The following is a 57,671-nucleotide window of genomic DNA, read 5'->3' as shown; positions in this document are numbered from 1 at the left end:
CGATACAAAACGGTGGAGATATGGCTCTCGATGCTGATGATTCTCGCATTTATTTCAAAGTGAACAAAGAAGCAGCTGCAAATCACCTTCCGAAAGACGCAACTGTAGCACCTAGTTTTGGCCCAAGAGGGATGGGGGCAGGTCCAAGTGGTATAGCCAGTTTGGATTTGAAGTCTGGGGAGGTCAGCCATGTGATTTCTGTACCATTTCAAGTTGGTCATGTACAAGTCAATCCTTGGGTTCCAGGAGAGTTGGTTTTTTGTTGGGAGACAGGAGGCAAAGCACCTCAAAGGACATGGACAGTGATGGCTGATGGTACTGGATTGAGGCCTTTGTATCCAGAGTCTGAGTATGAATGGGTGACACACGAAGCAGTCATCAGCCAAGATGAGGTTGCCATGGCAATCATGGGGCATAGGGATGTAGAAATGGATGTAGAAGTGAAAAATGTATCAAGTTCTTCATCAACCAATCCTGGTCAAGAAGCATCTTGGGGCAAATCTGGGATAAGAGAAAAGCCGACTGGTCTGGCTATAGTTAACTTACGAACACGTGAGATGAGGATAGAAGGACAAACTGAAAGTGGAAGTGGCTTATGGCATGTTCACGGATCCCCAGATGGTAAGTGGGCTGTAGGGGATGATTTTTCAAGAACAATTTACCTCATCGATAGGCACACCAAAGAGATGAAAATTTTATCAACTGGACATAAAGTCACAGCGGCTGATCATCCTCATCCTACTTTCAATCCACAAGGAACCAAAATCCAAATCCAATCGGCTATGCTTTCAGAAGATGATCGGACAATGAACATCTGTGTGATACCTATTCCAAAGAATAATTGATAAATCAAATAACCATGTTTCTATTAAAGCAAAGCAAGCCCATTTTATTTCTGCTGATCTTAGTTTCCTTTTCATTGACAGCGTATCCTCGGGACCGACAAATGGAATATCTAGACAGAGGCTTAGTAGCCATACAATCAAAAGATGGAATCTTTGTCAGTTGGAGACAACTAGGAACAGAGCCTGATGATATTGGATTCAATCTCTACAGGATCGAAAAGGATAAGCAGCCTGTCAGAATCAATAGCAGGCCTATAAAAGATAGTAACAACTACCTCGATACTTCAGCTGATCTCCTTCTACAAAACAGTTACTATGTCACCGCTATCATCGATGGGCAAGAAGTGAAACAAGGAAAGGCGTATCGAGCTTGGGATAAGCCTTACCTTTCCATTCCTTTGAGAACTCCTGAAGGGTACCATGCCAATGATGCATCTGTAGGGGATCTGACAGGAGACGGGAGATATGAGATAGTTGTTCATATGTTAGGCAATGGAAAAGATAACTCACAAAAAGGTATAACTACTGACCCAATCTTACAGGCATACACATTGGATGGAGAATTTTTATGGGAAATAAACTTAGGAAAAAATATCAGAGAAGGAGCACACTACACCCAGTTTATGGTCTATGACTTAGATGGCGATGGTAGAGCTGAGATAGCCTGTAAGACAGCTGATGGAACTGTAGACGGTATAGGTGAAATCATCGGTGATGCAGATGCTGACCATAGAAACTCCGATGGATATATTTTGAAGGGCCCCGAGTTTTTTACCATTTTTGATGGGCTTTCAGGAGCTGCACTAGCTACTACAGATTATGTGCCTGCTAGGCATCCTGATATCCAAGATCCAAGTCCCGATGAGATGAAGGAGATTTGGGGAGACGGTTACGGAAATAGAATTGATAGATTTCTTGCAGGAATAGCCTACTTAGATGGTGAGAAACCTAGCTTGATACTGAGTAGAGGGTACTATACACGTACAGTTATCTCCGCATGGAACTGGAGGGATGGTGAGCTTTCTCAAGTTTGGACTTTTGATAGTCATGGAGGTGATGAAGAGAATAAGAAGTACGCAGGTCAAGGATATCATAGTCTCACCATCGCTGATGTGGATAATGATGGAAAAGATGAAGTTGTGTTTGGTTCTATGGTAATCAATCATGACGGCAAAGGCCTATATTCTTCAGGCTTAGGTCATGGTGATGCGATGCATGTGAGCAATATGAATCCTAATAGAAAAGGGATGGAGATCTTTGGCATTCATGAAAATGCTCGACATCCTCATGGAGCGAACTTGAGAGATGCCATGACAGGCGAGATTTTATGGTCATTCCCTTCCAAAGATGTAGTTAGAGGTTTGGCCATAGATATTGATCCTAGGTATGAAGGTTTTGAAAGCTGGGCCTCAGGAGATGGATTAGAAGGCTTGTGGAATATTAACGGTGAAATGATATCTGAAGTCAAGCCAACATCTTGCAACATGGCCATATGGTGGGATGGGGATTTGCTCAGAGAGATACTTGATGGTGTTAATATTGACAAATGGGACTACGAGAATAGCAATATGGTAAGAATCCTATCCGGAGCAGACTTTGAAGTCGTGAAAAATAACGGGACTAAATCTAATCCAAACTTGTCAGCTGATATCTTTGGAGACTGGAGGGAAGAGTTGATCACTCGCACAGAAGATGGTAAAGAGCTTAGAATTTTTTCAACAACAATACCAACTAAACACAAGGTTTATACGCTGATGCATAATCCTCAATATCGCTTAAGTATCGCATGGCAAAATGTAGCTTATAATCAACCACCTCATACAGATTACTTTTTTGGGCATGGAATGGAAAAGCCAAAACTACCAGCAATAAAGACGATCAAGTATCAGGACAGATGAGTAGCAAGAATAGACGTGAGAGGTTAGATAAGATTTGAGATAATAAAGGACAAAAAATAATTATACATGTTCTTATGTAACTTTTGTTAAATTAAAGTTGCTTGAATTGTAGATTCTCTACATGATACTACAGGAGACTCCCCGAGAAAATTTGGGCTAAATTGATCCTATAAACCCTAAAAAGAAAATGGATGTAATGCTGAAATCATTAAAGGTGAAGGATGTAATCTTCGTATTTGTCATCAAGTCTTTGTTACTGCTATCTTGTAACCAGAGCTCGTCAGATGGGATACTTATTGATCAAATAGAAATCGAAGCACCTTTTGAAATGCCTAGTTTGGAGTTTCCAAAATTCGAAAATGTAGAAACTAAGTTGATCACTGAATTTGGGGGAGAGCCTGCTGATAAATTAAAGAATATTAAAGCTATAGCTGAGGCAATGGATTGGGCTCATCAAAATCAAGGTGGGAGGATTGTTATACCAAAAGGAGAATGGCATACAGGTAAAATACATTTCAAAAGTTTTGTCAACCTGCACCTAGAGGAAGATGCAGTTTTGGTGTTTTCTGATGATCCAGAGGATTACCTTCCAGCTGTGCAAACTTCTTGGGAAGGAATGGAGTGTTATAATTATTCCCCATTGATTTATGCCTTTGAATGCGAACAAATAGCTATTACAGGTCAAGGTGAGCTGCGTGCCAAAATGGATCATTGGGAGCAATGGTTTGGGAGACCTTCGGGACATATGGAAAATCTCAAAAGACTATATCATCTTGCTGCCCAAAATATACCTGTAGATCAGCGTCATATGGTAAATGATTCAGCAAATTTACGCCCTCATTTTATTCAATTCAACAGGAGTAAACATATTAAATTGGAGGGTGTCACAATCACTAATAGTCCATTTTGGGTGATTCACCCATATTTATCAACACATGTACTCATAAGAGATGTCAAAGTAAATGCTCACGGTCACAATAATGATGGTGTAGATCCCGAAATGAGCCAAGTCATGCTAATAGAGGATTGTGTATTTGATCAAGGTGACGATGCCATTGCCATCAAATCAGGGAGAAATCAGGACGCATGGAGACTCAATACACCTACCAAAAACCTTGTTATCAGAAATAATTTTGTAAAAAATGGACATCAGTTGATAGCAGTGGGTAGTGAGCTTTCGGGGGGTGTAGAAAATGTCTACGTGCATGATTGTGAAGTAGAAGAAGGAGCTAAGTTAGGACATTTATTGTTTATCAAAACCAATGAGAGAAGAGGTGGTTTGGTCAAAAACATTTTCATGAAAAATATCAAGGCTGGAAGGATTGATTTGGGAGTACTAGGCATAGAGACGGATGTGCTTTATCAATGGCGTGATATTGTTCCAACTTATGAGAGGAGGCTTACGGAAATTCAAAATGTGTTTTTAGAAAATATAGAAGCAGGTGATGTACGCTTTGTCTCTAGGATATTAGGAGATCAGGAAATGCCCATTGAAAATATTCATTTGACACGAGTCAATACTAAAAACATAAGAGAAGAAAAACATATTCATGAACACGTCAAAGGGTTTGAGGAAAAGAAAAGATAGAGAAATGATAAAGGGTTTGACTTGGTTACCTATAATGATATTTTTGATTTCATGTTTCTCCTGTAAGCACAGAGACAAAGGTGATATTGATTCCCAATTACAAGAATCAATAAAAATGGAATTAATCTTTGAAAGTGATTTTTCAAAAAAGTTGGATCCAGGTCTATGGAAGGTAGAAATGGACTCAACACCAAATTCTCAAGTTTATACCAATGCAGGTAAGCTGATAATGGATACCGAAGGAGGAGTTACCGTGTGGTTGGACAAAAAGCTAGAAGGGGATTATGAGATCACTTATAACAGAAGGGTAGTATTAGACTCAGGAAGAAACGATAGGTTGTCAGACCTCAATCAATTTTGGGCTGCCAGTGATCCTACCGATATCGGTATGTTTCATCGTTCTGGAAAATTTGAATCTTATGACAACATGCATTTATATTATGTAGGTTTTGGGGGGAATTATAACGAGACCACAAGATTCAGAAAATATTATCAGGGAGAGAAGCCAGTCTTGGGGGAATATATTACTGAGCCATACTTGCTCAAAGCCAATCATGACTATCAAATCAAAACAATCGTGAGAGCTGGAGAGGTGAGCTTTTGGGTTGATGATAAGTTGTTTTTCGAGTATGATGACCCATCACCCTTACAAGCTGGTTACTTTGGCTTTCGATCAACATGGTCAAGGCATCAGATTTCAAACTTAAAAATCAGAAAATTAATCGATTAGAAATTCCACATCGGATCAGTGAAATTGTCTTAAACAAATGAAAAAGCAAACCAAGATTTCGCGACGTACTTTTGTCAAAACGTCCTCAGCAGCAGCTGGAGGTGCCTATTTGCTATCGTCTTTGTCAACTCAAGCAGATTTTATTAAAGCAAAAGGTGGAGAAGTTCAACTTAATTGGTTAGGGGATGCAAAACCTATACATAACCAAGGTTTGACATGGGGGGTGAGTTGGCCAAAAGGGAAAATTAAGAGAAATTCTGGTTTCGAGTTGATAGCGGATGATAATCAAGAGGTTCCAATACAAAGCTGGCCTTTGGCCTTTTGGCCTGATGGAACTTTGAAATGGACAGGTCATGCTGTGCCCGCTATCCCGCTTCTAGCAGACAATTTCACACTAAAGCCCACAACTAGAGTAAAAAAACTAGAAGGAATCAAAATCGAGGATTCAGAGAGTCTTATTACAATTGACACAGGAGGAGTTATTTATAAACTACCTAAAAGTGGAAATCAAATAATTTCCTCGATTCTGAAGGCTGGAAAAACAATGGCTTCTAATGGCAGGCTAATTCTTTTGCATCAAGACGCCGCTGACGAAGATTCGGCATCAGCTATCCAAAGATCAATTTTTCAAGGTGAAATATCCAAAGTCACATTAGAACAAAATGCTGCTTTGAGATCCGTAGTGAAAATCGAGGGATCACATCAGTCAGAAGCTGGACGAGCTATCGTCAACTTTGTGGTAAGGCTTTATTTTTATCATAAGGCTGATGCTTTTAAAATGATTCATACTATCGTATTTGAAGGGGATGAAAAGCAAGATTTCATCAAAGGGCTCGGTGTGAGGTTTGATCTTCCAATGCATGATGAGCTACATGACAGGCATGTTAGGTTTGCTGGAGAAGAGGAAGGGATATTTGCTGAAGCGGTTAGGGGGTTGACAGGGCTGAGGAGAGATCCCGGTAGGGCAGTGATCGAAGCGCAATTGGCAGGGAGGAAGACACCACCGATCGAGATGTTTCCTGAAAATGTTTCTAGAAACATCCATTACATTCCAGCATTTGGTGACTACACTTTGTTTCAAGGAGATTCAGATTCTTTTTCTATCAGAAAAAGAACGGCAGAAGGACACTCATGGCTCAATGCGGGAAAAGGTAAAAGAGCAAGAGGCTTGGCTTTGGCAGGTGGTCCAAGTGGGAGCTTTGGGTTTGGGATTAGAAATTTTTGGCAGAGCTATCCTGGTCAGCTAGATATTAAAAATGCACATTTGGATCAATCAGAAGTGACGGCGTGGCTATGGGCACCAAATTCTCCCACAATGGACTTGAGGTTCTATCATGATGGTATGGGGCAAGATACCTATCCTAAGCAGTTGGATGCTTTAGACATTACCTATGAAGATTATGAGCCTGGTTTTGGTACTGCCAAAGGTGTTGGTCGAACATCGGAGTTGAACTTTTGGGTACTAGATGCTACCCCAAGCCATGAAGAATTGAATGAAATGATGCAGTACCTGACAGAGCCACCGCTACTTACAGCATCTCCTGATTACATGCTTCAAGTAGGTGTATTTGGTGGACTGTGGTACACTGATCGACTACAATCAGACCGAGCAGAAGCTTTTGATAAGCAGTTATTATGGTACTTTGAGTTCTATCAAAAACAAGTTGAAGAGCATAGGTGGTTTGGTTTTTGGGATTTTGGAGACTTTATGCATACTTATGACAGGGATAGACATGTGTGGAGGTATGATGTAGGAGGATTTGCATGGGATAATTCGGAGTTATCTACTGATCTATGGCTTTGGTATTATTATTTAAGGACCGGACAGAAGGAGGTGTTTAGACTTGCTGAAGCCATGACAAGACATACAGGAGAGGTTGATGTGCATCATTCAGGGCCTTTTGCTCCTTTGGGAAGTAGGCACAATGTGATGCACTGGGGCTGTAGTGCCAAGCAACTCCGCATCAGCACTGCTGCCAACAGGAGATTTTATTATTATCTCACAGCTGATGAGCGGACAGGGGATTTGATGAGAGAGCAAGTCAATGCAGCCGAGTCTCTACTGAAAGTGGTGCCAATTCGAAAAGTAGCTCCAAAGGATACTTGGGGCACAGATGATCCAAATCAGGTATATTTGGGTTTCGGTACTGACTGGGGAGCTATTGCTGCAGCTTGGCTTACAGAATGGGAGCGAACTGAGGATAAGTCCATTCGCGATAAACTTCTGGCTAGCATGAGATCAATCGGAAATCAGCCAAAAGGTTTCTTTTCAATGGGTAGTAGGATGAACTTGAAGACTGGTGAATTTGAGATTTCAAAAAGCCAAAAAGCTTCTGCCTCACACCTCTCAGCTGTGTTTGGACTCACTGAGATAGCAATTGAATTGTATGAGCTCCTTGGAATGGAGACTTTCAATAAGGCTTGGCTACAGTATTGCCAATACTACAATGCAAGTCCCGAAGAGCAAGAGAAGGTACTAGGGAACAGTTTGGGAAAACTTAACCTTGCTCAGGGACACGCAAGGCTTACGGCTTTTGCAGCTAGAGAAAAGGCTGATACCCGACTTGCCAAGCGTGCCTGGGAAGAGTTTTATGAAGGTAGTGGTGGAATTAAAAGTCATGGACAGGCTAAATTCATCAGTGGTAATAAAGTGCTCACGCCTCGAACAGAGGCCGAAGGAGTTTCTACAAATGCCACTGCGCAATGGGGCTTAGCTGCAATGCACTGCTTAGCACTATTGGAAAGAAAGTGAGAAATGAAAGATTAGAAGCAAGAAACAAGAGATAAGAAACAAAAGAAAGAGTGTCATAGGAACGAACGTCATTCTAGCCTTGGGTTTCAACCCAAGGAAAAATTATAGAGACAGGTCAAAGTGCCATTGGTATGACCGACAAAACTGGATGCATGAATCTAAACTGGGATGAATAGGGAGGAGGAAATGGTGAGTTAGCGTAATGATGAACGGATGAGGTGAGAGAGAAACAAGAGAAAAGAGTCGAAAAAATGACAATAGCGCCATAAACGAGTGATTTAAAGCCCGCTAAAAAACCAGTCATTAGTTAGGCAGGGTAAATTAACATTTGCCTTGAGTTTGACTCTTGAAGTTCTGAATTTTTATTATTTTAACTCTATACTAGAAATAAATCCTACCGAAATGGCTGAGTTAAAGACAAAAGAAAATGATGCGAATGTTCACGATTTTATCAATTCATTTGCAGACACTGAGCAGAAGAGAAAGGACAGTTTTGAAATCTTACAGCTCATGAAGGATTTCACTGGCTTTGAGCCAAAAATGTGGGGTGGTTCAATCATAGGGTTTGGGCAATATCATTACAAGTCAGAAAGAAGCAGCCAAGAAGGTGATTGGCCGCTGGTAGGTTTTTCCCCAAGAAAAGCAGCAATCTCCCTTTATGTTTATTCGGGCTGTTCGGGTCAGGAAGAACTGCTCCAAGACTTGGGAAAGTTCAAAATGGGAAAGTCTTGTATTTACATTAAGAAACTATCAGACATCAATCAAGAAACCCTTAAGAAATTGATGAAATCTACGATTGAATATCTAAAATCAAAACATGGCAAGCCTAAGAACTAAATGCGATTAAGCAAATGGATCTTATAGAACATTATGATAAACTATACCAAGATCTTGTACGCAAAATACATTCTGATACTTATCAGATAGCTGAGTTGATTGGTTGAGTTGACTACAACAGGTTTTGGATAGCCCTTTTATTGTGCTTGAGTAAAATGGTTCTTTAGAATATTGCGCAAATTTGAGCTGCAAGAAAAAACCTATAGGATAATAAATAGACTTGAGTCATAGATGTTTAAATTTTGTGAAGGATTTTACAAATGAAAAAAGCAGAACAAGCAATTGTCGTCGAGCAAATTTTTGATGTTTCCATACTGGAGCTTTGGAAAGCGATTACGGAACTGGATCAGATGAAAAAGTGGTTCTTTGTGAATATAGAAACCTTTGTGGCAGAGTTGGATTATGAGACGAGATTCGTCGTAGAAAACGAAGGCAGGATATTTCCACACTTATGGAAAATCACCGAAGTGGACCCATTCAAAAGAATAACCTATAATTGGAAGTATGAAGGGTACGAAGGTGATTCTGATGTGATTTTTGAATTGTTTGGATCAGCTAAGCAATCAAAACTGACATTAACCCACACAGTTTTAGAGGATTTTTCTGATGAGATTACCGAATTTTCGCGTGAAAGCTGCGAATCGGGATGGATCTATTTTATCAAGCAAAGCTTAAAGGAATATTTACAGTCAAAGTAGAAAATAACCACTTTATTTTGTATCGAAGTGCTTTATTTCTTTTTTCTCAAGAAAGTGAAGTTAGAAAATTAATTTAAAAATAGATTGTATACAATTTAATTTTACACTATTTTTGTAGCGCAGTTAAGCATGTTTTTGAGTAGTTGGGTTGTCTTCACCAAGCTGACGATTTGATCTCTAAAAGCCAAATCCAAATCTTGATCTTCATGTCAATAGTAGGTATATTGAATGGCTTTCAATATTTTAAACAACATTTGAAGACAGCACCATGAACATTATAGCTATCATTTTGACCGTATTGGTCGTCATCGAACATCTTTACATAGTTTGGATGGAGATGTTTGCCTGGGAAACAACTGGAAAAAAAATCTTTGTGGGTTCTATGCCCCATGATTTATTCAAGCCCACCAAGTCTATGGCCGCAAACCAAGGTTTGTACAATGGTTTTTTGGTTGCTGGATTGGTTTGGTCATTTTTGATCAGTGATCCCGAATGGGCTGTGAATTTGCGCTTGTTCTTCTTGGGCTGTGTAGCTGTTGCAGGTATATTTGGGGCTTTGACAGCTAGCAAAAAAATATTCATTATACAGGCAGTTCCGGCTTTGTTAGCCATGCTATTTGTCATCATTTCAAAATAAACAAAATGTCACTTATTGAAGATTTAAATTGGAGACACGCTGTGAAAGCGTATGACCCTACCAAAAAAGTAAGTAAAAAAAATATTGATAAAATTGTAGAAGCAGCCCGTCTGGCCCCAACCTCCTCTGGATTGCAGCCATTCAGGTTGATCGTGGTAGAAGATCAGCAAACAAAAGAAAAACTCGTCAAGGGAGCTTTGAATCCAGATTGCATGAGAGATTGTTCACATGTAATTGTGTTTGCAGCTTGGGATAGGTATACTGCTGAGAGGATTGATAAAGTCTATGATTTCACCACTGAGGAGAGAGGATTGCCTCGTGGAAGATTCAGTGCTTACACAGACATGTTAAAATCCATCTATCTCAAAGAATCAGCCGAAGAGAACTTTGTTCATATTTCCCGACAAGCATATATTAGTTTAGGCTTGGCTTTGGCACAAGCAGCAGAGCTGAGGGTAGATTCTACACCTGCCGAGGGATTTGATACCCATGTTGTAGATGAAGTTTTAGAGCTGGAGAAGCATGGCTTAAAAAGTGTTTCCTTGATGTATGTTGGCTATGCCAACCCTGAAGAGGACTGGATTGCCTCAATGAAAAAAGTCCGAATTCCAACAGAAGAGTTTGTAATCGATAAATAAAATCAGCCACAGACGAACAATTCGCACTATTTCTCTTTACTTTATTCAAATATGCGCCCATTGGGTGAGGTGATTTATTTAAGTTAGAAAATGACCGTGTTTCCAGTGTTCATCTGTGGTTTTTTATTTTACTTCAAAAATGAATGCAAAGTGCTGTTTTCTAGATCTTTGATGCCTTTTACAAGGGCTTCAGCATTGAACTTAGCACCTTCCAGTATGGTGTGTGTGTGGTCTTGATCATTGAAATAATGACTGCTAACATATTCAAAACCAAGGGAATCGTAGCCATTTGAAATGATGTCGTTAAGGTCAATAAATATAGCATTTGTACCTGTAGCTGCTTCATTGGCCCATTTGCCATAGCTTTCATTGGATCTATTTACTTTTTCTTCATTCCAGCTGTTGCGTGGAATGGGGGAGCATATAATCGGAGTGGCGCCTTTTGCTTGAATATCCGAAATCATATTTCGTAAGTATTGACCGTAAGAGTAAACTGTCTCATGTCTTTTGGTGATAGGGTTGAAGATGAATTCTGCTTTTAACCCTGAACCTTTGATTGTTCCTCTGGCTCTGGCTTCATCGTCTAGTGGACCACTGTCGTTGTGTCCAAACTGTATGATCACAAAATCTCCAGGGGCTATTCTTTCTATGACTTTCTGCCAGTTTCCATAGGATTGGAATGTTCTAGAGCTAGTTCCCCCTAGTGCGTGATTTTCTACGCTAATTTTCTCTCTGTCAAAAAATGGAGCTATAAAATCACCCCATCCCCAAAGACCGCCTGCTCCATCACCTTGACCGTTTTTGACAGTGGAATCACCAACTAGGAGAAGTCGAGGTTTTCTCTTAGGAAGTAATGCTTGGAGTTTTTTATTTTCAATCGTTTGGAGTCCTTTGATTACTGACCAGGCATTGATCCTCGCACCAGCATCATTGGTGTGGGTATGGTCCTTTTCAAATAGTCCTTGAACCACCTTCGGCCCCCAAGTGTCATATTGATCTGCTACAATATTGTTTAAGTCTATAAATAAAGCACCGCCTTTTCTTGCAGCCTCCTTTGCCCACAACCCAAAATCTTGATTAGCCCTTTCTACATTATCATCGTTGAATTTGTTTCTTGGGATCATAGATGCGACAATTGGGTACGCACCTTTTGCTTTAGTATCTTCTATAAATTTCATCAGATACCAACCAAATGTATGTACAGTCTCCTGTTTCCCATCAGGCCAAGTTAAAGATTTGGTTTCATTCCCGATGCCTGGTAGTACACCTCTATATCCTGATCTTGTAGTATCAGGATCGCTGCCTTCATTATGTCCAAATTGCATAATGACAAAATCACCAGGTTTAATAGATTCTAGTACACTATCCCAACGACCTTCTTTGATAAATGTTCGTGTGCTCCTTCCTGCCATAGCGTGATTGTGTACTATTACTTTTGTGCTATCAAAAAACTCTTGCAGAAAAGTGCCCCATCCCCATTGCCCAGTTCCACCAGTGCCACTTTGATTGCGCACTGTAGAGTCTCCAATGAGGAATATATTGGTTTGAGTAGGTTGAATTAAAGCTATCCTCATTGAGCTGAAAAGGATGGTGATTACTACAAGACTAATGAAGTATGTCGTAGTATTAATTTTTACCATTGATTTTTGATTTATTGTATTCTAAACGCTTAAGCTACAGTCGTTTCATGGGTGGTGAATGACGGCTTTGTTTTGATAAGATTTGTCAATTTTTTGACAGATAAATTCAGGTTGAAAAATATGTTAAAGTTGAATTTATTGTATCCTGCTGTATCCTGATCTTTTGAGGTGAAGTAGGTTTAAAATCCAACCAGGCATGACAGAACAGGATTGATTTAGGTATTCGTTCATTTAAATTTAAAAATCTTAAAAATGCCTTGACTTCCAATTAATAGTTGGATCAAAGTATCTCTAAGAGTTTCCTTAACAATATACCTAAAATAAAACCAAATCTTATGAAACAAATTTTATTCCTGCAGTTTTATTACAGGATTCGAATGGTACTTATCATGGTCTTTTTAGTACCATTGATAGCATTTGAGTCATATGCAACTCCAGATAATCTGGAAAGGGACATTACAATTTCTGGCACCGTAACTGATAAGGATGATAATTCCACACTTCCAGGAGTAAATGTAGTGATCAAGGGTACTAACAATGGGACAGTTACAGATATTGATGGTGCATATACCATTTCAGTACCAGACAATGATGCTGTATTGGTTTTCTCTTCAATTGGATATGTTACTCAAGAGTTTAGAGTAGGTACTTCAAGCACAATAAATATCTCGCTGTCAGCAGATTTACAACAGCTTGGAGAAGTAGTGGTAGTAGGGTATGGCACTCAAAAGAAAAGTGATTTGACAGGAGCTATCACCAGTGTAAGTTCAAAAACGTTAGAAGAGCGACCAATCACCAATATTGCTCAAGCTTTACAAGGAAATGCTGCAGGATTGAATGTTTCTACAAATAACAGACCTGGAGAGTTGCCAACGGTAAGAATAAGAGGTAACAGGTCTATCAATGCGTCAAACGACCCATTATACGTCATAGATGGTATACCAGTAGTTTCTCAATTAGGTGTGAGTTCATTTTCACTTAATGATATCAATCCTAATGATATAGAATCTATAGAGATATTAAAGGATGCTTCGGCAACAGCAATTTATGGCTCTAGGGGTGCAAATGGAGTAATTCTAGTCACGACAAAAAAAGGTAAAAAAGGGCAGTTAAAAGTGAATTATACTGCCACCGTTTCGCTAGACTCTTTCAGGGATTTGACAGATTGGATGTCTGGTGGAGAGTATGTTGATATTTGGAGAAGATCTTTGATTAACGGCCGGCTTTATGGTGATGCTAGCAACCAAGATCTGAATACTCCTGCACAGCCATGGTTTCCAGATCCATTTTTAGATCAACAAGTAATGGGCTTGGGACAGGATCCTATTGCTAGAGACATGGTATGGCAAGGTTATGAATGGGAAGAATTTGGTGTTACTCCAAGAACAAGACCTACTACAGCAGAGGAAAGGGCCTTGGGTTGGCCAGATCAAATCCCAATTTATAATTCAGCAAATGTAGGTAATCACAACTGGAGAGATGATGTGACCAGGCAGGGAATAACAAATGTTCATCAAGTATCATTGTCAGCAGGAACAGAAAGTTCTAGACTTTATTTGTCCTTAGGGTATTTTAATCAAACCGGTGTTCAACAGGATCAGGATTTTGAAAGATTTACACTAAACTTAAATGGTGATGTTACACCAAACAAATGGTTGACATTGGGTTCTTCAGTGCTTGGTTCTTTTTCTACTCAGAACTTTGGGTTTATGGGGCCCAACACAAGCAATACTGGGTCTAAAGATTTGTATTCTAGAGCTTCTGAACAATTTCCGTTTGCATTACCAAGAAATAATTCAGGAGAGTTGATTCCAAACCCAGGGGGGAATCTAAATTTATGGAATCCTTTGATGGACATAGATCAAGCACTCAATGAAAGAAGAACAGCTTCAATTATGGCAAATATCTTCTCAGAAATCACTTTCACACCTTGGTTGAAGTATAGGTTGAATTTTGGTGGTCAAGTGAGAAATTTCAGAAATGGGAGCTGGACTGGTCCAAACGCTTCCAATCACTTGACATTGAGGAGAAATACGGCAGGAATGTCTAGAGATGAAAACTTTTCATGGGTTGCTGAAAACCTCTTATTCATTGATAAAACATTTAATGATATTCACACTTTAGGAGTGACCCTGTTACAATCTTCACAATACTCAAGAAGAGAAGGTATGGGTATGAATGTTTCTAATACTGTAATTCCAGCAAGTTTATGGTATAGCTTAGGATCAAACACCAACGGAAGGCCGGATGGATACAACACTAGTTTCACAGAAAATACCATTCAGTCATGGATGATAAGAGTGAACTATTCCTTGAAAGATAAGTATTTGCTCACTGCATCAGGGAGGTATGATGGTGCTTCAGTGCTGGCTCCCGGAAACAAATGGGACTTTTTTCCTTCGTTCTCGGCAGCATGGAAGATGCAAGAAGAAGGATTCTTAAGAGACGTTAGTTGGATTTATGAATTGAAGCCTCGGTTTGGATTTGGTGTTACAGGAAACTCTTCAGTCAGCCCCTATACCACTACAGGACCTCTAAGTCAAAATCCATATATTTTCGGTGCAGATCCTGCAATTGGATTTCTTCCTCAACTGGTTCAAAATCCAGGATTAGGATGGGAAAAGACAGCACAATGGAATGCTGGTTTAGACTTTGGCTTTTTTGATGGTAGGCTCAAAGGTGCATTGGAAGTATATGATATGACTACTACAGGCTTGATTTTTGGAAGATCTTTACCAGCAGTTACTGGTTATGTCCAAAAGTTCGAAAATATTGGTAGTACTAGAAATAGAGGTATTGAATTGACACTGTCTACTGTCAATGTGGAGAGAAATGGATGGACTTGGCAGACAGATTTTAACTTTGGAGCAAATAGAGAGCAAATCCTTGAGCTTGTAAATGGTGCAGAGGATATGATTGCCAACAATTTGTTTATCGGACACCCAATTCATTCATTTTTTGATTTTCAGCATTTGGGGATTTGGCAAAACACACCTGAAGATTTAGAAGAAATGGCAAGGTTCAATGAGAATGGTCACCGCTTTTATCCTGGTACTGTAAGAGTAGTAGATCAAAATGGAGATTACAGAATCAATAGTGATGATAGGGTAGTGGTAGGTTCTAGGCAGCCACGATGGACTGGAGGAATTACCAATACAGTAGGTTACAAAAATTGGACATTGAGTATGATGGCTTTTGGTAGGTTTGGACAAACTTACTTTGGTGGTATTCCAAACATTGGTGGTCCATGGCCAAATGGTCGAGTTGAGACAGACTTTTGGGATTGGGATAACCCGAATGGAAGGTGGCCGCTGCCTGTGATTGGTGCGAATGTGGAAAATATTGTCAACCCATTGCAATTCAATACAGCTTCCTTTGTGACTATCAGACACATCTCTTTGGGGTATGATGTGCCAGTGACAGCAGCTCAAAGATTCGGAATGAGTAATTTGAACATTAATGTACAAGTGGTTAACCCATTCATCTTTGGAGGTGACCTTGTCAGATGGGGGATCAATCCAGATGATGATACTTCGTGGGAATTGAGAAATGGCCAGGGTGATCCACTTGGTGGATTAAACAACAACAGGGTATTGCCTCAAAGTTTTGTTTTTACATTGAGAGCTGGTTTTTAATCGTTTAAAAGAGAATTGAAATGAAAAAATATATAAAATTAATTACTCTGACAGCGATGACATTGTTCTATTCCTGTCAAGATTTCTTGGATGAAAGACAAGTTTCAAACTTGACCCAAGATTATTTCAATGATGAAAATGGTCTTGAATCCCTTATTAATGGACTTTATGTTTACGCAAGGGTAAAACACGAGTGGGAGGCTAACGGTGCGCGACTTACACTTGCAGAGACTGACGCTTACATGACTTCTGCTCCTGCTTGGGCTAGAATGGAAGTAGGTGTCTATGGTAATGACCTGAGCAATATTGCTAATAATATGTTCAATTATCTTGGAAATGCCAATGCCTCTTATGCTCCAATGGGTGCATATCCTCATATCAATAACTGCAATATTGCTTTAGATGTAATAGAAAATATTGCTCCAGGAGTATTTGGAACCAATCAGTCTTTTGCTAATCAAAGAAAAGCTGAAATATTGTTTTTGAGATCTTGGGCATTTTATTTGGTTTCGAATCAACTTGGAGATATTCCATTGCTTTTGACTCCTAGGAGACAAGATGATGGGATTTATTACTACCCAAAGTCATCTATGGAAGATGTCTATAACCAAATGATTACTGATTTGACATTTGCTTATGATAACCTTCCAACTTCCACTGACCGTGGTAGAGTCAATAAGTGGGCTGCAGGACATTTTTTAGCAAAACTTTATCTTAATCGAGCTCAAGGGGCTGAATTTCAAAATAGTTCTGAAGAGTCTTTGAGAATGTTGTACAAGGGTACTAATGCGAATGATTTGGATAATGCAATAGCCATATCCACTGAAGTAATCAATGGAGTAGGAGGGTTAGCTCCAGATTATTGGACGCTTTTTGATCCGGCAGTGTCTGAGTCAAACCCACACCCGGAAGTGTTGTGGGCTGCACAATTTGATACTAACATTGGTTTGAATGGAAGATTTGGGGGTAATAGGTCTGTAAATTACCACATAGGAAACTATACAGAGCAATCTGGTGTGAATAGATCGATGATTTATGGAAGACCTTTTGGTACTTTCAAGCCAACAGATTATGGATATGATAATTTTAAAGATAAAATGCATGACTCAAGGTATGCCAAAACTTTCCAACATGAATACATTGGGAATATGGGGTCAAACACCACCTCATTTAGATGGACAGATGCTACTGCAGCATGGTGGAATGCCAATAAACCAGCAGACCAACCTGAGGTAAGATCAGGAGATATTAGAATTCAGAACGGTAGAAGAGCGATAATTTATCTTGAAAACGATAGAGAAAATGCTCTAGATTCGATGGAAGTGATGAGCCAACCATTTCAGTTTATGGTTAGGTGGGTGAGATCTGCTGCTACTGGAAATTATTACTATAGGTTATTCATTAATGGTGCTAATTTAGGTTTGGCTACTCAGACTGCGCCTTATCTTTCAGTCAAGAAATTTACTGATCCAACTAGAGGAGGTTCTACTGATGAAAGTAATTTTAACTCAGAAAATGGGACAAGAGATGCTATTCTAATGAGATTAGCAGAAACTTACTTGATTCGAGCAGAGGCGTATGGTAGACGAGGTGATTATGCCTCCGCAGTGGCCGATATCAATGTCTTAAGACAAAGGGCGGCATTCAAAGGTGGGGAAAACAGACCTTCTTCTATTGTTCAATGGTATCCTGAGGCTAATGATTTGGATAACGCTGAGCTTGAAGCTCCTTATGCTGCGCTTGGTGATTCATATGATCAAATTATGGTTACTGAAAACCACTTTACCCCAGGTACTATAGAAGCAAATAGAGAAGGGTATATACCTACTGTAAGTACTAAAAGAGATATGTTTATACATTTTATCTATAATGAAAAAAATAGAGAGTTTCTAGGAGAAGGAATCATGTGGGAAGACCTACATAACGCTGGCATCCTATATGACAGGGTTATGCATTTTAATCAAATGGCTTCCAATAGGACGGGGCTGTGGCCCGTAGCAGCTAATACAGCAGGAGGAAATGGTCAAAATGGTAATGGAAAGGGTCAAATGCAAAGGTTTCATACTTTCAGACCTTGGCCTTTCAATTATCTCATTCAATTGACCGATCAAAACGGTCAGCCCCTTGATCAAACTGCAAGAAATGAATATCAAAATCCTGGTTATTAACCTTAATAATTGAGTTAACTAGAATTAAATAAAAAGCGGCAGAAATCTAGGTTTTTGCCGCTTTTTATTTAATTATTTGCGCAATTAAATAGTTGCGTATATATTTGCAATTAAATAGTAGCAAATAGAAGTATGAAGATTAGAAGAGATGTTTTTCAGGCAATTGCAGACCCCACAAGAAGGGCAATTATCATGCTTTTGACAGCAGGAGCTTTGACTCCCAATGGGATTGCAGAACATTTTGAGTCTAGCAGACAGGCAGTTTCCAAGCATCTTCAGATATTGTCTGAGTGTGAAATCGTACAGCAAGACCAACAAGGGAGAGAGATTTTTTATCATTTGAATGCAGAAAAGGTGAAGGAAGTAGAAAAATGGCTTGAGCAATTTAAGCAGCTATTAGCAAAGAGATTTGATCAATTAGACCAAGTATTAGAACAACTTAAATCCAATAACAAATGAAAAAAGCTATTTTATTTAACTTTGATGTTGATAAAGCCAATAATCAAATCAAAGTTCAGCGTTCTTTTAATGCTCCTCGTGACCTTGTATGGATAGCATGGACCGAAGCTGAGATTTTGGACCAGTGGTGGGCGCCTAAACCATGGAATGCTAAGACCAAAACCATGGATTTTAGAGAGGGTGGGCATTGGCTTTATGCTATGGTAAGCCCCGAGGGTGAGAAGCATTGGAGCAGAGTAGATTATATCAAAATCATACCAAAGGAACACTTTACAGCTATTGATGGATTTTGTGATGAGGCTGGGGACTTTAATGCTTCATTGCCCCGGAACAAGTGGGAAAATGACTTTCAAGATCGTGGTGATGAAACTATGGTCGATATGCTTCTGAGTTTTGACTCTTTAGAAGACTTAGAGAAAATCATAGAGATGGGTTTCAAAGAAGGATTCGCTGCAGGACTCGAAAATCTAGATCAATTTATCGAATCTCAATTCAAGTTGAGACACCAAAACAAGACTAGCAATAAAGCTAGGGTTTCAAGTTATTTGAACTTTGGGGGAAATACGGAAGAGGCTTTTACTTTTTATAGGAATGTGTTCCAATCTGAATTTATCAATGGCATTCAACGGTTTGGTGAGATTCCAGAAGATCCCAATCAACCACCCATGGCTGAGTCGGTTAAGAAAATGGTTTTGCATATAGAGCTACCTATTCTCGGAGGTCACATACTCATGGGAACTGATGCACCAGAGGAATTCGGGATGAAGGTTATCAAAGGGAACAATATGCATATCAATTTAGAACCTGAATCTAGGGAAGAAGCTAAGCGAATCTTTGATGAACTTTCGGAAGGAGGAGTCGTGGAAATGCCCATTCAAGACATGTTTTGGGGTGCCTATTATGGTAGCTGTCAGGATAAATATGGAATCAATTGGATGGTCAATTATCAAGAAGGAAGGTCTTAATTTAAAAAAAAACATTGATCATGTCATTTCAAGCATATATAGATAATATTCAGAAAAAAACAGGCAAAACGCCTGAGGATTTTAAAAAACTGGCAGAGGAAAAGGGATTTGTTTCTAGTGGTCAGGTTGTAGTAAAAGCCACTCAGATCACCGATTGGTTGAAAAAAGAGTTTGAGCTTGGCCATGGTCATGCAATGGCTATTTATGCTTCACTTAAAGGTAAAACCTCGTAAAATTTTAAGGAAACAGGCTGCCTCAAATCTAATCAATGGAAAAAACCTGATTATAGGTAGACCAATTGTTAAACGTAGAAGCGGAGACAGCCTGTTTAAATTACTCGATTTTTATACTAGTCCTCAAGTTGTCTGTAGCAGAAGAGTTTCCTATTGAAATTTCGAATTCTCCAGGTAGGTTGACATAATTGAAGTTTTCATCGAATGTTTGAAATGCACTTTTATCTATTTTAAGCTTTACAGTTTTTTTATCTTCGGATTTCAATGAGACTTTCCGATAAGCCACCAAGTTCTTGATTGGGTCGTCTGATTTTCTATTTAGGTTACTTACATAAACTTGAACCACTTCTTCACCATCTTTCTCACCAGTATTGTGAAGAGTAACTTCCAAGTCTAGGGATTGGCCAACTTTGACTTTAGCGTTGGTTTTCAAATCTACAAAATCAAAACTTGTATAACTTAATCCATGCCCAAAAGGATACAGTGCTTCGCCTTTGAAGAACCTGTATGTTTGGTTACTCATGGTATAGTCAGTAAAGTCAGGAAGGTCTTTTTCTGACTTGTAAAATGTAATCGGCAGCTTCCCAGAAGGGTTATAATCACCAAAAAGGATGTCGGCTATAGCGGCACCTCCTGCTTGTCCTGGATACCAAGCTTCTAAAATGGCAGGAATGTGTTCGTTTTCCCAGTTTACGGCCAGAGCAGAGCCATTCAGCAAGACCAATACAACAGGTTTACCCAATGCATGCATAGATTTGATCAGGCACAGTTGAGCGACAGGCAATCCAAGTTTCGTTCTGTCACCACCTCGGAAGCCGTCGACTTGAATGTCCATTTCTTCACCTTCCATACGAGGTGTCAAGCCCATAAACATGACTACTACATCAGCGTCTTTGGCTACTTCAATGGCTTCCTTTTCTAAATCAGGTTTTGGTTCTGCCCATACCAACTGAACCATAGCGTCTGCATAAGTTTCTCCAGCATCAATTTGGAAACCATAAGTCTGTCCTTTTTCAAGCCAGATCGATTCTCCATGGACTAACCTTGGGTCTCCATACTCATCTCTAAAATGATATTCGGTTTTGGCTGCCAATTCATCTTCAAAATAAAGTTGTGTATTGCAAGTGGTGATAACACCTATTTGATGGTAACCCGTTTTATTGGCTATCAATTCACCTTTCCACCTTACACCGAAATCATCATCGTCCATATCTTCCCTTGGAGCACGGTCATTCCAGTTGATGTCAATGTTTTCAAATTCATCTCTGTAAAGTGGATTGCCTTCTAGCTTGCTATTGTCGAAGAATTCTGCTTGAATCTTTCCTTTAATGGCTGACTTCTCCACGGTATAGAACATCGGTAAACCATCTGCATATTCTGAACCTTGGGCAAATTCAACTTTTGTACCATGCCCGACCTTATCTTTGATCCCCTGAAGTGGCGTGATTGCTTCTGAAGGAACGCCATTGTAGTTGCCTAAAAGCATTAGCCATTGATCTGAATTGGGCCCAATGACAGCAATTTTATTGAGGTCTTTGGATAGAGGCAATGTTTGATTATCATTTTTTAAGAGTACCATTGATTCTCTTGCTGTTTGTAATGCCAATTTTTGATGAGAATCTTGATCGACTACTTCATATGGAATTTGAGCATATTTCACTTTTTCTATAGGATCAAACATGCCGAGCCTGAACCTGGCTGTTAGTAATCTCTTAACAGAAATATCTATTTCCGCTTCTGTAATGTAGCCTTTTGCTACAGCTTCTACAAGTGACAGGTATTCGTTTCCACAGCTCAAGTCAGTTCCAGATTTGACTGCAAGTGCGGAAGCCTCAGCTTCTGAGTCAGTTATTTTGTGAAATTCCCAAATATCTGTGATCGCAAAGCAGTCAGAAACAATAAACCCTTCAAATCCCAACTCATCTTTCAACGTAGTTTGTAATAACCATTCACTTCCACAGCATGCTTCTCCATTGAGCCTATTGTAAGCACACATGGCAGAATAGGGGTGGGCTTGCTCAATGGCCATTTTAAATTGTGGTAAATATGTCTCCCTAATATCTTTCAAGCTCACCTTGGCATCAAATTCATGTCTCTCTGGCTCTGGGCCACTATGAACTGCAAAATGCTTGATAGTTGCAATAGTTTTGAAATATTCAGGGTCATCACCTTGCAGTCCTTTGATAAATGGTACTGCAAGTGAACCACTCAAATAGGGATCTTCTCCATAGGTCTCTTGACCTCTTCCCCAGCGTGGATCTCTGAAAATATTGATGTTTGGAGACCAAAGTGTGAGTCCTTGATAGAGATATCGCTTGTCTTTTCTTACAAAATCATGGTGTTTTGCCCTCGTTTCATCTGAAATTGCTGTAGCCACATCAAAAATTAAATCTGTGTTCCATGATGCTGCCATTCCGATGGCTTGTGGAAACACTGTGGCAATACCAGCTCGAGCCATCCCATGAAGTCCTTCGTTCCACCAGTTATAAGCTGGAATTCCAAACTCATCTATAGCGACAGATTCGTTTACCATCTGACTCACTTTTTGCTCCAACGTCATCCTGGAGACTAGGTCGTCTACTCGTTCAGTGACAGGGAGGTCAGGGTTTTGGTAAGGAAATTCATATTGGACTTCTTGAGAGCAGGCACAACAAAAGTAGATTATGCCAAAAACGTAAATTAATGGATTTTTGTAGGTCATTAGATAGGCTTTATAGATAGGTTTGTGATCTACTACCAAGCAAATAGGGACCTTTTGAAACTCAAAATCTGCTCAAGAATAGCATAAATTTTAAGATAAACCAGTAGTTATTGACTTAGTAGTTGATCAAAAGTACTAAATATCTAACGAAATGCTTAACTTTTATAGCTCGAAGGCAATTCACCAAATTGTTCTTTAAAGACCTTTCTAAAGTATTTGATATCATTGAATCCTGATTCATAAGCAGCTTGAGAGACAGGCATTTTGTGTTCTGAAATCAAATGAGCCGCTCTTTTTACCTTAATCATTCTTACGTAAGCATTAATATTGTATCCTGTGATGGCTTTTATTTTTCTGAAAAGAGAAGTTCTGCTCATGCCCATTTCGGATACAATGTTATCGACTTGGGCCTCTTCTTTACCGATTTGTTCTAGGATGATTTGATCTAGTTTATGTAGGAATTTTTTCTCTACATAGAGTAGATCATGATCCTTAGCATTTAGTGTTGAAGCATCTGATTCTTGCTCTTGAACAGCAAAATGCTTTCTTAACTTTTTTCTGCTTTCGATCAAATTCTGAACCCTTGTTAGCAGTAGCATGCTATTGAATGGCTTGGTGATATAATCATCAGCACCTTCTTTGTAACCTGTCTGCATACTTTCAATATTGCCTTTGGCTGATAGTAAAATGATGGGGATATGTGATGTGACATCATTTTGCTTTAGGGTAAAACAAAGGTCAAGACCATCTTTGAGGGGCATCATGATGTCTGAAATGATCAAATCAGGGACGTATTTGAGAGCTTTCTCAACACCTTCTTCTCCATTCTGAGCATGTATGAGATCATATTTCTTTTTCAGAAAACTGTCTAAGTAGGACAATATGTCCGTGTTATCATCAATAAGTAATACTATAGATCTTTCCTCTTCAGCATTTACTATAACCTCTTGATAAGGTTCATCCTCTAGGAGTAAAAAATCATTTATGTTATTGGTTGTTATACTGTTTTGATTGGAAGGCCAAAGTTCTGAAGCTGAAATCTCTAGCATTTTGGGAATACTGATTGTGAATACAGTCCCTTTTTTAGGTTCACTGTCCACTTGAACAGTTCCATGATGCAGTTCTGTAAGGCTTTTGACTAAGGCAAGTCCGATTCCTGTACCGCTTTTTTTGTTTTTATTTCCTGATTGGTAAAACCACTCAAATATTCGCTTGCGCTCTTCTGGGGCAATGCCTGGGCCAGAGTCTGCTACAGAAAGGTGAAAATAATCCTTGTCAGCGTTCAGACCAATCAAAACTTTATCATCTTTCTGAGCATATTTTAGCGCATTGGATACCAGGTTATTGAATATGATTTGTAGTTTTTCAAAATCAAATTTCACCATCATGTTTCTTTCTGAAAGTACACATGATAATTCAATATGCTGTTTTTTGGCAAGTGGTTTATAGTTTTGAACCCATTGCTCCAAATACATCGAAAGATTATATTCTCCGACATTTAGCTGGCTAAGGCCTGTTTCAGCTTTTCGAAACTCTAACAGATTGCCGATCAGTTGGTGGAGGTACGCTGCATTTTTTTGGACTATATATAGTTTTGATAACTGACCTTTTGATTTTACTTGATCGATCAAGTCTTCTATCGGCGCCAATATCAGTGTGAGAGGTGTTTTGAGTTCATGTGAAAAGCTTGTAAAGAACCTTATTCTTTCTTCATTCACATCATGCTCCAATATACGCTGCTGTCTCTCTAGCTCGAGAGAGTTTTTTAGTTTTAGTCTATCGTTATAGTACCTAAGGCTTAAGATGATCACTATCAATATCAATACAAAGTATAAAAAGTACGCAGGTGGCGTTTTCCAAAATGGTGGGGTAATGGTCAAATGCAGTTGACGTTCCACTTCTTGATCGTTTCCAATCCTTGCTTTTACCTTCAAGGTGTAATTCCCAGGTGGGATATTACTCAGGTTTGCTGAGCCATTACCTTGCATTTGCACCCAATGATCATGGTATTTTTCAAGCTTGTATGCGTAATTGACTTGCTGCGCAAAGGGAAATTTCAAAAGAGAAAAGTCTATGGAAATGAGTGTTTGAAGGTAGTCAAATTTAAGTTTTTGCTTGTATGAAATTGCAGAATCTAGAAATGTATCTCCCGCATAAATTTTATTATTGAAGAGTTTAAGGTTCTCAAAAATCAATCGCTCATTAAATTCCTGAGTGATTTTTTGCGGATGGATGATGTTCACTCCTTTGTTTCCTCCAAACAGTAAATTCCCATCTCTACTCAGTGCAACAGCCCCAATGTTGAACTCACTTTTTTGGATATTGTCAAAAGCGTTCAAATGCCCAATTTGATTTGTAGTTGGATTGTAATAGCTGATACCATTATTTGTTCCAAGCCAAACAAGACCTTGATCATCAGTCTGCATGCTGACGATGGTATTGTTGCTTAATCCATCAGCTTCAGTAAATGCTTTGAAAGTTTCATTTTTAGGATCTAGCCTGATCAATCCACCATACCGACTTCCTATGAGCACATCTTGATCGGGAAGAATTGTTATTCCAAAGTATACATTGATCGCTGCCAGCTCTTTGGTCAGATAAGATTTAGATGATCCACTATTTGGGTCGTAGCGTATGATTCCTGAACCAAAGGTTGCTAGCCATAGATCTCCCTTTTCATCGAATGCTATTCCTCTTATGTCTAGTTTGCCAAGTTCTTTAACATATTCAAATACATCATCCTGTTCATCATATTTGTATAGGCCTCCTTGGTTGGTTCCTACCCATATATTGCTTAATACATCTTCAGCAATCACCCTAACATCTGCACCATCTCGAACATGGCCTTGAAGGTACCGTTTAATTTTACCAGTTTTGACATCCAGCTTGTTCAAGCCTCCTTGGTAAGTGCCTATCCACAGCCTTTCTTTGGAGTCTTCTTTTAGCGCAATGATATAGTCACTTGTCAGACTATTTGTGTTAGAAGGATTGCTCTGAAAGTTAATGATACTTCTGTCCTCTGGGTTGTATTTGTCTAGTCCACCTCCATCCGTACCAATCCAAATTCTATTGGAAAACATACTCGTGGCAATAGAACCTATCCTATCATGAGAAATAGAGTGGTGAGCGATAGGGTTTTTTTGCATCAAAGTAATTGCTTCCCCTTTAGGATTGACAAAGTTAAGCCCAGTACTTGTACCTATCCATATGTTTCCGTCATGATCTCTTTTCAAGGCAGATACAGTTCGGTTATATACACTAGCTCCGTCTGATTTGGGAAGATACCAAGTTAAATTCGGTGTGCTTTTTCTAAGAAAACTTGCTTTTTCTAAAATATTTAACCCCCCATTTCTAGTGCCTATCCAAATATTACCTTCACCGTCTTCTTCAAAACACAAAACATCTGTATCTGAAAGTCCTTCCCTTTGGTTCTTACCTGCCTTCAATGCTAAAGTGTCACCTTTGAGCGTGATTACCCTAAGGCCTTCATTGGTTCCAATCCATATATTTCCTTCAGTATCTGAATAAAGGGAATTTATTTGAGAAACTCTTTTACCTAAAATACCTAGGTTGATCCTATGATTCGCTTTGTTAATAAGGTTCAGTTTGTTGAGCCCTTGATCATAAGTGCCAATCCATGCGATGGAATCTCCCTGAAGGGCTACAGACGAGATTTGATTGGATGATAGCCCCGATTTACTATTGGGATTGTGGATAATAGTATGCTCTATTTTTCCATTTTTATTAATCACTTGTACCCCATACCTGTATCCACCCAAGACAAGCTTGCCTTCAGGCGTATGTTGAAATGCACTGATGCTATTGCTTATAAGTCCATCTTTTTGTTGTAAAACATCAAATTTTTCTTTTAGAATATCATAGGTGATAAGTCCACCATCAGTAGCCATCATAAGTTTGTTGTTTCCGATAGCTTTAATTTGTTGGACAAAATTATTGGCAAGAGAAGATTCAGGATTATCTAGGTTCTGTTTGAAATTCTGGAATTTGCTTCCATTGTATCTGCTCATACCTTCATTGGTACCTATCCAAATATAGCCCAATTCATCTTGTGTGATACTGTTGATGACATTATGAGCAAGCCCAAGCTCCATATCTAAAAGATAGAAGTTTAGGGGGTTTTGAGGTTTGGATCTTGTAGTGCTTTCATCCTGTGCAAAGGCCATGTGTACACTGCCTATTAGCGATATAAAGAAAAAGATGAAAGGCTTATACATCATGATATTTTATTAAGATTCCTCTTTAATGTGGGATTTTGATAGTTTTGAAAGGTTTTGGACGATTTATACCCCTTTTTTTGTCGGTTTATCACCCCACTTACAAATGTACAATGAGGAATATTGTAATCAATCTCAGGGAGAAATTTCTGTGTTCGTTCTTACAATTCAAATTTATCTTATTAACAATTTAACCCAAAAGAAAGATGAAAAAAGCTTATACTAGCTGGGTATCATTTATGGCATTGATACTAACTTTCACTTTTCACCAAATGGCTACTGCACAGCAGACGACCATAAGAGGAAAAGTATTTGATGAAACTGGTGAATCGCTACCAGGGGCATCTGTAATTATCAAAGGCACCACCTCTGGTGCAGTGACGGACATTGATGGCAACTTTACGATCAATGCCAGTGTCACCCCCCAATCTGTTTTAAGGATTTCCTTTATAGGATACAAGACTCAAGAAGTTTCTGTTGGTTCTCAAACCCAATTTACAATAAACATGGAGTCCGATATGGATGACCTAAGTGAAGTTGTAGTAGTAGGTTATGGTGAGCAAAAGAAAGTGACCCTAACCGGATCTGTCTCTCAGATAGATGGTCAGGAACTTACAAGAAGCCCTCAGCCCAATGTTTCCAATTCACTTGCAGGTAGGTTCTCTGGACTTATTGCTAGCAACAGAAGTGGTGAGCCTGGTTATGATGGTTCTAGCATCTCTATCAGGGGTCTTGCTACTACAGGCAATAATGATGTCCTTGTGGTAATCGATGGTGTACCTGGTCAGATAGGTGGATTGGAAAGGTTGAACCCTGATGATATTGAGAGTGTCTCTGTGCTTAAGGATGCTTCTGCAGCCGTATATGGTAGCCGAGCGGCAAATGGTGTGATTCTCATCACTACCAAAAGAGGTAAATCAGGTAAGCCTGTGATCTCTTACAGCTACAATCAAGGTTTCTCTTCTCCAACTAGATTACCAAGATTGGCTGATGCAGCTACTTATGCTACTATCAGAAATGAGATTGCATATTACAACAACAATCAGAATGGAATGAATCAAGTCTACAGCCAAGAAGAAATCGAGCGCTTTAGAGATGGTTCTGATCCCCTTAACTACCCGAACACAAATTGGCAACGAGAGACTTTGCAGGATTTTGCTTTGCAAAACCAGCATAACTTGAGCATTAGGGGAGGAAGTGACAATGTGAACTACTTCGTTTCTTTAGGTAAGTTGTCCCAAGATGGTCTCTATAGAAATGGCGCTGCAAAATTTGACCAATATAGTTTCAGGTCAAACATTGATGCAACAGTGAATGAGCGATTGACAGTTGGATTAGGCTTGGCAGGTAGAAAGGAAAATAGAATGTTCCCAACAGAAGGAGCAGGACATATTTTTAGGTCCATTTATCGTGCATACCCTACTGTAAACGCTTTTTATCCAAATGGACTTCCTTCATCTGGAATCGAAAATGCTAACCCAGCCATTCTAGCTACGGATATGGGAGGCACCAATGATAACCCAAGATATGTATTCAATGGGATTTTGAGAGCAAAATATGAGCTTCCTGTGCTAGAAGGGCTTTCCGTAGATGGTTTTTATTCAGTGGATGAAAGCTCAAATAGGTATAGAACTTTCAGAGTTCCTTATACTTTGTACAACTACAATAGGACAGCGGATACTTTTGATCCTATTGTAATTGGCGGTGGGCCAAACCAAAGGCCTTCTTTGGATCAGGGACATACCAATACTTCTATGATTGTAAGTCACATCAAATTGAATTTCAATAGGCAGTTTGGTAATCACTTCGTAGACGCTTTTGTAGGTTATGAGCAAAGTGAAAATAGAGAGCAGGATTTTGGTGCAGCAAGGATCAATTTTCCTACTGCAGAGACCCCAGAGCTTTCTCAAGGCGGTTCTGCAGCGACAGATTTCAACAACTGGGGAGGAAGCTATAATTTTACCAGAAGGTCTTTTATCAGTAAGTTTAACTACAACTACAACGAAAAATATCTTTTGGAATTCCAAGCTAGGGTAGATGGATCTTCGATTTTCCCGAGAGGTAATCGTTATGGATTTTTCCCAGCTGTATCAGCTGGTTATAGAATATCAGAAGAAGACTGGTTTAGAGATAGCTTTGGCTTCATGGATGATTTGAAGATCAGGGTTTCTCATGGCCAGTTAGGTAATGACAATGTGGGGCAATTCCAGTTTTTTGACAATTATGCCTTCAATAACCGCTATGTACTTGGTGATGTTGTAAGACCGGGGATCGATTTGGTAAGACTTGGGAACCCAAACATAACTTGGGAAACTGCTAATAAAACAGATATTGGGTTGAATGCAGTCATCGCAAGAAAATTCAATTTTGAAGCGATCTATTTCTATGAGGACAGAACAAATATCTTAACGACTAGAAATGCTTCTATACCATGGTCTTCAGGTATCGTAAATCCATTTGGGGGTGAGTCTTTGGTTCCTTCAGAGAATATTGGAAGGGTTAAAAGCCGCGGTATTGAAACCACTTTAGGATATGCGCACAGAGGCAAAGATTTTACTTTTGGTGCATCAGGTAACTTTACATTTGCTAAAAATGAGATTATTTTCATGGATGAAGCTGCAGGGGTACTAGACTATCAGAGGCTGACAGGTAGGCCAATGAATACTTACTTGTTGTATAGAGCTATTGGGATTTTCACTTCTGAAGATCAGTTTGATCAATTTCCTCATGTGCCAGGAGCACAGCTAGGTGATTTGATCTATGAAGATATCAATGGAGATGGTGAAATCACAGCTGATGACATGTACAGGACCAACTTAGGTAATATTCCACAAATTACATTTGGTTTGAACCTTAATGCGACTTACAAGAATTTTGACTTTGCGATGCTATTCTCTGGTCAAGGGCGCGCAAGACAATATGTGCTTCCTGAGTCTGGAACTGTAGGTAACTACTACAGCTCATGGTCAGACAACAGATGGAGTCCAACTAACCCAGATGGAACATTCCCAAGAGTTAGTGAAAGAGCTTCTTCAGCTGTAAGTGGTGGACTTTTTCCTTCTGATTTTTGGCTTCAAGATGTTTCATTCTTGAGATTGAAAAACTTGGAAGTAGGATACAATATTCCTAAGCACTTATTGGAAAGATATAAAGTAGGAAATCTAAGAGTGTATGCTAATGGATTCAACTTATTGACATTAACCAAGGTGAAGGACTTTGACCCAGAAGGTTCAAGCAATAGCGGTCAATTCTACCCTCAGCAGAGGATTCTAAATTTAGGTGTCAATATTCAGTTTTAAACCCGAAAAGCCATTTACAAAATGAAAAATTTAAAATACTATATCATCCTTGTTATCGGTATCGCTTTAGCTGGATGTAATGAAGATTTTCTCGATATCGTACCACCAGATAGGGTGTCGGATGCCTCTATTCTTTCGGATACGACATTGTTTGAAGCCTATGTGATCAATAGATATTTAGGCGTTAGGTTAGGAGACAAAGAAGGAGATGGTTCTGTGCCTGGTTTTGGTAGAGGATTTGAATATGCTCTTTGGTCTTCTCTTACAGATGAGTCAGTTTACAATAATGATGACAATACTTGGGTAGTGCAGCAAGGATTACTTTCTCCAGAAAATACGGGTATAGCAGGTACTTTGTGGGGTAGAAGCTATAGAAGTATCAGAGAGTGTAACTATGCGCTAGTGAATCTCCCTAACATAACCATGTCAGAATCAGGAAAAGCACGCCTTAGAGCAGAACTAAAGTTTATTAGGGCATACAGATACCATGATTTGATCAGAAACTATGGACGTGTAGTTTTGAGAGGGGATGAAGTGTCTATGCTTGGGGATGATTTTAGCAATCCAGCTTTGTTTACAAGAGCAAGTTTAGAAGAAGGCTTAGATTATGTAATTGCTGAGTTGGATGAGGCTATCGCTGGTCTTCCGTTGCAAAATAGTGGATCATGGCTAGAAGGTAGAGCGACAAGAGGTGCAGCAATGGCTTTGAAGTCAAGATTACTCCTTTACGCTGCAAGTCCATTATACAATGGGGGTACTACTGGCTCAGCTGAACAATGGCAAAGAGCAGCACAAGCTGCACAAGATGTGATGAATCTAGGTCAATATTCTTTGTATCAGGAAGGATATGGTGAAATGTTTACTGCATCAGGAAGCCATCAAGAAGTGATTTTTGCAAGATTTTATAACTTGAACCAGAGACATACTGCACTTGAAATAGCAAATGGCCCTAATGGTTATGATGCTTGGGGTGGCAATGCTCCTCTTCAAAACCTTATAGACGATTATGAAATGATGGATGGTTCTTCATTTGATTGGGATAACCCAACTCATGCAGCTAATCCATACGCAAACCGTGACCCTAGATTCTATGAGACCATTTTACATAATGGAGCTCCCTATCGAGGAAGGAATGTAGAAACATTCCTTCCCGGTGGAAGGGATAGTCAAGATGGTCCTTCCAACTGGAATACTAGCAGAACGGGATATTACATGAGAAAATTCATCGATGAATCTCTTCCTATCCAGAATCCATGGCAAGTTGCGGGTACTCAAAATTGGCTTTACTTCAGGTATGCAGAGATTCTACTCAACTATGCTGAAGCCAGAAACGAAGCCAATGGTCCAGATGCATCTGTCTATGATGCAATCAATAGCATCAGGTCTAGAAATGGTGTAGAAATGCCACCTTTACCTTCAGGACTTTCCAAAGATCAAATGAGGGAAAGAATTCAGCATGAGAGAAGAATTGAGCTGGCTTTTGAAGAGCACAGGTTCTATGATGTCAGAAGATGGATGATTGCAGAAGATACCGAAAACGAACCTGCATATGGGATTGATATCAGAAGGGCATCAGATGGTACTTTCACTTATCAAAGAAAAATTGCTTTACAAGGTAGAAGGTTCTTGCCAAGGCATTATTGGTTACCAATACCAAGACAGGAGATCTTAGCTTCAAACAATGCATTGGAGCAAAATCCAGGATATAATTAAATTGGCTTCAGCAACCAACGGGAGGGGGATTTTCCCCCTTTCTTTTTTTAATCCAACGATCATGAAAAATATACTAAATAGAAAAATTAGCACTAAGGTACTTCTTGCTACTTCATGGATGATGCTTTCTTTCAGTTCATGTAATGACAATAGTCCTCAAGGTGAAGATAAGAATAGCCAGGTTGATGTGGTGAAGATTGCGCTAGATCCTAATGAAACCTTCCAGCAAATTGATCACTTCGGAGCTTCTGACGCTTGGTCAGGTCAATTTGTAGGAGATTGGCCTGATGCTAAGAGAAATGCCATTGCGGACCTGTTGTTTAGCCAAGAGCTTGACACTCAGGGAAACCCAAAAGGTATTGGACTTTCGCTTTGGAGGTTCAACCTTGGAGCTGGAAGTGCAGCGCAAGGATCTGAAAGTGGCATAGGGGATGAGTGGAGAAGGGCTTCTTCAGTTTTGGATGCTCAAGGGCAATTCAGTCCCGAACCTCAAGCGGCTCAGTTATGGCTTGCTCAAGCGGCCAAAGAAAGGTCGGTAGATCACTTGCTAGTTTTTCTCAATAGCCCACCAGTATGGCTAACAAGAAATGGAAAGGCCTATGCCTCCAATGCCAATGAGTCTAATCTTTCAGAAGAGCAATATGATGCGTTTGGTGAGTATATGGCTAAGGCAATTCAGGGCATTGAGCAAGAGGGTCTGAAAGTGGATTACATCTCTCCAATCAACGAACCTCAGTGGGATTGGATAGATGGGGGGCAAGAAGGCACGCCTTTTTGGAATCATGAAATTGCAGGAATTGTGAGGGCTTTAGACGAGAAATTAGAAGAATATGATCTTTCTACTAAAATAGATATTGCTGAATCTGGTCAAATTGAATACCTGTATGAAGTTCATAATAGACCAGGAAGATCCAATCAAATAGCTGATTTTTTTACACCAGGATCTGATAATTATATTGCTGACCTCAAGCACTTGAGTAATAATATTTCTGGGCATAGCTACTTTACTACTTCACCTTTTCAGATGGCTGTAAGTAAAAGGAATCAGCTAGCTCAGGCTGTGTCAAGTGTTCCAGGTTTGAAATACTGGATGTCAGAATACTGTATCTTGGGTGATAATGATGGCGAAATTCAAGGGAACGGAAAAGATTTAGGAATAACTCCAGCCTTGTACATGGCAAGGGTGATTCATAATGATCTTACGATTGCTCAAGCTTCTGCGTGGCATTGGTGGATTGGGATTTCTCCATATGATTATAAAGATGGCTTGGTTTACATCTCTAAGTCAAAGACTGATGGAACCTATGAAACAAGCAAAATGCTTTGGGCTTTGGGAAATTATAGCAAGTTTATCAGACCAGGTTTTGTCCGTGTGGGATTGACTATAGAGCAGCAGCAAGCACAAGATCAGAACTTACTTTGTTCAGCTTATAAAAACCCGCAAACAGGCGAACTAGTGATCGTAGCTATCAATTCTTCCACAAATGAAGTGAATGTGGATATTGCTTTATCTGGCGATTATTCAAATAGTGAATTGAAAGGATACTTGACAGACCATGACAATGATTTGGCACCTTATAGTATAGTAGGAGGAGAAGCAATCAAACTCCCAGCCAGATCAATACTTACCTTGACCACCCAAAACTAAATACCACATGACTGGAATAATAAAGAAAAGTGCTTTTCTAATCATTAACCTTCTTTTTAGCATTACTTCCTTGTATGCTCAACAATCGGGTAAAGAGCTGTTCAATGATCAATGGCAGTTCCAACTCAATGATGCAAGTTGGAATCAAATTCAAAAAGTAGATGCAGGCTGGAAAACTTTAGACTTGCCACATGATTGGAGTATTGAAGGGTCGTTTAGCTCGGAGTGGGCAAGTGGAACAGGGTATTTACCTGGAGGTATTGGTTGGTACAAGAAGGAATTTAGTTTAGATGATTTCGATCCAGATCAAGTTTATGCTATCTACTTTGATGGTGTTTACAAAAACAGTGAAGTATGGCTCAATGGTCAGCATTTAGGAAAAAGACCTTTTGGCTTTATTCCATTCCAATATGAACTTACAAGCCATTTGAAAAATGGAAAAAACACGCTTTATGTCAAAGTAGATCATAGTGAATTTGCAGATGCTAGGTATTATACTGGTTCTGGAATCTACCGCAACGTATATTTGATCAAATCTTCTCCAATTCATTTTACTCAGTGGGGTGTTTATTTTCATACACCAGAAGTTGGGAATAAGTCGGCTAAGGCCTTACTTGAAGTTTCAATTTATCATCAAAAACATGCTGACTTTCCGGTTCAATTAAAGGTTTCTTTACGTGACCCTTCTGGAATTGAGGTTGTCAGTGAGCATCATGAGTTTGATTTGACTTCAAATTCCAATAGTATAGAGGAATTGTCTTTCGATATTCCTACGCCAAAACTTTGGTCTCCAGATGATCCGAATCTTTATGCTTTGCAAGTTTCTATTTGGGATGGATCCAAGAAGCTAGATGAGTGGAATGAAAACGTAGGTGTTCGGAGTTTTAATTTTGATGCAGAAAAAGGTTTTTCACTCAATGGAGAAACCATGCTACTCAAGGGAGTCTGCATACACCATGATGCAGGTGGACTCGGAGCGGCAGTACCCAAAGAAGTATGGAGAAATAGGTTGGAAACATTAAAAGCTTTGGGAAGCAATGCCATACGAATGAGCCACTATCCGCACCAGGATTATATCTATGAGCTTTGTGACGAAATGGGTTTTTTGGTTCAAGATGAAGCTTTTGATGAATGGGAGCTAGGGAAAAATAAATGGATAGAAGGATGGAATGCTGGAACTCCAGGGAATGACCGGCACCATGATGCTTTTGAAGAATGGGCTGAAAGAGATGTGGAAGATATGGTAAGAAGAAATAGAAATAGACCATCTATCATCATGTGGAGTATAGGAAATGAAATCGATTACCCTAATGATCCATATAGCCATTCAGTCCTAGATGAAGGAAGGAATCCACAGATATATGGCAAAGGTTATCAACCCAACAACCCTCCAGCTTCTGAACTGGGAAGGATATCAGCTATTCTCGCCAAAGCGGTAAAAAAATGGGATACCACAAGACCAGTAACTGCGGCTCTTGCTGGCGTAGCCATGTCCAATTATACTGATTATCCAGACAATTTGGATATTGTAGGGTACAATTATCAAGAGTATAGGTATAAAGAAGATCATGAAAAATATCCTGATCGGGTGATTTATGGAAGCGAAAATGGAGATGGCTTGGATGCTTGGTTTGCAGTGACAGAGAATGAGTTTATCTCTTCCCAATTTTTGTGGACAGCATTTGATTTCATTGGTGAGGCTAGACCATGGCCCTCTAGAAGTAGTGGTGCTGGAATTATAGATTTGGCGGGGAATCCTAAGCCTGATTTTTATTTTAGACAGAGTCTTTGGTCAGACGAACCTATGGTTTATATCGGAATAGCTCAAAATGAAAGGCAAGTTACTCGTAGAGTGGGGATTTCAAACACATGGAGTGGGGAAGAAGGTGAGTCAAAATGGGTGGTAGTATATTCCAATGCAGATGAAGTTGAGCTTTTTCTCAACGATCAATCACTTGGCAAGCAAAAAATGATCTATAAAGTAGATCAAATGCCAAACTGGGAAGTAGCTTTTCAAAATGGAGCATTAAGAGCTATAGCTTATAAAGATGATCAAGAAGTAGCCTCCTACAGCCTGAATACTCCAGGTGAACCAGCAAAAATAGCTGGTCAACTTTCGAGTTTTTCATATGCTCATGCTGGTGAAATGATAGAGCTGAACTTGCAAATTGTAGATCATGATGGCAACTTGGTAGAAGACAAATCTCTTCCAGTTTCAATACAGATAGATGGAGGAGCAGAAGTAGTAGTAATGGAAAGTGGAGATCTGAGTAGTCACGAAAAATACCAGTCATCAAGCAGGAATACATATCTAGGAAAGGTAAAAGCATATATCAAGACTTTAACTGCAAGTGAAGATTTGAAAGTCACTGTGCAAGTTGAAGGTCTGCCAGATCAAGTGTTTGAAGTAGTACGTGAAATTAAATAAGTTGTAGCGTTAGAATTTTATCATAGTTTAGGAGTGAAAATGATGCTAATATTCTGGTAATTGCTTTTCCACCCAATGTAGTGAGGTCAGAATTATTATAGGCATAACGTACTTCAAATAACTAAGCATTTATACAGTGCAAAAATGGCCAAAGTTTAACTTTGGCTTTTTTTGTACTCTAAAGCTAAATTGACCACGTGAATGATTTTGAATATTCAAAACTGAATCATACAATACTCACTATAGGGTGTCAAAACAATGAAAGGTAATCATTGTTTTATTACACATTCGAACTTCCAAAAATGGATAAAAAGGGAAAAATTCTATAGGCTTCTTTAGAGCTAATAGTCGAACAAGGGCTTCACGCGGTTACTTTTGCTATGATAGGAAAAAGAGCAAATGTTGGTATTGGGACCATTTATAAGAATTTTGAAAGCAAAGATCAAATCGTACATCAAATCTGGATAGCTTAGAAAAATGCAGAGTCTTCAGCTATTATATCAGGTTACAAGCCAGTAGGAACTATTCAAGAAAGGTTTTTTTTTATGGAAGAATGTGATTTTGTATTTTAGAGATAATCCTTTGGAGTTTTTTTTCTTGCCATTTTGCAGCTTCTCCCATCATTACTAAAGAAGTTCATGAAGTAGCAATGAGAAATTTTTCAGTATTTGATGAGTTGTATCAAGAAGGTTTAAATGAAAGCCTGTTCAAAGACCTAGCCCCTAGACATCTTTTTTTTACTTTTAGTACTGTCAACGGATGGATGCTATGGGCAAGAGATGAGAACATTCAAGTAGATGAACCAAAGATCGAACTTCTTTTAACCATGCTTTGGGACGCAGTAAAGCCTTGATCTAAAAAACCTAATATCTCCACCATGCTAGAATCTGAATTTCACTCATCAGGAAATGACATTATCCTCTAAAATCTAAAATCTAAAATCCCCCAATACAGCTTTGTTTTCGTCATCTTTCTCCATGGAAGTCGTCAATCCGCAAGCTGCGGGAATTATCTCCTAGTGATATTTTTAATTGGTGTCGATGAATGCTTTGCATGTGACGTCGGCAGTCGCTCCCACTGGGTAGCAGTAGGTCAAACCGAGCATGATGTTCGGAAATTTGGGGTATTCAATCAGGATTTGTTTGCTATGGCAGATTGGTTGAAGGAAAGGAATGTGAGGACTATAGCAATGGAAAGTACTGGTACCTATTGGAAAAATCTCTATGCCGTATTACTTTCACGGGGATTCCATCTGATACTCTGTAATGGTAAGTTCACCAAGAATATCAAAGGAAAAAAGAGTGATGTCATGGACTGTCAGTGGATCCAAAAACTACATACATTGGGGTTACTAACTGGAATTTTTTTGCCTGATGGACAGACAGAGGAGTTAAGGACTTACTGCAGACACAGATCAAATTTACTTCATTCAGTTGCTGCAGCATCAAAGAAAATGCAGAAATATCTAAGGCTATTAAACTTCCGATTGGATGTGGTTGTAAATAACATTTGTGGGCTTACAGGACTGCTGATCATCAGAACAATCTGTGAGGGCGAAACAGATCCAAAGAAGCTGGCTTCACTCCGACATGGGAATTGCAGAAAGAGTGAGGAAGAGATAGCAGCTGCCTTACAAAGTAATGGAAGGAAGGATTACCTTTTTGCCTTAAAACAGGAGCTGGACACTTATGATCACCTTAGAATGAAAATTGAAGATTGTGATAAAGAGATAGAGAAAAAGCTGAATGAAATCATCGACTCAGATAGTAATAAACATGAGCATTATCTAGAATCAAAGCCCCATAAAAGATTCAATAAAAACACACCAAAAGATATCGATATGAATTTAAAAGCCTATCAGATGTTTGAGGGTACGGATCTTCTTGCTATTGAAGGGATGAGCTTTTCTACAGTTTTGGCATTGATGAGTGAAGTAGGCATGGAGGGGATCAAGAAGTTTAAAACAGCCAAGCACTTTGCTTCTTGGCTTAGGCTTGCCCCAAACAATAAAGTAAGTGGTGGTAAAGTTCTTTCTAGCAAAATACCAAAAGGAAGCAACAGACTTAAAATAGCCTTAAGGAATGCAGCCAATGCCATCGGAAACTTGAAAGACTCAACACCCTTGAGGGACTTCTTTCAGAGAATAAGTTTTAGAAAAGGTAGAGTATCTGCCATCAGCGCTACTGCAAGAAAGCTTGCAGTGATTATATGGAATATGGTAGTGAAAGGTGTACCCTACATAAACCCAGAGGGGTACCTTTACTTAGAGCAGAAAAGAAAGTTGGGCTTAGTTAAGAGAATAAAAAAACAAATCGATAAATTCGGTCTGACTAATGAGGATTTAGGCCTCGAATTGAGCCCAAATTAAGCGATTTTCTTTGCGTTAGTCAAAATTAAAAGAAACCGCTGCATTTTTGGAAAATGTTATCTTTTGAGATAACTTTGTGTGTATGGTAAGGAAGATCATTTTTTATGAAAACCACTTTATTGAATTTTACCAAAGCCAGAATTATAAGGTTAAAAGTAAGATCCAATATGTATTTGAACTGATCAAGCAAGTGGAAAGGGTGCCAGAAAAGTTTCTCAAGCATCTTGAAGGAATTGAGGGGTTATATGAAATAAGAGTTGAGTTTCAATCAAATATTTTCAGGATCTTTTGCTGCTTTGATGAAGGAAGGCTTGTGGTTCTGTTCAACGGTTTTCAAAAAAAGACCCAAAAGACTCCGAAGAATGAATTGGAGAAAGCAGAAAGGTTAATGAAGGAATATTTTCAAACAAAGAAATAAGATCATGAAGGATTATAGCAAAGTCAAAACATTCGATGAACTGATTGAACTGGAACACGGAAAAATTGGAAGTGAAAGCAGAAATAAGTATGAAGAAAATGCTCAGATGTTCATCATCAGCGAAATGCTCAAAGAAGCGAGGAAGGAAGCAAATCTGACTCAAGAACAATTGGCAGAAAAAGCAGGAACAAAGAAAAGTTATATCTCAAAGCTTGAAAATGGTAAAGGAAATATTCAGTTGTCAACTTTGATCCGGATTTTCGAGCAAGGATTGAATAAAAGAATTGGGTTAACATTCCTGTGAGCATTCGAAAGGAATAACGCACTCTAACATCAGCTTGGATACAGCGGGCGGTTCAGAGTAACTATGAAAACCAGTATCTTTAAGGGATTAGGAGTAAGCTTGAAGAATACGGCTCCGAAAGCCCGCCGTCTCCAAGCTGAATCCCGTTACCAGCAATGTTAGACGACAGCATAATCACGACAATTTGTAAAGTCCTCGGTGGACTGTCCACTACTCGACTTCGGGCAGATATAGACGTAATTTGCAAGTTCGGTGCTTTCTTCAACTTTTTTGCCTGTGGACATTCAACCGTTGACTTTTATATAAAAAATTATTGTGGACAGACAATCACCTAACACAACTGACAACGATTTGATAAATGAAATTTAAAGCAATTATAAAATTTAGCTTCATACATTTAGCTGTGTTGACATTTGTATTATTTCTTCGTTTCAACGACATTGAGAATGGAGATATGAACGTAGTAGTTTTTGGGACTTTTATTTATTTGCCTTATATACTTTGCTTGACTTTATTTAACTCGACATTATTAATGCTCGGACTAAAATATTTCAAGACACATTTGCTTATATGGTTTGCTGCGACATTGACCTCAGTTGCTTTGACAGTTTGGTTTTTAAGTTCAGGCGGACAAATAGGAATACATTTTTGGAAAGTTGAGCAGAGCGAATTTATAACACTAAATTCGATACTTATATTTTTTAACTTGGCGACAATTTATTTCATAACGAAACAACAAAACCAATTGAAAGCGACAGACAGAATCACTGCTGGTAACATATAAGGGCTAAACCGAAGTGAAGCGCAGCGGAATTTCGGAATTAGCCCCTTATATGTGGTGAGCGGAAAGGAAAAACGGGGGCATTGATCCCTGTAGGTGAGTATTGATGGAGCTGAATGAAAATGAACCAGTGACGAAGCCTCGATAAGGCAAATTACGTCCAAATGTCGGGTAAAATCCTGTTGATTTTCGGGCTATATTTGTAAGAATCCTTCCAAATTGCCATGGTCAAACAAAACATACATCACATGAAACAGCCCCTGTTAGGACAAAAGATCCAAGAGTGGAGAAAGGCCAAAGGACTAACTCAAGAAGAATTGGTAGAACGTTGTAATCTTAACGTGAGAACAATCCAGCGGATAGAGGCTGGAGAAGTAACTCCAAGATCCTATACGATCAAATCAATCTTGGAAGTTTTAGAGGTGAAACCTGATGAAGTACAAGCTGTAGAAGAAAGCACTGAAGTATTGAAAAATACCAAAAAAGGTTCTTTTAGCTCTTGGTTACGACTTTCAATCATCTCAGGGATTTTTTATTTGATTCTTTCGATGATTGAATCGCTAACAGACATACAATTGCTGATAGAAAATAAATCATACGACCAAATTTCGTTTTTCTGGTACTTGACTTTAAAAATGGGGATACTCATACTGTTTCTCTTTTTTAACATTTCCTTTTTTAAGCTTGCAGAAGTATTTGGAAATTTATTGATGAAAGTGATGACGGTGATATTGGTATTAGCAACATGCCTTTTTCTAATAGAAGATATTATTGTATTCTTTCTTCAAATTGATTCAATCTTTAGCTTGATCTTAAGGTCATTGATATCAGGGATTATCTATATCTTGTTTGGAGCAAGCTTTTTGAACCAGTACAAGCAAAATGGGAGTACTCACATTGTGGCAGGTACAGTAGGGCTAGTTACTGGAATATGCTTTATGACTGTAGTTTTTGCTGTCCCGGGTTTGTTATTACTGACTATTTTTGAGTTGGTATTGATAGTATTACTCTATCAGGAATTTCAAAAAGCATCCGTTCCAAGGCAAGCCTTTGGAACAGATGTTCTCGTTTAGATCATTCACAAAAGAATGCTTTTTTTATCAATTTAATCCGCAAAATACTGCGATAATCAATTGATTAATAGTAAAAACAGACCATTCAGGTTTCACTCAATGAGTTCTTGAACTGATTGGTAGTCAAAAAAACTGAAAGGTATGGGGATTGTAAGGATCAATTTAAATTTTCTGGATTTCTTTTTTGACCCACTTAAGAATTTCAGCGTTGTTATGGCTTTCAGATTTGATTTCTAGAATTTTAGGTCTTGTGTTTTCTTCAAAGAAATGGCCCAAAGACTGATTTAAATCATTTTCATTTAAAATCAATTCATATTCAAAATCAAATTCTTTGGCAAGATTACTGGCATTTAGTTGTTGTTTTGTTTCAAAAAACTCTTCTAATTCAGCTTGCTTTGAGGGGCCTTCAATCAGTCTGAAAATCCCACCAGCATGGTTGTTGAGAAGAATTACTCTTAAATTGGAAAAGGTGTAATTGTGCCAAAATGCGTTTCGATCATAGAAAAAAGCCAAATCACCTGTGATCAATATTACGGGATCTTTGGTAGTAAATGTACAGCCTATAGCAGTGCTATTACTACCATCTATGCCACTCGTTCCTCTATTGCTAATCACCTCATTGGTTCGTGAGCCAAGCATATTAACATACCTTATGGCCATGCTGTTAGCGATGTGTAGTTTGGCTTGAGAAGGAATATGTTTAAGTACCTTATGGATAGCTTTGAACTCTCCAAAAGCTGCTTCATTCAATGTCTTTTCTAGTTTTACCTTGATGTTATCATCATGATGTTTCCATGCTTTTGCATAGGTGTTGTTCTCAGGAAGATGACCTATCAATAGGTTGAAAAAATCACCTGGTTCACTCGCTATAATCTTTGACATGGACTGAAAAGTATCAGGTGTGTACCCGGAGGGCTGTATGTGCCAATGCTCAGCACTTGATGCCCTCAGGAAGTTTTTCAAGCCCTTGGATATTATTGACTTACCAAATGATATAACCAAATCTGGTTTCAAGGATTCTTGAATTTCAGGGGAATTTATAAAGTGGTCGTGAAAAGTTATCGTTTTTTCTGATTGTAGGTTAGAAATAACATCTGAAACGATGACGACTTGTTGATTTTCCGCCAGTAGGTCAAGTATATCTTGAATATCATCATTTGGTTTTTGTTGCCCAGGGATGATCAGGATTTTTTGGTGTTGAGAAAGTTTGTCCTTTAATTGAATTTTTGAAACATCGTTCAATGTAGGGCTTGCCAAAATCGTATCAATGATCCTTACATCATTATACTCAAAAGATTCATTTGACTCAGGATAAAAAGGCTCTCTCAAAGGAATATTGATATGAACGGGTCCAGCTGGATACTCATTTGCTTTATTGATAGCTTCATTGACAATGCGGTGAGCATGCCAAACTTTATCCTTATGACTAAATTCATCCGGAAAATTAAAGGAAGTTTTGATATGTTTGCCGTAAATATCTGATTGCCTTATAGTCTGTCCGTCCCATTGATCTATCCATTCTGCGGGTCTATCAGCAGTGATTATAAGTAGGGGGATTTGTTGAAAATAAGCTTCAGCAATAGCTGGTGCGTAGTTGTAAGCCGCCGATCCCGAGGTGCATACCAATACTACCGGATTGTCTAATTGCTGTGCCATACCCAAAGCAATAAATGCAGCGGATCTTTCATCTGAAATGGTTCTGCATTGGATGTCCGGGTGTCTTGCAAAAGCAAGCGTGATAGGAGCACACCTAGATCCAGGAGATAGTATGGCTTGCTTGATGCCTTTATTAGCACAAATAGTTACTAAGTCAAGGATAGGTTGTAGGATCACTTTAGTTTTTCAAGTTTAAGTGGCTTGCAATAATTTCACATTTCAACTCAGTCTCTTCCCACTCTTTTTCTGGGTCGGAGTCTTCGGTCACACCAGCTCCAGCATAAAGAAGGGCAGTCCCAGGGAAAAGTTGTGCAGTGCGCAGGTTGACATAAATAGATGTTTCACCTTCGATATTCACAGGTCCGATGAAACCAGCAAAAATGGACCTATCAAAAGACTCATTTTTACTTATAAAATCAAAAGCTTCTTGTCTTGGCATACCACAAACTGCCGATGTAGGGTGCAAAAGTTCCAACATGACAGTTCCAAGTTGTGGGAAATTCGTGGCCTTCATATCTACTTTGAAGTCAGACTTGAGGTGTAGCAGGTTTCCCGCAATAACCGTTTTTGGGCCAATTTCTTGATATTCTCTAAGCCTTATTCTCTTGAAGCAATCCACAATATACCTAGAAACTAATGCTTGCTCTTCTATTTCTTTTTGCGTCCAAGCTACTGACTTCAGCGGGTTGTCACCAAATGCTTGCTGGGTACCTGCAAGAGACATGGTATGGAACATATCTCCAGAAGTTTGAATAAGAACTTCGGGTGTTGCACCTATCCAAGTGCCAATTTCAGGAAGGTGGAAGAAATTGATAAAAGCATTTGGGTATGCACTTAGCATACTTTGGATTGCAGTGACTATATCGAAGGAATCGCTATAGCTTAATTTTTTCACCTTTGCAGGTACTATCTTATTTAGCTTACCTTCTTTAATCTCCTCTATTCCTTTTTCTACCAAAGCGATAAAATCTTCCTTTGAGGTCTCGGGATATATGCTTTTCGATTTTGAATCAAATTCTTTTTCTTTGAAAAAATCCCTCAACACCTCTTTGGCTTTTGATAGGTCTAACATGGAGGTTTTTTCTTCAAGAAAAGTTTCTAGCTGATTGTTTTCAAGATTTATTTTGATGAAAACTGATTTTTCTAAGTAATAAGCTTTTCTATCTTTTTGATCCAAAAAGGGGTGTATTATAAACCCAGGTGTAAGAGACTCCAGTTGAGGTGAAACTCTTTTTGTAATGCCTGATTGATCTATTAAGATATTTAGCGTGTTTGTGTTCGGTTTTCTCCAAACTGCAAATTGATCTTTTTGTAAGATGAGTTTTGCAAAAAGTTTTGTAAGAAAATCCTCAAGATTGATTGTATTGTAACCAGTTTGAATCTGCATATTACTTTTTATCAATGACAGCCATGGTAATTCTACTGATACAGCTCAAATCACCAGATGCTGTATATATTTTTATTTCCCAGATTTGAGTTTTCTTTCCTAAGTGAACAGGTTTTGTTATACCGCGTACCAGACCTTCTTTGACTGACTTGACGTGATTTGCATTGATTTCAAGTCCCACACAATACTGTGAATTTCGATCAACAACAAGGCTTGCAGCCACACTTCCCAAGGTCTCTGCCAATACAACATTAGCTCCTCCATGTAACAGTCCCAAGGGCTGTTTGGTTCTATGATCTACAGGCATTGTAGCCTCAAGATAATCTTCACCAATGGCAGTAAATTCTATTCCTAAAAAATCTGTCATTGTGTTTTTGCCCCAGTCGTTGAGGGTATTGACATTAAGGTTTGGTGGAAATATCATGGTTTTATGAATAAAAACATTTTCTTTGAAGTCTGGAACAAAATTAATTAATCTTGCTTACTAAAAAAATATACCTGGTTCGCCATGGTCAAACAGATTACAATTTGAAAGGAGTGGTTCAGGGAAGTGGAATTGATGCACCTCTAAATGAACATGGGAAGTTACAAGCTTCAGCTTTTTTTGAAGCATATAAGCATGTCCCTTTTGAGAAAGTTTTTTACACAGGTCTCCAACGCACCAGACAATCAATCGAGAAGTTTATAGCCTTAGGAATCCCAAGTGAATCCGTTCCCGAATTAAACGAGATAAGTTGGGGAGACTACGAAGGCCAGCCTATGACGCCAGACGAAAATGCCTATTATCAGTCTATGTTAGAAAAGTGGGCTTCAGGTGACTTAGATTATGCAATCAAAGGTGGGGAGAGTCCTAATCAAGTTGCAAAAAGGTTGAAGATTGGGATTGAAAAAATCTTGAAGCAAGACCAAAAAGTGATATTAATATGTATGCATGGTAGAGCGATGAGAATGTTGCTCAGTATAATAATGCAAGTAGGCCTCAAGGATATGGATCAATTTGAGCATCGTAACCTTGGATTGTACGAATTGGATATTGATCAGAACGGGACGGCTGTTATTGTTAAAAATAACTCTGGAGAGCACCTTAAGCTTAAAGCGTTGATTTGAAAAGTTTGTTACTCTTTTTGTTTTTCAAGCTTTTTTCTTCAAAATCTGCAAGCAAAGCATGATAAATCTCTTTGCACTCATCTAAATCAATGATTTGAAAGGCAATTTCATCTAGGGTGCTTATGTGGTTTTGATTGAATCGGATAATGAAGTCACCAAGTACGCATTTATCTATCTGGGCTTGATTGGTTTTGATCAAGATTGCTGCATCTGAATTACCAGAAAATGATTTTGTATTAAATACATTCATCAAACTAAGTTCGATATACTCTGGGCTGGTTTTATTTTTTTTCAATTCTGTATTATCAAAAATCACCAAAAAGGTTCTTTCATTCGGATTATTTGCAAACACCGAATGAATGGTACAATAAAACAATATGATCAATAGAAACCGCTTCATCTTTGAAATGTATGTAAATTAAACTTACATGTCAACAGGAAGGTTTAAAAATATTCCATGAAAAGATAAAAAAAAGACCTGCATTGCAGGTCTTTAATTATACTAGGCTTTAGAACCTCTTTTTTTCTTTGGAGCTTCTTCCTCTATTTCATCTTCAACTCCTGCGAGAATTCTCCCACAGTGTTCGCAGACGATTAGTTTCTTTTGCTCTCTGATGTCGGCTTGTCTTTGCGGAGGGACTACATTGAAGCAACCACCACAAGCTCCTCTTTTTACAAGAACTACAGCCAAACCATTTTTGGCATTTGCCCTGATTTTGGTGTAAGACTTAGCTAATCTATCATCAATTTTTTTAAGGGCTTTTTCTCTATCATTTGAAAGCTTTCCTTCTTCGGCTTCGCTTTCTGCAACGATATTATCAAGTTCTCCTTTTTTATTGTCAAGATCTTTGTTCCTGTCTTTTACTACATCTTTCAATGCCTCTAAGTCGGTTTTCTTTGTCTCGATTCTAGCTTCAGCCTCTCCGATTTTCTTTTTGGAGACTTGGATTTCAAGGTCTTGAAGCTCAAGTTCTTTCGTTATGGCGTCGTACTCTCTGTTATTTCTGACGTTCATTTGCTGATCTTGATATTTTTTGATCAGCTTTTCAGATTCTTTGATGTTTTCTTTATGCTTTTTGATATCTTCATCTAAAGACTGTATATCAGCATTGAATTTTTCGATTCTGGTTTCATAACCAGCGATCTCATCTTCTAAATCTTGAACTTCTTCAGGGAGGGCTCCTCTAACTTTAACAATGGCATCAAGGCGGGAATCTATCTTTTGAAGGTTATGTAGTGCTTCAAGTTTCTGTGCAACGGTACTTTCCATGTACTATAGGTAAGTTATGGGATTAGTAACTACTTTGGTAAAATAGAGTGCAATATTAGTAAATTTTTGTGACAATATCTCTAATAATAGATCTTTTGTGAATATTTCGCTCTCATAATGTCCGATATCACAAATAACTATTTGATTTTCAGCGTCAAAGAATTCATGGTATTTAATGTCGGAAGTGATAAAGACATCAGCCTTTTCTCTTTTTGCATTTTCAAGTAAAAATATTCCAGCACCACCGCATACAGCTACTTTCTCAATTTGCCTGTTGAGTAGTACAGTATGTTTCAAAACTTGAAGCCCCATATTCTTTTTTAACAATGCTAAAAAGGATTTCTCATCCATAGGTGATGGGAGCTTTCCAACCATTCCTGCACCTACTTCTTGGTGTGTGTTCTCTAACCTATGAAGGTAGTATGCCACTTCTTCATACGGGTGTGATGTCTTCAATGCTAGAATCACCTTTGACTCCAAGTGACTAGGAAGTATTACTTCTATTTTTACCTCTGGTTCTTGATGTGGCTTTTCTATATCGCCTTTGGTTGGGTTAGCATTTTCAGTTGGAGTGAAGGTGCCCTTTCCTTCACTTTGAAAACTACAGTCTCTGTATTCTCCAATTGTCCCTGCACCTGCGGCAAACATTGCATTTGCTACTTTTTCGACATCCTCTATAGGAACAAAAGTGCTCAATTTTGAAAGCACTCCTTTTTTAGGGGCAAGTATTTTTGTGTCGCTTAACCCAATCTTATCACATATTTTTTTATTTACTCCATGAGCAACATGATCCAAGTTAGTGTGAATTGCAAATATGGCTATATCATGCTTTATCGCTTTGATAATAGTTCTCTCTACATAGTTGTTGCCATTGAAACTTTTTAGTCCTTTGAATACGATGGGATGGTGAGCCACTATCAAATTGCAACCTTTGGAAATGGCTTCATCCACTACTTCCTCTGTGGCATCCAAAGTACAAAGAATGCCACTCACCTGCATATCAGGGTACCCAGTGATCAGTCTGGAGTTATCATAAGACTCCTGATAAGCTGGAGGAGCGATAGTATTCAAAAAAGAAACTACGTCTTGAATCTGGTAAACCATATATTTTAATTTAATTTGTCTTTCAAAAGTAATCAAATTTCCTCAATGCGTTGGTTTGACCCCTTGTTACTTCCTTTTTCATTAGGCTATGGTTTAGCTACAAGACTTAGAAATCATTTGTTTGATATTGGATTCAAAAAGTCAGTAAAATTTGCCGTTCCTACCATTGTCGTAGGCAATTTGAGTATGGGGGGTACTGGTAAGACACCATTTGTCGAGTTTTTGATTGATTTGCTTTCTGAGCAATTCCAACTAACAACCTTGAGTAGAGGATATGGGAGAAAAAGTAGGGGATACTTCCTTGCGGATAAATCTTCCGACGCTTCAAAGATTGGAGATGAACCATTTCAGATATATGAAAAATATGGAAATAAAGTAAATGTTGCAGTAGGAGAAGAAAGGGTGCTTGCAATTCCTCAAATTCTTTTGGCTTGCCCTGAGACGGATCTAATTTTGCTAGATGATGCATTTCAACATAGGTATGTAGCAGGGGATTATCAGATTCTATTGACTACTTTTCACAAGCCTTTTTTTCAAGATCAAATCTTGCCACTCGGAACCTTAAGAGAGTCAAGAATTGGTGCTACCAGGGCTGATTTGATTGTAGTGACCAAATGTCCAAAGTCAATAGATTTGGCTTCGAAAAATGAGTACGTGAAGCAAATCAGAATTTACAATGAAAAGGCAAAAATTTTGTTTGTTGGAATAAAATACGGAAAGCCTTCAAGCAGGGGAGCTGAACCGTTGGATAAATTATCTTCTGTAGTGGCTGTATCAGGAATTGCCAATGATGCGTTATTTGTCGAACAAGCAAGGCAACATTTCGAAGTGAATCATCATTTCTCATATTCGGATCATCACCATTACAAAATATCGGATGTAGAAAAAATAGCTCAAAAGTGCCGAGAATTGCCCAATTCAGTAATTTTAACGACAGAAAAGGATGCAGTGAAACTTAAAGCACCTATATTTCGGGATTATTTGGCAGAAATTCCGATTTTTGCCTGGCCCATTGCAATAGATATAAAAGAAGAAGATAGCGCTTTTGTAAAACAAGCAATTATCACAATTATTAAGGAAAAAGGTTACCAAAAGTGAGATCAGGAATTTTAGGTTTTATTTTATTTTTAATCATGCTGACGCTTAGTCTAGAAGTCTTCGCGCAGATTCCAACTAGAACTCCACCGGTAGGAAATACCCGCCAAGAGACTAGCAGAGAAGGGGAAGATGAAGAAGAGCAGCAGCAGGATGGAAGAAAAAAACTCATAGATGATTCTACAAAAATGGTATTTGGTCCAAAGACTACTTTGTATTTTCTGGAAAAAGACATCAAGAGAAATAGGATAAAGAAATATGAGGTAGATACACTTTTGAATAATTTCCATTATTATGAACCAGTTGCAAAATCTGGATGGAAATATCAAGACCTGGGAAATATAGGCTCCGCTGCACAACATATTTATTATCAAGCCCCAGTGATGATCGGAACTACTTCGGGATTCCATGCCTATGATCTTTATCATCAGTCTACTGATAGTGTCAAGTATTATGATACCAAATCACCTTTTACCAATATGGAGCTTTTCTTTGGTGGTGGAAATCGCAATATGATGGATTTGGAATTTGCTCGAAACGTGACACCCAAATGGAATGTTGGGTTTACGCTAAATACTATTCGAGCCAGAAAGACATTGAACCCAAATAGGAGGGATGATAACCAAGCGGTGAAAAATGCCTATGTTTTTCATACAAGTTACAAGTCTGATAATGATAAATATATCTTATTGGCAAATTTCTCCAGAACCAGACATCAAGTCGCAGAGCAGGGTGGGATTATTCCACCTGAAGTAGATAGTACCTCATTGTATTTCACCTATGAAGATGCCAAAGTTTGGTTGAGAGATGCTACTGCAGTAGACTTGCGACAGGATATCCATGTCTACCAAGAGTATGAGATACTCAAAGGATGGCAAGCCTATCATGTTTTTGATAGAAGGAGGCAAGAACTTTCTTTTAGAACGGCCTTGGGCCCTGAGTCAGCGCCATTTTTTGACAGGTATAACCCAGAGAGGTTCAATAGACCTGATAGTACAATCAATGTCAATGATTTTTCAGAATGGAGGAATGAAATAGGATTCAAAGGGGATTTGGGCCCTGTGTATTATAATGCCTTTGCAAAGTTTAGAACAGGAAGAATGAAGGGCAATTTCCAAGTTGACCCTTACGGATTTGATGAATTTTCTATTGGTGGAGCACTTCGTGGAGAAATTAGCGAAAAATGGAGGTTTGAAGCAGAAGGTGAGTATCTTCTACCTGGTGCGTTCAGAATAAATGGTAAATTCATTTCTCCATTCTTAGAGGCTACTTACACCAAGGCTTTGTACAAACCTACTGCAATGCAGATGCTTTATAGAGGCAATCATCACCGCTGGAGCAATAGATTTTCCAATATAGGTTTGGATCAAGTTCAGGGAGTGATCAAAGCTGATTTTAAAAGGTGGAGTATTCGTCCAAATGTGACGATAAACAGGTTGAGTAATTTTGTTTATTTCGATGAAAATCAACAAGCTGCTCAAGCTTCAGGCGATGCTTTTATGCTTATTCCTGGCGTCAAGACTAGTTTCAATGTTGCTGGAAAATTATTTTGGGAGACGGAGGCATATTATACCCTTATCACAGGTGGTTCATCTGATATTTTCAGGATACCAGAGGTTTTTGCAAACAGTAGGATTTATTATGATAGTCCTATGTTTGACGAGAATCTTTTTGTTCAGATCGGGGTAGAGGGAAGGTATAGAAGTGAATATAGGGCGGATGCATATAATCCAGCCATGCAGCAGTTTTATTTACAAGGTTCGGATAGTAGGTTCCTTGTAGCTGGTTATCCTATTTTAGATTTTTTCTTAAATATCAGGATAAATAGGACACGCGTATTGGTTCGCTATAATCACATCAACGATAACTTATTGTCTGTGCCAGGATATTTTGTGACACCAGATTACACTGGCTTGAGAGGGATGCTGGATATCGGGATTTCATGGCCACTATTTGATTAATGCATATGAGTTGGGAAGAAAGTACAAGACAAAAAATGCTTCATTTACAGCTACCTACAGACCCGAGGTGGGTGGATATTGCCAAGATGAATTTGGAAGATATTCTCATAGATCATGCTTACTGTGAGCAAAAGGCAGCAACTTCATGCATTTCTTTGATTGTGAATTTTTATGATTTCAAAGAATTGAGGGATGTACTCATACCTGTAGTCGCAGAAGAATGGGGGCATTTTGAACGTGTGATGGAGCAGATTGATAAAAGAGGCTTTTCTTTAGGAAAGCCTAGAAAAGATGAATATGTCATCAAGCTTGCTGAGTTTGTTAAGAAGGGTGGTACGCGACCACAGCAGTTGTCTGAGTACTTGCTAATGAATGCCCTGATAGAAGCTAGAAGCTGTGAGCGCTTTAAGCTATTGTCTAGGGATATAGAAGATGGGGAGTTGAAGAAATTTTATTATGAATTGATGATATCTGAAGCTGGACATTATGTAAATTTTATTGAACTGGCTAGAGATATTTATGATAAAGACAAGGTCAATGTGCGTTGGAATGAATGGCTAGAGTACGAAGCAGAAGTCTTAAGGAATATTGAAGTAAGAGGAGATAGAATGCACTGATAAGTAATTTATTTTTATAAAAAAAAGTTATTGGTTTTTTGGGATAATGTAAGATATTAAGGCTTTCAGAATACTAAATTTTAGTATTTCTGTTCTAAAATGAACAAAATATGAATTTGATCGAAAATATAAGAGAGGCTTTAAGGTCTGTCAAGACCAATCTTCTGAGAACAATACTTACTGGGGCAATCATTGCTATTGGTATTACTTCTTTAGTGGGTATGCTCACTGCAATAGATGCGATCAAAGCCCAAATTGAGGATAGTTTCTCTGGACTAGGGGCCAACAACTTTGATATTAGATCACGAGGTTTTTCAGGTGGAAGGTCTGTACAAGGTGGGAAGACCGAAAAATCTTACCCACTTGTGAAGTACAAAGATGCAAAAGAGTTCAAACAGTCTTACGCTACAATGGGTAATGCGACTGTTTATACCACACTTTCTGGAGCAGCAGAAATCAAGAGGGGTTCAAAGAAAACTAATCCAAATGTCAGAGTTACCGGAGTAGATGAGTTATATTTCTTGATCAAGGGTGTGAAGATTGAAGAAGGAAGGAATTTTAGTGCTACAGAAATTCAGTACGGCACCAATGTGTGCGTGGTTGGCCTCGACTTAGTTGAGACTTTGTTTGAGAAGGAAGAGAATGCTTTGAATCAGCAGATTTCATTTTTTGGAAATAGATATACAATCATAGGAATATTAGAAAAACAAGGAAACATGGGAGGGGGATCAAGTGCCGATAGGGCTATTTTTATTCCTATAGAAAATGGTAGTAGGCTGGATTCTAGAGGAACCTTCCGGTATAATATTACCGCAAGTGCATCAAGTCCTATGAGTGTGGACTATGATATGGGCCAAGCCACGGGATTGATGAGAAAGGTTAGGCAAGATGGTGTAGGTCAAGAGGATTCTTTTGAAATTACCAAAAGTCAAACAGTGGGAGAGAGTTTAGAAGAAGTGGCAGGATATCTAAGAATAGGAGGGTTTACTATAGGTTTTGTTACTTTGGTTGGCGCCTCGATAGGTTTGATGAATATCATGCTAGTATCGGTCACGGAGCGTACTAGAGAAATAGGGATTCGGAAAGCTCTCGGTGCGACACCTTTGAGAATTAGGCAACAGTTTTTAATTGAAGCAATTACAATCTGTATTATAGGTGGGATATTTGGAGTAATATTAGGGATTGGTATAGGGAATATTGTTGCCAATGCTATCGGGCCTGGTGGTTTCTTGATTCCTTGGCTTTGGATTATGGTTTCATTTATGATTTGTATTGTGGTAGGCTTAGGATCAGGGTATATCCCAGCATTCAAAGCAAGTAAACTCGACCCTATCGAGTCTTTGAGGTATGAATAATGGGTAAAAGTAGTTTTTTGTATTTTGAAAAAGTTGGGGTCAAGCATTTAGGAAACACCATTTTCCAAGATTTTGATTTTTCTATGGAAGATGGTCAGCATTGGGCTGTCTTGTTCCCAAGTGTATTGGAAAAGGAGGCTTTTTTTAATACAATTCTTGGCAAAACGGTAGTTTATCATGGACATGTAAGGTTTCCGTTTGCAACTCAATACCAAAATGTAAAAATGGCTGCAAAGGAGGTTAGCAGTTATAGAGACTTGATTGCTCATGTGTCTCAAAAATATACTTTCACAAATAAGGATAATCTTCAAAATTTTTATTTTCAACAAAGATTCAATGCCACTGAATCAGATACCGCCTACACTGTAAAGGAGCATTTAAGTACTATTGAACCAAAAAACAATGGGTATTGGGACATCGAAAAGGTAATGAATTTTTTCAACCTTGAAGCACTTCAAAATGAATCATTGCTCAAACTTTCGAATGGTGAGACACGAAGACTGGCTATAGGTTCAGCCTTGCTTCACAATCCCAAACTTTTTTTAATGGATGAGCCATTGACGGGGTTGGATAGAGAGACAAGGGAAATGTTTGATCAGGTTTTTCAACAGATAGTAGATTCTGGCATCCAATTGATTATTGCTACAAAAGTACAAGAGATTCCCAAAGTAATCACGCATGTGGGAGAGTATCGATCAGGTGTAATGCACTCTTTGACGAAATCAGCATTTTTAGAAAATAGATCAACAAACCTTGCTGTTGATTCAATAGAAATAGACAATTCAATCCTAGAAAAACTTCTCTTAAGTCTTGATGTTCCAAAGTATGAGCAATTTGTAAAACTTCATGGAGTGAATGTATCCTATGGTGAAAAACGTATTCTCAAAAATGTCACCTGGGAGATTAAACAGGGAGAATCGTGGTCTATCAAAGGACATAATGGAGCTGGTAAATCTACCTTGATAAGTTTACTAATTGGTGAGCATCCCCAAGCTTATGCAAATGATATCTACTTGTTTAACAAAAAAAGAGGGACTGGAGAATCGATTTGGGATATTAAGAAACCTATAGGCTTTGTTTCTTCGGACTTGTCAAGATTTTTTCCCAGAAATCAAACTTGCTATAAAGTTATTTTGTCTGGTTGCTTTGACACCATGGGACTTTTTAAAAAAACTACTGATATACAAAGTCAATTAGCCATGGATTGGATGATATTTTTACAAATTCATAAGTTTGCCAATGTGCTTTTTCATCAAGCCCCCATAGATGTTCAGCGTTTTTGTTTATTGGCACGAGCTCTAATCAAATCTCCGGCACTATTGATCTGTGATGAAGCTACTCAAGGTATGGATGAAAATCAAGCTGGTCGATTTAGGCAAATAGTGAATCTTATCGCAAATAGACCGATGATTTCCTTATTATATGTTAGCCATTATGATCATGATATTCCTTCTGTTGTTGATAAAGAGCTTGTTTTACGAGATGGAGAAGTGATTCAAATGAATGGCTAGTTGAGCAATTGTTATAAATTACCTTTAGGCTGTTAGTGCTTTTCGTAGACGACTTCTGGTTCGGTTACTTCTACTGTTCCTTTCTCATTGATCGATTTCAGAGTGACAGTTTTAAGCTCATTGATTAGCAAAGGATCATATTTTGCAGAAACCCTGATATAGTTTTCAGTAAAGCCATGCATTTTCCCGTCTTCTACATCATCTTCGAACAGCACGGTGAAGGTTTTATCTAGATTTTCTTCATAGAATTTCCTTCTTTTCTTTTCAGAAAGAATTCGAAGCATTTTTGATCTCTCGTTTCTCACCTTCATAGGCACTACATGATCCATTTCTGTTGCTCTTGTATTTGCTCTCTCAGAGTAGGTAAACACATGCAGATAGGAAATGTCTAGGTCGTTGAGGAAGTTGTAGGTTTCTAAGAATAGCTCTTCAGTCTCACCGGGGAAACCTACTATGACATCTACGCCTATACAACAATGGGGCATAAGTGTTTTGATTTTACTCACACGATCTTCATATAGTTCTCGCAAGTATCTTCTGCCCATTTTTCTCAAGATCTCATTTGACCCAGATTGTAGTGGGATGTGGAAGTGAGGCACGAATCTTTTTGAAGTTGATGCGAATTCAATGATTTCATTGGTAAGTAGGTTAGGTTCAATAGATGAAATTCTTAGTCTTTCAATACCTTCGATTTCATCTATGGCTTTGACAAGATCTATGAACTTTTCTTTCCTTTTACCTTCTTGAATTCCAAAGTCACCTATGTTTACACCTGTTAAGACCACTTCCTTGACGTCTGTAGCTGCAATTTCTCTGGCAGCGGCAAGTATGTTCTCCGTACTGTCACTTCTACTTTTTCCTCTAGCCAAAGGAATTGTGCAGAAAGCACAACCATAATTACATCCGTCTTGAACTTTGAGAAAAGTTCTGGTTCGATCATTTATTGAGTAGGCATTGTTGAAAGTTACAGCTTCTTGAATTTCTGATGCAAGTACTTTTGTTTCTTGCTCTTTTGCAAAGCCGTCCAATAACTCAATCAGTCTGAATTTTTCAGCAGCTCCCAGTACAGCGTCTACTCCTTTTATTTCAGCGATTTCTTGAGGCTTGAGCTGTGCGTAGCAGCCTATGATGGTTACATAGGAGTTAGGAGATATCTTTTTAGCTTCTTGTACAATTTTTTTACACTTCTTGTCAGCATTTTCAGTGACAGAACAGGTGTTGATGATGAAAATGTCTGGATTCTCTTCGAATGCAACCTTTAGATAGCCTTTGTCTTCAAACATCCTACTGATTGTAGATGTCTCTGAATAATTCAACTTACAGCCTAATGTATAGAATGCTACTTTTTTCACTTTACTTCCTCCTGATTAAGAATGCAAAGGTAATTAATTAGATCAAGTTTTCAATTTTTTCAATTTTAGACCTTAAAGTCAAAAAATATGAGTGATTCTATGGTCTTTGAGCTTATTTTTTTAGAAATAATGTATTTTTTATAGAAAATCGGTCTTATTTCGAGCCAATTACTTTTAAATTGCAAATATTTTCTATTTTTGTGGGTATTAAATCAAACCACTTATTGTAGAAATGGCAACTTTAAGACAAAAGGCGCTTTTGCTAGCGCAAAACAGACCAAGTGTAAGTGCAACTGCACCGTCACTAAAAATTTCTGATTATTTTGGAGTAAATGTTTTTGGTAAAAAACAAATGAAGGAGTCATTAGCTCCTACTGTTTACAAAAAAGTAGAAGAAGCGATTGAAAAAGGAGCGAAGATAGATCCTTCTACAGCTGAAGAGATAGCATCTGCTGTGAAAACTTGGGCATTGTCCAAAGGTGTTACACATTATACACACTGGTTCCAACCACTGACTGGTTCCACAGCTGAAAAGCACGATGCATTTTTTGATGCACATGCAGGAATAGAAAAATTCAAGGGATCTGCTTTGGTTCAGCAAGAGCCAGATGCTTCATCGTTTCCTAACGGAGGTATCAGGTCTACGTTTGAAGCAAGAGGATATACCGCATGGGATCCTTCTTCACCGATATTTATTTTCTCTAATACACTATGTATTCCTACTATTTTTGTGGCGTATACTGGTGAGGCTCTGGATTACAAAACCCCACTTTTGAAATCTATCGAAGCTATCAATGATGCTTCCGTAGCGATATGTCAACTATTTGATAGAAATGTCAGAAAAGTAACACCGTCTTTGGGTGTGGAGCAGGAGTACTTTGTGATTGACAAGGCACTATTTGCAACAAGACCTGACTTGGTAATGGCAGGTAGATCTGTATATGGACACAATCCAGCTAGAGGTCAACAGCTAGAAGACCATTATTTTGGTTCTATCCCTACAAGGGTTAAGGACTTCATGTTGGACTTCGAGATTGAGGCTTTGAAATTAGGCATTCCTGTTTCTACGAGACACAATGAAGTAGCTCCTGGACAGTTTGAAGTAGCTCCTTTGTTTGAAGAAATCAACAAAGCTGTGGATCATAATCAGCTTTTGATGGACCTTATGGATAAGGTAGCTGAAAAGCACAACTTGAAAGTATTGTTCCATGAGAAGCCATTTGCTGGTGTCAATGGTTCTGGTAAACATAACAACTGGTCATTGATTACTGATACTGGTGTTAACCTTTTTCAACCAAGTAATTCAGCTAGAGAGAACCTTCAGTTTTTGACCTTCCTTGTAGGGACTATCAAGGCGGTATATGATTATGCTGATTTGTTGAGAGCTAGTATTGCATCTGCAGGTAACGACCACAGGTTAGGAGCAAACGAAGCACCTCCAGCTATCATTTCTGTATTCCTAGGATCTACCCTTTCTGGAATTTTAGACGAATTAGAGAAAAACGGAAATATTAAGATCGAAAAGGGTGATAACATGTATATGAAGCTGGGTATTTCTAAAATCCCAGAAATCATTCTTGACAATACAGATAGAAACAGAACTTCACCTTTTGCTTTCACAGGCAACAAGTTTGAGTTTAGAGCTGTAGGTTCAAATGCCAACTCTGCTGAACCAATGACTGCATTGAACGTGATTGTTGCAGAAGTATTGAAGCAAATGGCAAAAGATATTGAGAAGGAAATCTCTGCTGGAAAAGAAAAGAAAATAGCCATCGTAAATGTATTGAGAAAATACATTAAGGATTCTAAAAAAGTGAGATTTGAAGGTGACGGATACTCTGAAGAGTGGGAAAAAGAGGCTGAAAAAAGAGGACTTTCTAACTTGAAGAGTACGCCATTTGCACTAGATACCTATTCAGATAAAAAGGTTATCGAAATCTTCCAAAAGCATAATGTACTTTCTCATGTTGAGCTTCATGCAAGACACGAGATTATGCTCGAGAACTATATCAAAAAAGTACAGATCGAATCTAGAGTAATGGGAGATTTGGCATTGAATCACATCATTCCTACTGCAATTTTGTATCAAAATAAATTGATCGAAAATGCTAATGGTTTAAAAGGTCTTGGTTTAGATAACACTGCTGCTATAGAAACTATCAAGGAAGTAAGTAAGCATCTTGAATCTCTAAAGTCTAACGTGAATCAGATGATCGATGCTAGAAAGAAGCTGAACAAAGAAGATGATATAGTCAAAAGAGCTAAAGGATATAGCACTGATGTGAAAGATGCTTTCTTTGATAAGATCAGATACGCTGTAGATAAATTGGAACTTTTAGTTGACGATGAATCTTGGCCTTTGGTAAAATATAGAGAAATGTTGTTCATCAAATAACATTTTCGAAATAAAATAAAAAAAGAGAACCAATTGGTTCTCTTTTTTTATTGTGTGCCGTGCATGGTAACTAACTAGGTGGTGAAAGTCCACTGTGGGGGTTTGTAATCGCCAACCACTAGCCAAGAGCAAGGGTGTCCAATGCGAAGTGGAATCTGAAGGAAGCTGGC

Annotated in this window: 40 protein-coding genes and 1 pseudogene (1 of these 41 running past the window's edge); 31 read left to right on the top strand and 10 right to left on the bottom strand. The window is 38.6% G+C overall.

Translation table 11 applies throughout. The features are described 5' to 3' along the window. From MM239_RS08100 to MM239_RS08060, 9 genes are all read left to right on the top strand, one after another. Positions 1-845 carry the 3' portion of a TolB-like translocation protein gene (locus tag MM239_RS08100; RefSeq protein ID WP_241347697.1) on the top strand. Its footprint begins 484 nt before the window's first position, so only the last 845 of its 1,329 coding nucleotides appear in the window; its start codon lies off the left edge, out of view; the stop codon is at positions 843-845. A gap of 14 nt (positions 846-859) precedes the next feature. Beyond that, complete coding sequence (locus MM239_RS08095; RefSeq protein ID WP_317235623.1) at positions 860-2,743, top strand: rhamnogalacturonan lyase; 1,884 nt, start codon at positions 860-862, stop codon at positions 2,741-2,743. Positions 2,744-2,939: 196 nt separating this feature from the next. Continuing rightward, positions 2,940-4,331 carry a glycoside hydrolase family 28 protein gene (locus MM239_RS08090; RefSeq protein ID WP_241347696.1) on the top strand — a complete coding sequence of 464 codons (1,392 nt, stop codon included), beginning with the start codon at positions 2,940-2,942 and terminating at the stop codon, positions 4,329-4,331. 115 nt (positions 4,332-4,446) lie between these two features. Continuing rightward, entirely contained in the window at positions 4,447-5,061 is a 615-nt protein-coding gene (locus MM239_RS08085; RefSeq protein ID WP_241347695.1) for a DUF6250 domain-containing protein, read from the top strand. Between the two features lie 37 nt (positions 5,062-5,098). After that, positions 5,099-7,813, top strand: coding sequence for an exo-rhamnogalacturonan lyase family protein (locus MM239_RS08080; RefSeq protein ID WP_241347694.1), 2,715 nt, complete (start codon positions 5,099-5,101; stop codon positions 7,811-7,813). A gap of 402 nt (positions 7,814-8,215) precedes the next feature. Beyond that, complete coding sequence (locus MM239_RS08075) at positions 8,216-8,650, top strand: DUF1801 domain-containing protein (protein ID WP_241347693.1); 435 nt, start codon at positions 8,216-8,218, stop codon at positions 8,648-8,650. A gap of 260 nt (positions 8,651-8,910) precedes the next feature. After that, complete coding sequence (locus MM239_RS08070) at positions 8,911-9,348, top strand: SRPBCC family protein (RefSeq protein WP_241347692.1); 438 nt, start codon at positions 8,911-8,913, stop codon at positions 9,346-9,348. A gap of 268 nt (positions 9,349-9,616) precedes the next feature. Beyond that, positions 9,617-9,985 (top strand): DUF1304 domain-containing protein, encoded by a 369-nt coding sequence (locus MM239_RS08065; RefSeq protein WP_241347691.1) that lies wholly within the window; start codon positions 9,617-9,619, stop codon positions 9,983-9,985. Between the two features lie 5 nt (positions 9,986-9,990). Then, complete coding sequence (locus MM239_RS08060) at positions 9,991-10,623, top strand: NAD(P)H-dependent oxidoreductase (protein ID WP_241347690.1); 633 nt, start codon at positions 9,991-9,993, stop codon at positions 10,621-10,623. Between the two features lie 128 nt (positions 10,624-10,751). Here the strand turns inward: MM239_RS08060 and MM239_RS08055 are convergent, their stop codons facing one another. Further along, positions 10,752-12,263 (bottom strand): rhamnogalacturonan acetylesterase, encoded by a 1,512-nt coding sequence (locus MM239_RS08055; protein WP_241347689.1) that lies wholly within the window; start codon positions 12,261-12,263, stop codon positions 10,752-10,754. Between the two features lie 335 nt (positions 12,264-12,598). Here MM239_RS08055 and MM239_RS08050 point away from each other — a divergent pair, with 335 nt between their 5' ends. From MM239_RS08050 to MM239_RS08030, 5 genes are all read left to right on the top strand, one after another. Next, positions 12,599-15,898 carry a SusC/RagA family TonB-linked outer membrane protein gene (locus MM239_RS08050; protein WP_241347688.1) on the top strand — a complete coding sequence of 1,100 codons (3,300 nt, stop codon included), beginning with the start codon at positions 12,599-12,601 and terminating at the stop codon, positions 15,896-15,898. Positions 15,899-15,918: 20 nt separating this feature from the next. Next, positions 15,919-18,066 carry a RagB/SusD family nutrient uptake outer membrane protein gene (locus MM239_RS08045; protein WP_241347687.1) on the top strand — a complete coding sequence of 716 codons (2,148 nt, stop codon included), beginning with the start codon at positions 15,919-15,921 and terminating at the stop codon, positions 18,064-18,066. A 138-nt stretch (positions 18,067-18,204) separates the two neighbouring features. Further along, positions 18,205-18,525, top strand: coding sequence for an ArsR/SmtB family transcription factor (locus MM239_RS08040; protein WP_241347714.1), 321 nt, complete (start codon positions 18,205-18,207; stop codon positions 18,523-18,525). Next, entirely contained in the window at positions 18,522-19,490 is a 969-nt protein-coding gene (locus MM239_RS08035) for an SRPBCC domain-containing protein (protein WP_241347686.1), read from the top strand. Before MM239_RS08040 ends, MM239_RS08035 begins: the two co-directional genes overlap by 4 nt. Positions 19,491-19,510: 20 nt before the next feature. Next, complete coding sequence (locus MM239_RS08030) at positions 19,511-19,723, top strand: DUF4287 domain-containing protein (protein WP_241347685.1); 213 nt, start codon at positions 19,511-19,513, stop codon at positions 19,721-19,723. A gap of 100 nt (positions 19,724-19,823) precedes the next feature. On the opposite strand, the gene MM239_RS08025 is transcribed toward MM239_RS08030, so the two are convergent. Then, positions 19,824-22,424: a glycoside hydrolase family 3 C-terminal domain-containing protein gene (locus tag MM239_RS08025; RefSeq protein WP_241347684.1), complete on the bottom strand. Its 2,601-nt coding sequence runs from the start codon at positions 22,422-22,424 to the stop codon at positions 19,824-19,826. Between the two features lie 155 nt (positions 22,425-22,579). Next, on the bottom strand, positions 22,580-26,662 hold the full coding sequence (locus MM239_RS08020; protein WP_241347683.1) for a hybrid sensor histidine kinase/response regulator transcription factor: 4,083 nt from the start codon (positions 26,660-26,662) through the stop codon (positions 22,580-22,582). 203 nt (positions 26,663-26,865) lie between these two features. Between MM239_RS08020 and MM239_RS08015 the strand changes: the two genes are divergently transcribed. The 10 genes and pseudogenes from MM239_RS08015 to MM239_RS07975 all read left to right on the top strand — a co-directional run bounded on the left by MM239_RS08015 (position 26,866) and on the right by MM239_RS07975 (position 40,691). Further along, the gene (locus MM239_RS08015) at positions 26,866-29,958 is read left to right on the top strand and encodes a SusC/RagA family TonB-linked outer membrane protein (RefSeq protein WP_241347682.1); all 3,093 of its coding nucleotides are present in this window, start codon (positions 26,866-26,868) and stop codon (positions 29,956-29,958) included. A gap of 21 nt (positions 29,959-29,979) precedes the next feature. Further along, positions 29,980-31,671 carry a RagB/SusD family nutrient uptake outer membrane protein gene (locus MM239_RS08010; protein WP_241347681.1) on the top strand — a complete coding sequence of 564 codons (1,692 nt, stop codon included), beginning with the start codon at positions 29,980-29,982 and terminating at the stop codon, positions 31,669-31,671. Positions 31,672-31,732: 61 nt separating this feature from the next. After that, positions 31,733-33,319: a glycoside hydrolase gene (locus MM239_RS08005; RefSeq protein WP_241347680.1), complete on the top strand. Its 1,587-nt coding sequence runs from the start codon at positions 31,733-31,735 to the stop codon at positions 33,317-33,319. A 7-nt stretch (positions 33,320-33,326) separates the two neighbouring features. Further along, positions 33,327-35,747, top strand: a complete 2,421-nt coding sequence (locus MM239_RS08000) for a glycoside hydrolase family 2 TIM barrel-domain containing protein (RefSeq protein WP_241347679.1) — start codon at positions 33,327-33,329, stop codon at positions 35,745-35,747. 341 nt (positions 35,748-36,088) lie between these two features. Further along, a pseudogene (locus MM239_RS21180) lies at positions 36,089-36,220 on the top strand (helix-turn-helix domain-containing protein); the annotation flags it as partial. 176 nt (positions 36,221-36,396) lie between these two features. Then, positions 36,397-36,600 (top strand): hypothetical protein, encoded by a 204-nt coding sequence (locus tag MM239_RS07995; protein ID WP_241347678.1) that lies wholly within the window; start codon positions 36,397-36,399, stop codon positions 36,598-36,600. A gap of 165 nt (positions 36,601-36,765) precedes the next feature. Next, the gene (locus MM239_RS07990; protein WP_241347677.1) at positions 36,766-38,115 is read left to right on the top strand and encodes an IS110 family RNA-guided transposase; all 1,350 of its coding nucleotides are present in this window, start codon (positions 36,766-36,768) and stop codon (positions 38,113-38,115) included. Positions 38,116-38,197: 82 nt separating this feature from the next. Next, the gene (locus tag MM239_RS07985; protein WP_241347676.1) at positions 38,198-38,533 is read left to right on the top strand and encodes a type II toxin-antitoxin system RelE/ParE family toxin; all 336 of its coding nucleotides are present in this window, start codon (positions 38,198-38,200) and stop codon (positions 38,531-38,533) included. 4 nt (positions 38,534-38,537) lie between these two features. Further along, positions 38,538-38,837: a helix-turn-helix domain-containing protein gene (locus MM239_RS07980; RefSeq protein WP_009033879.1), complete on the top strand. Its 300-nt coding sequence runs from the start codon at positions 38,538-38,540 to the stop codon at positions 38,835-38,837. A 1,029-nt stretch (positions 38,838-39,866) separates the two neighbouring features. After that, positions 39,867-40,691 carry a helix-turn-helix domain-containing protein gene (locus MM239_RS07975; protein ID WP_241347675.1) on the top strand — a complete coding sequence of 275 codons (825 nt, stop codon included), beginning with the start codon at positions 39,867-39,869 and terminating at the stop codon, positions 40,689-40,691. Between the two features lie 162 nt (positions 40,692-40,853). Here MM239_RS07975 and menD read toward each other — a convergent pair whose 3' ends face one another. Genes menD through MM239_RS07960 form a run of 3 tightly spaced genes read right to left on the bottom strand, consistent with a single transcriptional unit; the run spans position 40,854 to position 44,158 of the window. Beyond that, positions 40,854-42,524 carry a 2-succinyl-5-enolpyruvyl-6-hydroxy-3-cyclohexene-1-carboxylic-acid synthase gene (menD, locus tag MM239_RS07970; protein WP_241347674.1) on the bottom strand — a complete coding sequence of 557 codons (1,671 nt, stop codon included), beginning with the start codon at positions 42,522-42,524 and terminating at the stop codon, positions 40,854-40,856. A 1-nt stretch (position 42,525) separates the two neighbouring features. Next, the gene (locus tag MM239_RS07965) at positions 42,526-43,734 is read right to left on the bottom strand and encodes a chorismate-binding protein (protein WP_241347673.1); all 1,209 of its coding nucleotides are present in this window, start codon (positions 43,732-43,734) and stop codon (positions 42,526-42,528) included. 1 nt (position 43,735) lies between these two features. After that, positions 43,736-44,158: a hotdog fold thioesterase gene (locus tag MM239_RS07960; protein WP_241347672.1), complete on the bottom strand. Its 423-nt coding sequence runs from the start codon at positions 44,156-44,158 to the stop codon at positions 43,736-43,738. A 53-nt stretch (positions 44,159-44,211) separates the two neighbouring features. Between MM239_RS07960 and MM239_RS07955 the strand changes: the two genes are divergently transcribed. Then, complete coding sequence (locus tag MM239_RS07955; protein ID WP_241347671.1) at positions 44,212-44,841, top strand: histidine phosphatase family protein; 630 nt, start codon at positions 44,212-44,214, stop codon at positions 44,839-44,841. Here the strand turns inward: MM239_RS07955 and MM239_RS07950 are convergent. The 3 genes from MM239_RS07950 to MM239_RS07940 form a co-directional block, all read right to left on the bottom strand. After that, positions 44,825-45,241, bottom strand: a complete 417-nt coding sequence (locus tag MM239_RS07950) for a hypothetical protein (RefSeq protein ID WP_241347670.1) — start codon at positions 45,239-45,241, stop codon at positions 44,825-44,827. The two genes, MM239_RS07955 and MM239_RS07950, sit on opposite strands and share 17 nt — an antisense overlap. 102 nt (positions 45,242-45,343) lie before the next feature. Next, positions 45,344-46,111: a zinc ribbon domain-containing protein gene (locus tag MM239_RS07945; RefSeq protein WP_241347669.1), complete on the bottom strand. Its 768-nt coding sequence runs from the start codon at positions 46,109-46,111 to the stop codon at positions 45,344-45,346. A gap of 3 nt (positions 46,112-46,114) precedes the next feature. Next, positions 46,115-47,215, bottom strand: coding sequence for a Nif3-like dinuclear metal center hexameric protein (locus MM239_RS07940; protein ID WP_241347668.1), 1,101 nt, complete (start codon positions 47,213-47,215; stop codon positions 46,115-46,117). A gap of 45 nt (positions 47,216-47,260) precedes the next feature. Between MM239_RS07940 and lpxK the strand changes: the two genes are divergently transcribed. The 5 genes from lpxK to MM239_RS07915 all read left to right on the top strand — a co-directional run bounded on the left by lpxK (position 47,261) and on the right by MM239_RS07915 (position 53,754). After that, positions 47,261-48,313, top strand: coding sequence for a tetraacyldisaccharide 4'-kinase (gene lpxK / locus MM239_RS07935; protein WP_241347667.1), 1,053 nt, complete (start codon positions 47,261-47,263; stop codon positions 48,311-48,313). Between the two features lie 35 nt (positions 48,314-48,348). Next, positions 48,349-50,271, top strand: coding sequence for a putative porin (locus tag MM239_RS07930; RefSeq protein WP_241347666.1), 1,923 nt, complete (start codon positions 48,349-48,351; stop codon positions 50,269-50,271). 5 nt (positions 50,272-50,276) lie between these two features. After that, positions 50,277-50,888 carry a tRNA-(ms[2]io[6]A)-hydroxylase gene (gene miaE, locus MM239_RS07925; RefSeq protein ID WP_241347665.1) on the top strand — a complete coding sequence of 204 codons (612 nt, stop codon included), beginning with the start codon at positions 50,277-50,279 and terminating at the stop codon, positions 50,886-50,888. A 110-nt stretch (positions 50,889-50,998) separates the two neighbouring features. Further along, on the top strand, positions 50,999-52,243 hold the full coding sequence (locus MM239_RS07920) for an ABC transporter permease (protein WP_241347664.1): 1,245 nt from the start codon (positions 50,999-51,001) through the stop codon (positions 52,241-52,243). Next, the gene (locus tag MM239_RS07915) at positions 52,243-53,754 is read left to right on the top strand and encodes an ATP-binding cassette domain-containing protein (protein ID WP_241347663.1); all 1,512 of its coding nucleotides are present in this window, start codon (positions 52,243-52,245) and stop codon (positions 53,752-53,754) included. The genes MM239_RS07920 and MM239_RS07915 overlap by 1 nt, the downstream gene beginning before the upstream one ends. Positions 53,755-53,786: 32 nt before the next feature. On the opposite strand, the gene mtaB is transcribed toward MM239_RS07915, so the two are convergent. After that, the gene (mtaB, locus tag MM239_RS07910) at positions 53,787-55,106 is read right to left on the bottom strand and encodes a tRNA (N(6)-L-threonylcarbamoyladenosine(37)-C(2))-methylthiotransferase MtaB (RefSeq protein ID WP_241347662.1); all 1,320 of its coding nucleotides are present in this window, start codon (positions 55,104-55,106) and stop codon (positions 53,787-53,789) included. 232 nt (positions 55,107-55,338) lie between these two features. Between mtaB and MM239_RS07905 the strand changes: the two genes are divergently transcribed. Beyond that, positions 55,339-57,501, top strand: coding sequence for a glutamine synthetase III family protein (locus MM239_RS07905; protein WP_241347661.1), 2,163 nt, complete (start codon positions 55,339-55,341; stop codon positions 57,499-57,501). The last annotated feature ends 170 nt before the right edge of the window (positions 57,502-57,671 follow it).

Source organism: Belliella filtrata, from assembly GCF_022549775.1.
GTDB classification, from domain to species: Bacteria; Bacteroidota; Bacteroidia; order Cytophagales; family Cyclobacteriaceae; genus Belliella; species Belliella filtrata.
The sequence above is the reverse complement of the archived record's forward strand: the minus strand, read 5'-3'. Positions and strand labels throughout refer to the sequence as shown.

Excerpts from the sequence above, each read along its gene's own strand:
- MM239_RS08095 (WP_317235623.1), top strand. The coding sequence starts at position 860 with ATGTTTCTATTAAAGCAAAGCAAGCCCATTTTATTTCTGCTGATCTTA.
- MM239_RS08090 (WP_241347696.1), top strand. The coding sequence starts at position 2,940 with ATGCTGAAATCATTAAAGGTGAAGGATGTAATCTTCGTATTTGTCATC.
- MM239_RS08085 (WP_241347695.1), top strand. The coding sequence starts at position 4,447 with ATGGAATTAATCTTTGAAAGTGATTTTTCAAAAAAGTTGGATCCAGGT.
- MM239_RS08080 (WP_241347694.1), top strand. The coding sequence starts at position 5,099 with ATGAAAAAGCAAACCAAGATTTCGCGACGTACTTTTGTCAAAACGTCC.
- MM239_RS08075 (WP_241347693.1), top strand. The coding sequence starts at position 8,216 with ATGGCTGAGTTAAAGACAAAAGAAAATGATGCGAATGTTCACGATTTT.
- MM239_RS08070 (WP_241347692.1), top strand. The coding sequence starts at position 8,911 with ATGAAAAAAGCAGAACAAGCAATTGTCGTCGAGCAAATTTTTGATGTT.
- MM239_RS08065 (WP_241347691.1), top strand. The coding sequence starts at position 9,617 with ATGAACATTATAGCTATCATTTTGACCGTATTGGTCGTCATCGAACAT.
- MM239_RS08060 (WP_241347690.1), top strand. The coding sequence starts at position 9,991 with ATGTCACTTATTGAAGATTTAAATTGGAGACACGCTGTGAAAGCGTAT.
- MM239_RS08055 (WP_241347689.1), bottom strand. The coding sequence starts at position 12,263 with ATGGTAAAAATTAATACTACGACATACTTCATTAGTCTTGTAGTAATC.
- MM239_RS08050 (WP_241347688.1), top strand. The coding sequence starts at position 12,599 with ATGAAACAAATTTTATTCCTGCAGTTTTATTACAGGATTCGAATGGTA.
- MM239_RS08045 (WP_241347687.1), top strand. The coding sequence starts at position 15,919 with ATGAAAAAATATATAAAATTAATTACTCTGACAGCGATGACATTGTTC.
- MM239_RS08035 (WP_241347686.1), top strand. The coding sequence starts at position 18,522 with ATGAAAAAAGCTATTTTATTTAACTTTGATGTTGATAAAGCCAATAAT.
- MM239_RS08030 (WP_241347685.1), top strand. The coding sequence starts at position 19,511 with ATGTCATTTCAAGCATATATAGATAATATTCAGAAAAAAACAGGCAAA.
- MM239_RS08025 (WP_241347684.1), bottom strand. The coding sequence starts at position 22,424 with ATGACCTACAAAAATCCATTAATTTACGTTTTTGGCATAATCTACTTT.
- MM239_RS08020 (WP_241347683.1), bottom strand. The coding sequence starts at position 26,662 with ATGATGTATAAGCCTTTCATCTTTTTCTTTATATCGCTAATAGGCAGT.
- MM239_RS08015 (WP_241347682.1), top strand. The coding sequence starts at position 26,866 with ATGAAAAAAGCTTATACTAGCTGGGTATCATTTATGGCATTGATACTA.
- MM239_RS08010 (WP_241347681.1), top strand. The coding sequence starts at position 29,980 with ATGAAAAATTTAAAATACTATATCATCCTTGTTATCGGTATCGCTTTA.
- MM239_RS08005 (WP_241347680.1), top strand. The coding sequence starts at position 31,733 with ATGAAAAATATACTAAATAGAAAAATTAGCACTAAGGTACTTCTTGCT.
- MM239_RS08000 (WP_241347679.1), top strand. The coding sequence starts at position 33,327 with ATGACTGGAATAATAAAGAAAAGTGCTTTTCTAATCATTAACCTTCTT.
- MM239_RS07995 (WP_241347678.1), top strand. The coding sequence starts at position 36,397 with ATGAGAAATTTTTCAGTATTTGATGAGTTGTATCAAGAAGGTTTAAAT.
- MM239_RS07985 (WP_241347676.1), top strand. The coding sequence starts at position 38,198 with ATGGTAAGGAAGATCATTTTTTATGAAAACCACTTTATTGAATTTTAC.
- MM239_RS07980 (WP_009033879.1), top strand. The coding sequence starts at position 38,538 with ATGAAGGATTATAGCAAAGTCAAAACATTCGATGAACTGATTGAACTG.
- MM239_RS07975 (WP_241347675.1), top strand. The coding sequence starts at position 39,867 with ATGAAACAGCCCCTGTTAGGACAAAAGATCCAAGAGTGGAGAAAGGCC.
- MM239_RS07965 (WP_241347673.1), bottom strand. The coding sequence starts at position 43,734 with ATGCAGATTCAAACTGGTTACAATACAATCAATCTTGAGGATTTTCTT.
- MM239_RS07960 (WP_241347672.1), bottom strand. The coding sequence starts at position 44,158 with ATGATATTTCCACCAAACCTTAATGTCAATACCCTCAACGACTGGGGC.
- MM239_RS07950 (WP_241347670.1), bottom strand. The coding sequence starts at position 45,241 with ATGAAGCGGTTTCTATTGATCATATTGTTTTATTGTACCATTCATTCG.
- MM239_RS07945 (WP_241347669.1), bottom strand. The coding sequence starts at position 46,111 with ATGGAAAGTACCGTTGCACAGAAACTTGAAGCACTACATAACCTTCAA.
- MM239_RS07940 (WP_241347668.1), bottom strand. The coding sequence starts at position 47,215 with ATGGTTTACCAGATTCAAGACGTAGTTTCTTTTTTGAATACTATCGCT.
- lpxK (WP_241347667.1), top strand. The coding sequence starts at position 47,261 with ATGCGTTGGTTTGACCCCTTGTTACTTCCTTTTTCATTAGGCTATGGT.
- MM239_RS07930 (WP_241347666.1), top strand. The coding sequence starts at position 48,349 with ATGCTGACGCTTAGTCTAGAAGTCTTCGCGCAGATTCCAACTAGAACT.
- miaE (WP_241347665.1), top strand. The coding sequence starts at position 50,277 with ATGAGTTGGGAAGAAAGTACAAGACAAAAAATGCTTCATTTACAGCTA.
- MM239_RS07920 (WP_241347664.1), top strand. The coding sequence starts at position 50,999 with ATGAATTTGATCGAAAATATAAGAGAGGCTTTAAGGTCTGTCAAGACC.
- MM239_RS07915 (WP_241347663.1), top strand. The coding sequence starts at position 52,243 with ATGGGTAAAAGTAGTTTTTTGTATTTTGAAAAAGTTGGGGTCAAGCAT.
- MM239_RS07905 (WP_241347661.1), top strand. The coding sequence starts at position 55,339 with ATGGCAACTTTAAGACAAAAGGCGCTTTTGCTAGCGCAAAACAGACCA.